The organism is Acinetobacter sp. V110_1 (genome assembly GCF_031798975.1).
GTDB classification, from domain to species: Bacteria; Pseudomonadota; Gammaproteobacteria; order Pseudomonadales; family Moraxellaceae; genus Acinetobacter; species Acinetobacter nosocomialis_A.
In genome coordinates, this window is record NZ_JAVQNN010000019.1 from 1 (window position 1) to 57,671 (window position 57,671).

A 57,671-nucleotide genomic window follows, 5' to 3' on the forward strand; every position below is an offset into this window, starting at 1 on the left:
CTGCCTTACAAGCAGAATGTCGGCGGTTCGATCCCGTCAGCGCCCACCATAATTTTTTAAGTTTTAAAAAATATGCACTAATTTATTTAGTGTTTTAGCGTTTCTGCTATTTATATTTCCTATCTATTTTATCTCTTCTATTGTTAGTCAAAACCTATCCTTTCTATGCTTAATTTTTTAAGTTCAGCTTTTATTACTTTAAATTATGATTACTATCCAGTTTAACTAAAGCTGCCATGCCGTAAAGCTATAGCAGCTTTCTGAACTAATATTAATACTCGTTTAGAATCCAGCCACTCGCATACGCAAAGTATTCACGTAGCCAAGCGTTATAGCGTGTGACCAAAGGAGTTTCAGCAGCAACTGTATAAAACTGGGTATAGCCTTGTTTCTTTGCAATAGCTGCAGCTCGTGGGGTATGGAAGTCACTTGTAACAATCGCAATAGGTTGATCAATACTAATATGAGCTTGCTCAAGTAGTGGTTTGCTGTTTCTAAGGTTAAGTTCAGTACTTGTGCTTTTGTCTTCAAGAATCATTCGGTCTTTTGCTATATGAAAACGTTGTTCCAAGTAACGAGACATGACTAATGCTTCGGGTTCTTTCTCTGAAAAGTCTAAACCACCTGTTAAAACAACTTTCGCTTGAGGTTGTGAAAGGGCAACAGGGGCTGCTGTATCAAGGCGTTTTGCAAGAATGGCAGAAGGTTGACCATTTTCGACACCACTACCTAAAACAATAATTGCCTTCACAGCGGGAATATTTTGACCTGTATCTTTATTTTCTTTAATAAAATTAAAAAAATAGCCTAAGCCTATAAACCAGATCCAAAAACATAGCCATCCAAAACGCCAAACTGAATGCAGGCGATAGTGGTAAAAGAAAAAACGTTCCAGATGATAATAAAATAATGCATAGAGGCAGAAAAATGCCCCTAAGATTAAAGGAACAATTGTGCCTACATGAATTTTATTTAGAAAAGCTAGAAATAAGCCGTCCAAAAATAAAATCGAACCAATGATAGCTAAAAAAATCCGAATCCACTTACTGACTTGCATTGTGTTTAAAGTTGCAATTTAAATTGCAGACAGTGTATGCAAAATCATTACTAATTCAATGCTGATTGCAATAAAAAGCCGAGTAAAGCATTTTAGCTATTACTCGGCTTTATTATTTATTAAAATTTAATAGACATCGCGGCGATAACGGCCTTGTTGTCTTAGCTCATCGACTTGATCTTCACCTAAAATATCAATAAGCGCTTGATCTACTCCGCTAGCCATTCCTTCAATACTTCCACAAACATAAAGAACTGCACCGTGCTCAATCCAGTTGACCAATTCCGCTGCATTTTCTCTTATTAGATCTTGAACATATATACGTTGCTCTTGATCACGTGAGAATGCCAAATCAAGTCGCTTTAACATTCCCATTGTTTGCCAAGCTTCAATAGTTGATGCGTAGAAGAAATCATGAGCTCGTTGGCGTTCACCAAAAATAAGCCAGTTTTCAGTATAGTTATGACGAGTTCGCGTATGAAGTAAACTCATTAAACCTGCGATTCCTGTTCCATTGCCGATACAGATAATTGGGCGATTATCATCGATCAAGTGAAAAGATTCATTGGTACGAATACGTAATGTAATACACTGATTAATTTCTGTGTATTGAGTCAGCCAGCCAGATCCTAATCCTAAATGGCCAGATTCATCGGATTGTTGGCGAACAACCAAACGAAGCACTTGCTGAGAAGGAATGCTAGCAATTGAATATTCCCGCGTTGGTAGAGTAGGGAGCTGTTCTAATAAATGCTCCAGATTAGCAAACGGTTCAATTTCAACAGTTAAATCTTTATTCCAAAGCGCCTTTTCAATGGAAATTTGTAGCGAATCTACCACTGCATTTCTAAGAATATGGTGGTGTTGTAAAAACTCATTAATACGTTCAGGGCTATTACCTGGTTGTATTTCAGCAATATCTCCAGCTTGCCATACAGCTTCATGCTTGGCAGTAAGTTCAATATTGTAAGCAGGCTGCCCTAGACTATTTGGGTTGAGTAAATCACGTTGTTGTAATGTCCAAGTGTCAAATACTTTTTCAAGATTAACAGCATGCAAATCTAGTTTAGTTGCTTTTGTAAGAGCTTGATTCCAGTTTTGAATATGTGTTGGATTTGCATTATCGACTTCAATCGTATCAAAGTAGGCTTTTGCTCCATTGTTTTTAAGCCATGCATCTACAGTGTGACCAAAACTACAATAAGTATCTGGGTATTCTTTCGAGCCTAAAGCTAACACAGCATAACTGAGATGTTTGAGCTCTAATTGCGTTTTTAATAGCTTTTTAGCAAAACTAGAAGCTAAATCTGGTGCCTCTCCAGTACCATAAGTACTGATCACAAAAAGAATTTGCTCATGCTGTTGTAAATCCGCTTCAGTTAACTGTTGTATAGATTTAACCTGAACAGGTTGATGGGCTTCTTGTAAGCTAGTTGCGGTACTCCATGCGAGTTGCTCTGCAACTCCTGTTTGGGTGGCATAAGTAATTAACCAAGGTTTAGCATTTTGATCAATGTAGTGACCAGCTAAAGATTGGCGAGCAGCTTGTGTTAGTTTTTTCTGTTTACGACGTTTTAGGTAAAGCATCCATCCGGTAACAAAGAATAAAGGCATTGCTAAAGACGCAAGCATTGCTACAAATTGATAAACTGGTCCAAAGAAGCTGCCACGGTGTACAGGTAACATGCTACTCATGATTTTCTGATTTAGCTTTTTATCTTCATAAAACTCCATCTTTTCAATATGGGCAGTTTTATAGTTATAGACAGCTTGGTTACGCGCACGTTCGTGTTGTGGTGTTGCATCAACAAAAGTTAATTCTATTTTTCCATCATCTTTTTTTGGTAAATTCACTGTTAAAGTTGAATAGTCACGTCCGATTTTATTGTTAAAGCCGTTCCAGGTCTGGTTGAGGGCAGTAATCAGCTGAGAGCTATCTAATTTAGCTTCAGAAGATTTGTCTTTATTACGTCCAGCTCCGCTATGTCCTTGCATTTTAGGTTGTTCTACACCTAGTACTTTGAACATACCGCTACGCCACCAGTCATATGACCAATATAAACCTGTACATGCAAAAAGAAGATAAAAAACAATAACCCATGTGCCTACAACAGCGTGTAAATCCCAAATAAAATTTCGACCTTTGAGTTTGGGTTTAACAGCAAGCCATTGACGTGCAGAGTGTTTCTTTGGCCAACGTAAATATAATCCGCTCAAGACAAAATAAATGAGCATGAGGGCACAAGCACCAGTAATTTGTTTACCGAACTCACCAGCAGTTAAGTTACGGTGAATTTGTTGTATTAATAGAAGTAACTCTCGGCCTTTAACATCAGGCAATACCTGTGCTGTATAAGGGTTAACCATCATATTGTAGCCACGTCGTTCGCCTTCTTTTTCAATGTTTACAACAGATGAGGCGGTAGGATCTTTGGCTATGGTAATGCTATTAATTTTAATTTCAGGCTGGGTTGTTGCGAAATGTTGATAAAGCTGAGCAGGGGTAAGCTTAGGTGAGCTTACTGCTTGTACAACATAACTATCTGTATTTACCCATTTTAAAATTTGTTGATCATAAGAATAAATTGCGCCTGTAACACCCATAATTGATAAGATGAGGCCAGCACTAATACCCATAAACCAATGAATTTGAAATAAAAACTTTTTAAACATGGTCGAAAAATGTGAATATGATGGAGATCTTGTAACGGAGTATAGCCGAAGATTGAGTAGATAGTATGGATTTTGGAGATAATATTAATTTTCATTATCATTTATTTTTAGCATAATAAAAAACCTCCTGTAAAGGAGGCTTTTTAATGAGGTGAACTTATAAAGTTTTTGGTTCACCTACAGTTTCTTTCAAATGCTTACGAATTGTATTGAAAGAAAAGTTTTTAGAGTCCATGCGTTTAGGCAAGATATATGCACCTTGCTGTTCTTGGCCCTTAGGATCTTTTACTTTAAAGTTAACTAAAATAAAGTCAGGCGTGTTGTACCATTCATAGATGTTTTTCCATCCAATAGTTCCAACGCCTTCTTGTAATCCCATTTGCTGGCGCATTACGATACCGTGAGGTTGTACACCTAAGCGAATCCCTTTAATTTCCTGTACAGGAAACTCATTCATCTTACGCTTCACGTACCATTCCAAACCATATGTGCGGCCAAGGTAATAAAGCACTACACCAACAATAGCAACCCAGCAAATCACTGTAGAGTAGTTCTTAATAAAAATAAGACCTAAAATCGCAAGGGCTAAAATTACGCCCATAATTGCCCAGATTTTTGTGCTGATTTTATTGGTGCTGCGCCAGATAAGAAGCTGTGCATTACGTTGTTCAGCTTCTGTTACCTCGTAAGGAACTGGCTGAAGCGTATAAGCATATAAAGTTTTCGCGGTCATAGTGCAAATAACAAATTGTAAACTGTTTTAAGTTTAGCATTAATTGGCATAAGTCAGGAAAGGATATTATGCCAATTTCATACTAAATTCCGACTCAAATTTATAATGATGCGAGTTCGCTTGCATCATTATCTTGATCATGACTTAGACGTTGTTTCAACATACTAAATCGATTTAAAACACTCAGCATCAGTGATAACTGCTGTAAAATAATGAGTGACTTTTGGTCTTCCTCATCATTTTGGCTTAAACGTTGACGTATTGTTTTAAGCATATTCTGTGCTGTTAGGTCAGGCATTTCGTCTCTTAATAACGCACCTTGTATATCGTCTAATGCTTGATCTAGAACTTTAAGAACTGCTTGATCTTGAATCTTTTCCCGATGTGCTCCAAGTGCTGCGATATAACTTAAAAATGTATGATTGAGACATAAAAATTCAAATATATCTGACTTGCGGGTAGGGTCAAAATCTGGCTCAGTGGCTAAAGTTGAAATGAGTGAAGCGACCTCAGCATCGGTGTTATGGGCGGCACGACGAACAATACGATAATTAAGCGCATGGTTATGTCCCTCATGGTATTGCTTTACCACTTCCGCTAAATAATTACATTGTGCTTGTAAGGAACGTCGAATGCTGCGAGGTAGGCGACGGAATTTCCAGTCAGGCCAAATGAAGGTGACACCAAACCACGCCAATGCACATCCAATTAAGGTATCAACAAATCTAGGAATAGCCGCAGCGACTGCTGAGCCATCTAAGTTAAAGTTAATTAATGCCAAAATTGTGATAAAAGCGGTTGCTTGGGCATATTGCTTACTGCGTAACTCGAAAAATAGTACGCCGCTTAAGACCAGCATAACTAATTGTCCTTCGACAGAAGGTACAAGGAATACCACGCTAAGGCCGACAATAATTCCGACTAATGTTCCAACTATACGTAAGCGTAAGCGGCGCTTGGTCGCGTTAAAGTTAGGTTGGCTAACAAATAGTGCGGTCAGCATAATCCAGTAGCCATATTCGATTCGAGTGGTTTGAATAAATACATATCCAATAAACAGAACAATCGATACTCGAATGGCATGACGAAACAGCACAGATTCAGGTGTTAGATTTTGTTTAATTCGAACAACAATATCATTCCAACCCTTTAAATCATCATCTTTGAGTTGGTTTTCAGCCTGTTTAACTTTATCAGACTGAATGTGCTGTTCCGTTTCTAAGTTGAGTAATTGTGAGTCGATAGACTTCAAATTTCGGTATAAGGCGAAAAGTGCATTTACCCAGAGTAAGTCATATTGTTGATCATCTCTTAACTTTACTAAAGATAAGCGTAAGTTCTCAAAACTTTGTTTAAAGCGTTTGTTATGGATATATGGTTTGCGCTGTAAAATACATTCATTTAGCTCTTGGCAAGCTTTACCCTGAATCGCCAAAATACGCTGAAATCTAAATAAAATATCACTGTGCTGAAAAATTTTGGCTAACTTTTGATAGTCAATATGGGCAGAGTCTGCACGTTCATGAATATCTTGTGCAACAAAGTAATAATGTAAGCTACGGCGAGTACCTTTTTGTCCACGGTCACCTTTTAAACGGGTTAAAAGGGCGGTTTTAAGATCATTAAAAATTGTTATTAATTTGCCATTTTCTAATGAAAGATCAATCATGCTCTGCTGATAACTCGCAGGAGTCATATCAACATCAAATAAATTAGATTTAGCAAATAGAAAGTCGCCTAGTGAAGCATAAGACGCGGCAAGTTTGTCTTGAAGCTGACGAACCGGAAATAATAAAAAGCTAATGGTTGCAATAAGCCCGTACCATGCTGCACCCGCGACCAAAAGCGCTGGCTGTATATACCACTGGTCAAATAAATGGACTCCGAGCATGGTATAAACCGAAACAACCAGACATCCATAAGAGATTGTTGCGTAACGGCGGCCTAATGACCCCAGTAAAATCCAGCCGATGCAAGAGGCGATTAGTCCTAGTGCAAAAAGCATTGGATAAGGGAAAAGTAATTGTACGGAAGCTGCGGTAATGAAGAAACCAATATAGGTATAAATCAAATTCATGATACGCACTGAAAAGCGATCATCGATGTCACTTAAACCAGCTGCGACCACACCTAAAGTAAGGGGAATTGTTGCTAATTGATGGCCTAGAAAATAAGGCACGAATGCAGTTCCTGAAAAGGCGATCAGCATCCGCACGTTATACATAAATGATGTGTTATAAGTCGCTCTTTTTAGGCGTTTAAACCAAGATTTCAAATGAAGTCCTTGCTGATCAACCTGAGTGATAAAGGATTTGCGTATTTCTACACCAATGTTGCACAAATCATACGATAGACAGTGTAAGCTTGTCTGTATGCAAATGATTGAAAAATGAAATATCGTTATGTCTGAACAAACAGCCCAGCGTCAATATTCAATTGGCTGGATTATGTTGCTCGCTTTACTCACGGCTTTAGGGCCATTATCCATTGATATGTATTTACCAGCGTTGCCTCAAATGGCTCACGATTTTGGGGTAAGTACACAAATGGTAGCAAACACATTACCTGCTTATTTTTTTGGTTTAGCCATTGGTCAATTGGTATATGGGCCTTTAAGCGACCGTATTGGAAGAAAGAAACCACTTTATTTTGGGCTTGCGCTTTATGCAGTGGCTAGTTTGTTTTGCGTGCTCGCTACAAATGAATGGAGCCTGATAGCAGCCCGTATTTTGCAGGCTTTGGGTGGGTGTGTGGGTGTAGTTATGGCTCGTGCTGCTATACGTGATCGGTTAGATGTTCAAGGTTCGGCACAAGCTTTTTCTAGCATGATGATCGTGATGGGTTTAGCACCTATTTTGGCACCAATGATTGGAGCTTGGATTTTAATCTGGTTTCCGTGGCAAGCGATTTTCATTGCACTTTCAATTGTTGGAGCAATCTGCTGGTTATGCGTACATTTCTTTTTTAAAGAAACTTTGGCAATCGATAAAAGGCTCAAGTTATCTTTATATCAAGTGGCTACCTTATATGGTGCTATTTTCAAAGATGCGAGCTTCCGGTTACCTATGTTCGCAGGGTGTTTAACTGGTGCTGCATTATTCTGCTATATCAGTTCAGCTCCAGCTGTTTTTATGGACCAGTATGGCCTAAATCAACAAGAGTTTGCTTACGTATTTGGACTGAATGCTTTTGGCATTATGTTGATGTCATCTTTAAACAAGCACTTAACAACACGTGTTGAAATCACTAAACGTTTAAGAGCTGGTTCAATGGTACAAGTTACAGGGGCAAGCATTGTATTAATTGCTGGTTTAATTCCTGCGGCACCTTTATGGCTTGTAATGATCGGGTTATTTTTAGCGATTTCTGGAATTGGTTTAACAGGGCCAAATGCCATGGCCCTTGCCATGTCAAAGCAAGGTGCTCGCGCTGGAACAGCAAGTGCAATTATGGGAAGCATGCAATTTGCTTGTGGTTTACTGGGGGGAGTGCTGCTTAACTTTCTAGTTTGGTCTGCATCTCTCAATATGGGTGTGATGATGGTGTTATTTACACTAAGTGGTTTTATTGTTGTTTTAAAAGCGACGCGACAAGCAAAAAAACAAGCACTCTCTTGATTTTAAGAGAGTGGTTTGCTTGCATCTTTAATCTAGAAAAACTGCGAAGTTCTCTACAGGTTCTCTAGGTGTAATAAATGTATTTACAATATGTGCAGGATCGGCATGACCTAATGCAACTGCACATACCAGCTCTTCATCATCTGCTGCGCCCAAAATATCTAAAACTATCGGGTGGAAATGATTCCATGCTGCCTGTGGACATGTATCTAAACCACGTGCTTTAGCAGCGACCATGACATTTTGAATCATCATGGCGATATCCATTTTTGAACCAATTCCCATTGCTTTATTGACTGTAAAGAAAATTCCGACTGGTGCATCAAACAGTTTGAAATTACGTAACTGCTGTGCAGCCATTTTTTCTTTTTCACCCTTTTTAATCTCTAGTAGACCATAGAGTCCCCAACCATTTTCGCGGCGACGATCAATAAAGGGTGAAACCCATTTTTCAGGGTAATAAGCAAAAGTTTCTTTATATTGTTCCGCAAGTTCTGGATTTTTAGAAATCTCAACTTGTGCTGCACAAACGCGCTCTACCATTTCATCACGTTTTTGCCCTGTCACTACATAGACTTTCCATGGTTGAGTATTGGTCCCAGAAGGTGCTCGACTTGCGACTTTTAAGATGTCTTTAATGACTTCGGACTCAATTGGAGTATTTAAAAAAGCACGGACAGAGTGTCGAGAGGTAATAGCTTCGTCAACAAGGCGGACTTGTTCCAGATTCATGAGTACTCCTGATCTTTTCTTTCAATATTAACTGCTTTATAGAAGTCTAATTTCATATGTTGGAATTGATGCATTTATAAGCAAAAAATATTAGAAAAGAGATATCCTTACATGTATGATGAGTCGATTCGTTTAGACATAATGTCTAATCAATGATAATTCGAATATGCCACTTTCTATTCTAATAGACAAAATAGTGTGACTTCGTCAGTTATAAAAATAAAAGTATAACAGTGGATGAGTGAAAAATATTCAACTAGAAAAAAGGTATAATATGTTTAAAAACAGTACAAAACGGATGATTTTGTATAAAATGTGATCAATTTTTATATAAAATTTTAATGAAAAACATACACAAAAGTTTAAATTTCTGCATAATACCGATTTTTTACGCAAGTATGATTTCTCCATACTCACGTTAGGAAAAAGTAGTAGCTGCATAATAAAATACTTTTACAAAAAGGATTTTATGCAGAAGTGGAGAAATACACGAGGTATAAGGAGCTTTACATGAGTTTACCGCTCATCAACAAGCAGTTCATGAAACAAGGATTGGCGATTACCATTGCAACCATGAAAATGAACTTAACTCACGCAACGACTAAGCCACAAAAAATACAACAGCTTGGTACACATCTCAACGCACTCTTCTTTAATTGTAAAGAAAGGGGCTCAGATAGTCGCGTCATAGCGATCGCTTGTTACAGTCTTTGAAATTTATATGCAGTTTAGACATTCGCTCAAAAGTATATGTAAATATGCTTATTGGCTTAAATCCAGATTTTTTGTAACTCGATTAATTGATGGGAATCATTAAGCGAGCTGATTTAGCGGTGGTCATTTGTTAGTTTCCAAGTTTGTAGCCGAGTCGATGCATACTGTTCACCCAAATGGGGTTATGTTCAGTGATGCGATGAATTCATTTTATTTGAAGGATGCTTTCTCTCATGCGACCTTCAAAGGATTAGTGCTGGGCACCATGTTGCTTAAACTTGTGACGATAATTGCTAATCAATTGACATTAAAAGTTTTTTCTTAAATGTACTGAAAAAGTCCCTATTGCTAGGGGCTTTTTTGTTTATTGCAGTATTTTGGCTTGTGCTAATAGCACATTAGCAAGAACGTAAGCGGACCGAGTATGAATGAACAACTCAATGCGACATTGATGTCGTGGGTAAAATTTTTTAATGACCCTTTATGGGATTTCCTAGTTATTTTCTTGCTGGCTGTCGGTATTTTTTATACGGTCTTAACAGGTGCAGTGCAAATTCGCATGTTCTTGCAAAGTATTCGTGTCATGAAAAGCAGTCGTACAGAAGGCGAAGATGAGCATGGCCTTACACCTTTCCAAGCATTTGTAACAGGTCTTGCGAGCCGTGTTGGGGTAGGTAACATTGCTGGTGTAGCAATCGCTATCGCAATTGGTGGTCCTGGTGCAGTGTTCTGGATGTGGGTAACAGCTGTTCTTGGTATGAGCTCGGCTTTTATTGAGTCTACACTTGCTCAGCTATTTAAAGTTCGAGACAGCAAGAGCAAACAATTCCGTGGTGGACCGGCTTACTATATTACTCAAGGTTTACGTAGTAAAACCTTTGGTGTGGTTTTCGCACTAGCATTAATCTTTACTTACGGTTTTGTATTTAACTCAGTACAAATCAATGCGATTGCTAATGCATCTTCGCATGCATGGGGTTGGGACAAAGCCAATCTTATTGCTCATTTAGGTGGCGTTGATTTAGAAATCTCTTGGGTTGGTCTTGCGCTTGTCGTTATGGTTGCGTTGGCAATTTTTGGTGGTATTAAACGTATTGCTAAATTTGCAGAAATGTTCGTACCTTTAAAAGCAGGTCTTTACCTATCTGTAGCGTTATATATTGCATTAAGCAACTATGCAATTTTACCTGATGTGTTAAAACTCATTGTAACTGAAGCTTTCCATTTCAATGCTGCGGCAGGTGGTTTCTTTGGTGCTGCCGTATCAATGGCAATGATGCAAGGTATTAAACGTGGTTTGTTCTCAAACGAAGCAGGTATGGGTTCTGCACCAAACGCAGCTGCTGCGTCTGATGTAAAACATCCTGTAAACCAAGGTTTAGTACAAATGCTTGGTGTATTCGTAGATACATTTATTGTATGTACAAGTACGGCAATCATTATTTTAGTTTCTGGTGTATATCAAGACGCAGGCTTTGTTGGTGTTGAATTAACTCAACGTGCATTAGAGACTCAAGTTGGACACTGGGGATCTGACTTCCTAGCAGTTCTATTATTCTTGTTCTGTTATTCTGCTGTATTAGGTAACTATGCTTATGCCGAAAGTAACGTACAGTTCATTAATAACAACCCGAAAGTTATGTTCATCTTCCGTATTTTTGTATTGGTGATGGTGTACTTCGGTGCAATTGGTAGTGTGCCACTCGTTTGGTCAATGGCTGACTTGTTTATGGGTATCATGGCGACTATTAACTTAATCGCAATTTTACTTTTAACGCCTGTGGCTCGTACTTTGTTGAAAGACTACCGTGAGCAATTAAAGCAAGGTATTAAAGAACCAGAATTTAAAATTAATAAATATCCAGAGTTGAAGAAAAAAGTCGATTCAGATATTTGGTAATTTTCAAAAAAGCCCCTTAGAAATAAGGGGCTTTTTTTATGATGCATAAAAACACTTGAGTATAAAATTTAAACATGACAAATTAAATAAATTCACTACAGCTTTTCACAAAACGAGCAACTAAAATTGCAATTCGAAAATTAACGTCATAGTGCAAAGATGGGCCATGAAACAGCTTAAATTGTGGGTTCTCGGACTTTCTATGGTGTTGGCTGGATGCCAGACCACCTCACACTTGTCTGCCTTAAAACCGCAAACGGCAGAGGCATACTCACGTTTTGTTGATCAGCCTTTTGCCCAGCTCAAGAAACAACATAAAAAACCAGTTGTTGCGTTAGTGTTAGGTAGTGGTGGAGCCCGAGGTTATGCACATATCGGCGTGATTGAAGTTTTAGAGCAGCATGGTATTCGTCCTGATTTTATTGTTGGAACTAGTGCAGGCAGTATTGTTGGGGCAATTTATGCGAGTGGAAAAACACCTGATGAACTGCGCGATACCGCATTGAAAATGAAAGCGGCCGATGTTCGTGATATTAGTATCGGTTTAAAAGGTTTTTTTGATGGCAAAAAAGTTGAAGACTATGTAAACCAACAAGTAAATAACTTGCCGCTCGAAAAAATGAAAATACCGATGTATGTGGTTGCAACAGAGCTCAAGCATGGTACAAAAACCGTATTTAACTATGGCAATACTGGGCAAGCTGTTAGAGCATCTGCTTCAATTCCAAGTATGTTTATACCCACTAAAATTGGTAAATCTGAATATGTAGATGGCGGTTTAGTCAGTCCAGTACCTGTTGAAGTCGCTCGTGACTTAGGTGCTGATGTCATTATTGCTGTCGATATTTTGGCTCAACCGATTTATACGGAAACCTCGAATGTATGGGGGCTCTTTAACCAGAATATTAATATTATGCAAGGGCGTTTAGCTGCTGAAGAACTTCAATATGCAGATGTTGTGATTCAACCGGATTTAAGAGAAAAAGCCCATATTTTTGATGTGAAAGGCCGTGAAGCAACCATGAGAGCAGGTATAGATGCAGCAAATGCAAAACTGTCTGATATTCAGTTTGCGATTGATGAAAAAATAGCTGAACAGAATCTTTCTACCGATGGTTTAAGTGCCCAGTCAAAATAAATTATAAGCAAGTATATGAAAATTAAATAAAAGCCCGAGAAGGGCTTTTTTGTTGAAAAATAAAAGATTTGTATGTACTGACAAAAATTTTTGTATAGTGGAGCTATGCTGAAAACTACTCATGACAGATATGAGAAATTCATGCTATTTTCAAAAAAATAATTGATTTGTAACGTATTGAGGCCGATTAATTAGATGATTCAGCAACAGGTAAAACATGAGTTTCCAACATTAGAAGATATACATGCCGCTGCAGAGCGTTTAGATGGTTTAGTGGTTAAAACACCTTTTGTTTTTTCAGAAACTATTTCTAAAACCCTAGGGGCAGAAATGTGGCTGAAATTTGAAAATCTACAATTTACGGCTTCTTTTAAAGAAAGAGGCGCATTGAATAAACTTTTGAGTTTATCTGAACAAGAAAAGCAACATGGTGTAATCGCTGCTTCAGCGGGGAACCATGCACAAGGGGTTGCTTATCATGCTCAGCGTACAGGCGTAACAGCAACTATTGTCATGCCTAAATCGACGCCTAATGTGAAGGTACAACGAGTACGTGAATACGGCGCACGTGTAATTTTGCATGGGCAAGACTTTTCTGAAGCTGCTGCTGAAATGCACCGTGTCGCTCAAGAAGAATCATTAACCATTATTCATCCTTTTGACGATGCTGAAATTATTGCTGGTCAAGGTACTATCGCGCTTGAAATGCTAGGTGCCGTGCCTGACTTAGACATATTAGTGGTTCCTATTGGTGGTGGTGGTCTCATTTCTGGTATTGCGATTGCAGCAAAATCGATAAATCCTAAAATTAAGGTCATCGGGGTTCAATCGGTGGTTTACCCAAGCATGGCGAAATTGCTTTGTAATTATCAAATTGCGGTTTCATTGGGCTCAACAGTAGCTGAAGGTATTGCGGTTAAAACTCCGGGTGAGCTGACGACTCAAGTCGCTAAAGAATACGTTGATGACATTGTTGTTGTCACTGAAGACATGATTGAAGAAGCGATTGCGCTGTTACTTAACATTGAAAAAACAGTGTGCGAAGGAGCAGGGGCGACAGGTATCGCTGCAATTATGTCTCGACCAGATCTATTTTTAGGTCATAAAGTCGGGGTTGTTTTATCTGGGGGTAATATTGATACACGAGTGATGGTTTCCGTATTACAGCGTCATTTAACGCGTACTGGCCGTATGGTTCGTATTCGTGTCGAATTACCAGATAATCCGGGTGCTTTAGCGCGTTTAACTGCCATTATTGCTGAGCAAGGCGGTAATATTTATGAACTTCGACATGAACGCTTTGCAGCAACAAGCCGTGCTAAAGAAAGTGCGGTCAGTGTTGATGTCGAGTTAAAAAGTGCTCCAGATCTGGAACCTTTAATTCAGGCTATGCAGCTTGAAGGCTATATTGTTCGTAAAGAAGAGATTTAAACACAGATAACGCTATGATATAAAAGCCGTATATGGCTCTTAAGAGAGTCATATACAAAGCAATTTAAATGGATTAAATTGCAAAAAGGATGAATTTACAAAAAAACGATCAAATCCTTCAATGAAATGGGAAAAACTCACAATTCTCTAAACTTTGCCCTTCACAATTTTAAGGTTTAGGTTTTAGTATTCTCTTCATTGCAAATTTGAAGAAATATAGGGATGACAACACTCAATGTTCAAATCATTTTTTCCGTCACCACGATATTTTTTTATATCGGCGGTTATTTGGATCGCACTAAATATGGTGCTCTGGTACACAGGTGGAAACACTTGGGGAACTTTTATCGGCTTTGCTCAAGGCTATCATCAAGCTCAATTACCTGTTGGTGTTAGCCGTTTTTGGTCTCCAACTTTCTTATGGTTTTATGTCTGGTTTTTAGTCTCTACAGCATTGTTTGCTGGTTTTTGGAAAATTGTTTCCAATAATCCTTGGCAAAGATGGTCCATTTGGGGTTCTGCTTTTATTCTATTTAACATCTGGTTTGGTGTTCAGGTCAGTGTTGCCATTAATGCATGGTATGTACCGTTTTGGGACTTAATTCAAAAAATGCTTTCTGATGGAGGTGGAGATCTCTCTGCACTATACAGTGAAACTCTAGTTTTTCTTTATATTGCAATGGTCGCTGTAACCTTAGCTGTCATTAATGCTTTTTTTACAAGTCACTATGTATTTCGTTGGCGTACGGCAATGAATGAGTACTACACGGAACATTGGGAAAAGCTTCGCCATATTGAAGGTGCTTCGCAGCGTGTACAAGAAGACACCATGCGTTTTGCGACTATTATGGAGGACTTAGGTGTTGAACTGGTAAAAGCTGTGATGATTTTAATTGCATTTTTACCTATTTTATTTCAGCTCTCTAAACACGTTCCTGTTTTACCAATTGTTGGTGAGTTAAACCACTCTTTGGTATGGGCTGCAATTGTATGGGCTGCTTTTGGTACCATTTTATTAATGGTTGTTGGTATTAAATTGCCTGGTCTACAATTTAACAATCAAAAAGTAGAAGCAGCTTATCGTAAAGAATTGGTTTATGGTGAAGATCATGTCGACCGTGCAAAACCAGCTACTTTAAAAGAGCTTTTCAGTCGAGTCCGTACAAACTATTTCCGTCTCTATTTTCATTATGCTTACTTTAACTTGGTAGCAACTTGGTATAAGCAATTAGACATTTTATATAGTCTAGTGGTCTTATTCCCTGCAATTGCGAGTGGGAAGATGACGTTAGGCTTAATTAACCAAATTGGTGGTGTATTTGATAAGGTTCGTGAATCATTCCAATATTTAATTAGTTCATGGAAAACCATTATTGAGTTACTTTCGATTTACAAGCGTTTAAAAGCTTTTGAATCAATATTGCATAAATAAATGAAAACCCGCGAAAGCGGGTTTTTTTATAGGTACAAATATTTAATGAGTTGCATTATAAAAATTAAGAATAGGACCAACTAATGATTGCTGAGATTTATCTAAGGTGACTTGAATCTCTTTGTAGTTGAACGTGTCCTCATCATAATATTTGGCAATACCATGCGTTTTATTGTTCATTTGTGGAATTTGATAACTAAAAAAAGCCACTTTTTTTGAGGGATGAACGATGTTAATGAGTTTTTTAGGGTCTTTAAAACCGCCAAAATCATCTTCAACACTTTCTTTTAAAAGTTCAGGAAAATACAGCGTTGCATTTGGTAATCCACACCCAACGCAAAAAGAAGAGTCATAAAGCTCTATCGCTTGTTTTTGATCTGGACTCATTGCTAAAGCAAAACCAGTTCCATTCGCACCTGCATTTGCTTCTACATCTTGCCAGTTACGTGGAACCAGTACTAATCCTATTTCAGGTAATGCAAGAAGCTTGAGTTGTTTGGCATGTTGAGCATCGAGTTTAAAATTAAAATTACAGCTTTTAGGTGTGCATTTTTCAAAATCTTTAAGTAAACCATCCTCCATTGGGTTTTGTGCAGTAACGCCATAAAAAGGGACTGTAACGCCGTTTAAAAAATTTGCTTCTCCAAGCTTGTAGAACTGATTATCTGCTTTGCGGGTTGCATCAGAGCTATCAAACTTTGGAAAAAGAGGAGTAAAGCTTTTTACTTCTGCATAAGCAGTTGAAGTGAGACTTACCAATGCCGTGCATAATAAAAAATTTAATTTTTTCATTTTTAGAAAGTAATCAATTTAAAATCTTATATAAATCTAACATATTCTTTTAAACTATAAGGTAGTTCAAAATTGAAAACTGTTTTTAATTTCATAATAAAAACAGATTTATAGAGATATGGAAAAATGAAAAATATACTTTCAATTTGCTGTTTAGCAGCAATAAGTTCTTATAGTTTTGCTCAAGATATTAAAGGCATTTCATTTTCTCATCAAGAGTGGGAAATCTATTGTAGTAATACGGGTACTTGTAAGGCTGCTGGCTATCAAAATGAAGACAATGGTGATAATCCAGCTTCAATTTTAATAACGCGTAAAGCAGGGCCAAAACAACCTGTGCAAGTTGAGTTTGCTTTGTCTGACTATGAACAAAGCATGCCTGCAAATCAGCTTAAAAATATCCATTTTTATATCAATGGCAAAGACTTAGGGCTTGTGGCTGTAGATGGTACTGAGCTGCCAATTATGGGTAAATTAACTAGTTCACAAGCCAATGCTGTACTGCAGCAGTCTAAACAGAAAACTGAAATTGTATTTAAAAATGCGCAACATGAATGGAAAATTTCTGATGCTGGTATGACTGCTGTGTTATTAAAAATGGATGATTTTCAGAAGCGTATTGGGACCGTTGGTGCTTTAGTCAAAAAGGGCAGTGCCAATGAAAATCAAGTGCTGATGCCTGAACCAAAACTAGTTGTAAAACGTATTAAAACGGCAACTAAACCTTACTTAACTTTACAGCCAAAAAATAAACAGTACCAAACAATATACCGTAGCCTGATGGCAGCTAAACCGAATCCGAAAGAAGACGGCTTTTGTGAAGGCGTTTATGGCGGTAATAGTGATGGAGCTGAACCACAAGAAATTGACCTATATAAATTAACCAATCAAAAAGCTCTGGCGACTACATTGTGTTGGAGAGGGGCTTATAACGAAGGGTATGGAGCTTGGGTACTCGATGAGTCTTTAAATGGTAAGGCAACGTTTGTGACCGAGTCCGCTTCAGATTTCGATAGCGGTATGATCAGCAGTTCTCAAAAGGGACGAGGTATTGGAGATTGTTGGGCAAGTGAAGAATGGGTCTGGGATGGCAAGAGTTTTGTGCATACTAAGGATATGTGGACAGGGATGTGCAAAGGCTTGGCAGCAGGTGGGGTGTGGGAGCTTGATCGAATAGAGTCTGTGGTGAAATAACTATTTTGCGGTTACAGAGTCATAACAGGTAACTTTGGTGACTCTGTGATAAAAAGAACAGATTGTTTATTGGAGCTAGACCTATGTCACGTCATCTTTACGCTATTGCTCGCCATAAGTTTTCACATCTGAGTCGTTCAATATGTGTGGCGGCGGCTGTACTAGGCACAACACAAATTGCAATGGCGGGTCCAACGGTCGATCAGCTCAGTGATTGTCTTGTTAAAGCGACAACAGCTTCAGATAAAACTACAGTGCTTCAGTGGACATTTACGGCTTTAGCAGCTCATCCCGATCTAAAAGCATTTAGTAATGTAACGCCTGAGCAAAAAGATCAGTTAGATCAAAAACTGGCTCAAGTTTTACAACGGGTGATTGTGGAGCAATGTTCTACCCAAACTAAAGCTGTGATTAAGGCAGAAGGTGTTAAGGCAGTTGGAGAAGCTTTCCAACAGTTAGGTCAAAGTGCTGGTGAAGATATTGTTAAAGACCCAGCTGTTAAACAGCAGTTACAAGGTACATTGCGTTATATCGATTTAAATAAATTAGTGACGACGTTTTTAACACCAGAAATTTGGAATAAATTAGGGATTACAAGATAAAAATCTAGTTTTCTATTTTAGTAATAAAGCCTGCTATCTAAGAGCAGGCTTTATTGTATTTGGGATAAAGAGATCTCTTTAGATCGTAATTGTAGCCCCTAAAACTTTCACAAATTGAGCTAACCAAGCTGGATGTGCAGGCCAAGCTGGAGCAGTCACCAAATGTCCATCTGTAACGGCATCAGTTACAGCAATATCTGCATATTGACCACCTGCGAGTTTTACTTCGACAGCACATGCTGGATAAGCAGAACAGAGGCGGCCTTTTAAAATGTCAGCCGCTGCGAGTAACTGAGCGCCATGGCATACGGCTGCAATTGGTTTTTTCACTCGATCGAACTCACGTACAATTTCGACAACACGTTCATTCATGCGTAAATACTCTGGTGCACGACCACCCGGAATAACTAGACCTACATAATCTTCGGTATTAACGGCATTAAAATCATAGTTAATCGCGAAGTTATGACCACGCTTTTCGCTATAAGTTTGCTCACCTTCAAAGTCATGAATTGCAGTCGCAATATGGTCACCATTCTTTTTATTCGGGCAAACCGCATGCACGGTATAACCTAAACTAGTTAAGAACTGGAAAGGAACCATAGTTTCATAGTCTTCAGCATAGTCACCGACTAACATTAAAATCTTTTTAGACATGATTTATCCCTCTTTTTAAAATATAAGTGATTTCTATTTTTAATTTAAATTAGCATAACGGTAGTGTGATTTTTAGGAAAAAGCTCATTCTTTAGTCGAAGAGTGTTTCGTAAGTGATATAAAAAAAGCCTCGATAAATAGAGGCTTTTAAATTTATGGGATCTACTTTTTATAACTCACAAGCTTTACCTTCATATTCATGACGGTTTACAACGTATTCTTGACCATTCCATCGATAAATAGCAGAACAGAAGCCTGGTCCCCCATTTTCAATATCAGGCCAGCCATCTTTGCCTTTAGTTTTCAAAAAGGTGGGAAGGCCAGAGTTGCTAAAGAGTTTTTTCCATCGACCATCTTTTTGCTGTGAAACAATATAGTAGCCAACCCCTGTATTGCCATAACACATACTGCTACTATCTTGAATAACTGCATCTTTATGACCATCACCATTTAAATCTTTATAAATAATAATTTCACCAGTATCACAGTTACCTTTCCAGCCATGTTTCGTTTTTTTGAAATTTGCAGCTTTAAAAATAGATGCTACTTCACTCTTTGGGACTTGAACCGTTTGAGCAAAAAGTGTCGAGTTTATTAACAATAAAGAAGCAGTAATAAGTAATTTATTTATCATGAGTAACCTGTTCAGCATAGTTTTAGCTTAAAAATTATTGTGGATTCATTGCATTTTAAAATAGATAAAAAACCCGCTCTAAAGCGGGGTTTTCTAAAAGCTAGATTGGTTTAACCAATCAATTTTTTCATTAATTCATTGACTTGAGCAGGGTTAGCTTTACCCTTAGAAGCTTTCATGACTTGACCAACAAGACCGTTAAAGGCTTTCTCTTTACCAGACTTGTACTCTTCAACCATTTTTTCATTGGCTGCAAGTACTTCTTTAATGATCGCTTCAATTGCACCTGTGTCGGTTTCTTGCTTTAAGCCTTTTTCCGCAATAATGTCGTCGGCAGATTTACCTTCCGATTCCCACATAAAGCCAAAGACTTGTTTTGCAATCTTACCGCTAATGGTGTTGTCAACAATGCGTGCAATCATGCCGCCAAGCTGTTCAGCAGAAACAGGTGAGTCAGCCAAATCTAGGCCTGCTTTGTTTAAAGCACCAGAGAATTCGCCCATTACCCAGTTTGCAGATACTTTACCTTGCTTCGCACCGCCAGCAGCAGCCACAACAGCTTCATAGAAGTCTGCCATTTCGCGTGAGAGCGTAAGTACATGTGCATCGTACTCAGTTACACCAAAGTCTGCGATAAAGCGTGCACGACGTGCGGCAGGAAGCTCTGGGAGAGCAGCGCGAGCAGCTTCGATTTGCTCATCTGCAATAATCACTGGTAACAAATCTGGATCTGGGAAGTAGCGGTAATCGTTCGCTTCTTCTTTAGAACGCATTGAACGCGTTTCCATTTTGTTTGGATCGAACAAACGAGTTTCTTGGTCGATACTTCCGCCGTATTCCAAAATTTCCATTTGGCGTTCAATTTCAACATTGATCGCTTGCTCAATGAAACGGAATGAGTTGAGGTTTTTAAGCTCACAGCGTGTACCAAACGGTTGGCCCGGACGGCGTAAAGACACGTTACAGTCCGCACGGAATGAACCTTCTGCCATGTTACCGTCAGAAATACCTAACCAACGTACTAATGTGTGAATCGCTTTGATATAAGCAACCGCTTCTTCAACTGAACGCATGTCTGGTTCAGAAACGATTTCAAGCAAAGGTGTACCGGCACGGTTTAAGTCAATGCCAGACATGCCTTCAAATTGGTCATGTACAGATTTACCCGCATCTTCTTCAAGGTGAGCACGAGTTACACCAATACGTTTAGTCGTACCATCTTCAAGTTGAATGTCGATGTGACCCAAGCCCACAATCGGGTTATCCATTTGGCTAATTTGATAGCCTTTTGGTGAGTCAGGGTAGAAGTAGTTTTTGCGTGCAAACACAGATGCTTGGTCGATGTAAGCATCGATACCCAAACCAAAGCGAATTGCAAGATCAACCACTTTTTCATTCAAAACAGGGAGTACACCCGGCATTGCCAAGTCGACAAGGCTCGCTTGTGTATTTGGGTCTTGACCAAACTCAGTCGATGAACCTGAGAAAATTTTAGAATTGGTTGCAAGCTGAGTGTGAATCTCAATACCAATAACGACTTCCCAACCGTCAATCAATTTCAACTTTTGAGCTTCAGCCATTATGCATTCTCCTCAGCAATTGCCGCACGTTTAGTATGGAAATCGGTATTTTGTTGGTATTGATGAACAATCGACAACAGTTGTGATTCTGACCAGTAGTTACCAATTAATTGTAAGCCTACAGGTAAACTGTCTTTATCAAAACCAACAGGAGCATTAATAGCTGGTAAGCCTGCTAAGTTCACTGCAAGTGTATAGATATCGCCTAAATACATTTCAGTTGGGCTTAAGTTCGCACCAATTTTATATGCAGTTGTTGGAGCAGCAGGAGCCGCAATCACATCTACATTTTCAAATGCTTTTAAGAAGTCTTGTTGAATTAAACGACGTACTTTTTGTGCTTTTACATAGTAAGCATCGTAATAACCTGCAGAAAGCGCATATGTACCAATAAGGATACGACGTTGAACTTCTGGACCAAAGCCTTCTGAACGAGAGCGTTTGTAAAGATCCATCAAGTCTGCCGGGTTTTCACAGCGGTAGCCGTAACGAACGCCATCGTAACGAGATAAGTTAGATGATGCTTCTGCTGGCGCAATGAGGTAATACGTCGGTACATAAGCTTCAGTCATGTTGAGATCGATCTCAACAAGCGTAGCACCCATTTCTTCAAGCTTTTTCAAAGACTCTTCAACACGTGCTTTTACGTCGGCATCTAAGCCAGCAACGTTAAAGTACTGTTTAGGAATACCAATGCGTAAACCTTTTACAGATGTGTTATTCAAGTTTGCAACGTAGTCATCAACCTCTTTTTTAACCGAAGTCGAGTCTTTTGCATCGTGACCTGCAATTACATTCATCAGGTAAGCACAGTCTTCAGCAGAGCGTGCCATTGGACCTGCTTGGTCTAAAGAGGATGCATAAGCAATAATGCCGAAGCGAGATACACGACCATAAGTTGGTTTTAAGCCTGTTAAGCCACAGAAAGAGGCAGGTTGACGAATTGAGCCACCTGTATCAGTACCCGTAGCGAAAGGCGCTAAATCAGCCGCTACAGCCGCAGCAGAACCACCTGATGAGCCGCCAGGAACATGGTCAAGTGCCCACGGGTTACTTGTTGCACCAACATATGAGCTTTCAGAAGTTGAGCCCATCGCAAACTCATCCATGTTCACTTTACCTAAAGTGACAAGACCAGCTGCTTTAGTTTTTTCAACAACAGTTGCATCGTAAGGAGAAATGAAGTTGTCTAGTATTTTTGAACCGGCAGTTGTTTTAATGCCTTTGGTACAAAAGATATCTTTGTGAGCAAGTGGAATACCCGTTAAAGCAGTTGCATTACCCGTTTTTAAGGCTGCATCGGCTGCATCTGCTTCAGCAAGCGCTTGCTCAGGCGTAACCGTCACGTAGCTTTTTACCAGTGGGTCAATTTTAGCAATACGTTTTAAATAGTGTTCAGTCAGTTCGCGAGATGAAAACTTCGCTTGGCTTAAGCCTTCAGCAAGTTCACGAATTGATAAGCGATGTAAATCAGTCATGAGTAAAATTTCTTTACATTCAAAATTGGGAAGATGGATTAATTGACTAAAAGTTATTCAATCACGCGAGGAACAAGATACAAACCATCTTGAGTTGCAGGTGCAACAGCTTGGTATTCATCTCGATGATTGCTTTCAGTTACCACATCAGCACGTAAAGGTTGAGGATTGTCAAAAGGACTCTTCAAAGGTTCTACGCCTTCCGTATCAATGCCTTTTAAGGTTTCCATCATGCCTAAAATTTTATTTAGACTTTGAGCATATTCAGCAGATTGCGTATCATTGAGCGACAATCGAGCAAGATTGGCGATTGCTGAAACTGTTTGTGCATTTAAATCTGCTGAATGCTGTGCATCCGATGTAGACATAACATCACCTAATCAGTATTAAAAATTTTCAAAATATCGTGCGTTATAATAAGCGATTGACTTGTTCAAATCATCACATTTAGTTTAAAGTTGCCACCTTGCATCCACATGAAAGTTTAACTGAGAACGAACCGTGATTCTAAAACGACTAATTGGCTTGTTTTCGCCGGATCTAGCCATTGATTTAGGTACAGCAAATACACTTATTTATGCACCAGGCCGCGGCATTATATTAAATGAACCAACAGTTGTGGCAATTCGTCACAGTGGTTCACAAAAAATTGTTGCTGCTGTAGGGCTGGATGCGAAACAAATGTTAGGCCGTACGCCTGCAAATATTTCTGCAATTCGTCCAATGAAAGACGGTGTAATTGCAGACTTTGAAGTGACTGAAACCATGCTGAATCAGTTCATTGGTAAAGTTCACGAAAAACGTTTGTTCCCACCTGCACCTCGTGTAGTTGTATGTGTACCATGTAAATCAACTTTGGTCGAGCGCCGTGCAATTCGTGAAGCCGTATTTAATGCGGGTGCCCGTGATGTGCGCTTAATTGAAGAGCCAATGGCTGCTGCAATTGGTGCGGGTATGCCAGTTGAACAAGCATGTGGTTCTATGGTTGTGGATGTTGGTGGTGGTACAACTGAAATTGCAATTATCTCATTGCAGGGTTGTGTCTATGCCGATTCTTTACGTATTGGTGGCGATGTATTTGATGAGCAAATCATTAACTATGTTCGTAAAGCTCACGGTTGCGTAATTGGTGAAACCACAGCGGAAATCATTAAGAAAGAAGTTGGTATGGCTGTTTCTGATGGTACAACATTAGAAATTGAAGTACGTGGTCGTAACCTTGCAGAAGGTGTGCCTCGTGCTATTACTGTAACTTCTGACGAAATTACTCAAGCGATTTCTGATCCGTTACAAAGCATTGTAAGCGCGGTGAAATCTGCTCTTGAACAAACGCCTCCTGAACTTTCTTCTGATATTGCTGAGCGTGGTATTGTGTTGACAGGTGGCGGTGCATTACTTCGTAACCTCGACAAATTATTAGCGCAAGAAACTGGTTTACCAGTTGTTGTTGCTGAAGATCCTCTTACTTGTGTGACCCGTGGTGGTGGTAAAGTATTAGAATTCTTCGACAACCCGAACCATGACATGCTTTTCGTCGGTTAAGTTTAAGGATTAGGCGGTGCAACCGAATATTTTTTCAAGACAGCCGCCATCTTTCCGCTCGTTTATTATTGCGGTCATTACATGCTTGGTTGTGCTGTTCTTTGATTGGCGCATGCCTTATGTAATTCAGCCAGCAAGGGATGTCTTGTACGCTGCATATAATCCAATTTATGCGCTTGCAAGCTATCCGGTACTGTCGAGAGAATGGCTGAATCAACAAACTAAATCAGAAACACAACTGCGCCGTGAAAACACTGCAATGCAGGCTGAGTTGTTACAGGCTCAGGTTCGTTTGCAGAAACTGTCTGAATTGTCTGCTGAAAATACCCGATTACGTGGTTTACTCGATACACCATTAATTATTGATGGCCGTATGGAAATTGCCGAAGTAATTGGAACAGATGCCGATCCGCTACGTCACATTATCATTATTAACCGTGGTTCAATGGATCACCTTAAGGTTGGTCAAACGGTTCTGGATGATAAAGGGATTATGGGGCAAATCATTAATGTATACCCTCATAGTTCACGTGTGATGCTACTTTCTGATAAAGAGCATTCACTTTCTGTTCGTTTAGAGCGTACAGGCATGCGTGCGATTGTTTCGGGAACTGGTGATTTAGGTCGTTTGAAAATGGAATACGTTCCAACCAGTGCAAATATTCAGGTCGGTGATAAAGTATTAAGTTCGGGCTTAGGTGAGCATTTCCCAGCAGGCTATGCGGTCGGTACGGTGGCTAAAATCCGTCGCCATAATTCAGGTGAATTTGCTGAAATTGATATTACGCCAGCTGCTCAACTTGCAACAGGACATCACGTGGTTGTGCTTTTCTCTGACTCATTAGCGAAGGAGCAACCATATGCCGATCGCTAAATTGAAACGTGAGAAGCGTAAAGATCCACTATGGGGAATTATACTCTCTGTTATCGTGGGTTCTGTGCTCATGGTTTACCCGCTTTCCTACGATATTTCTGGCTGGCGTCCATTGTTCATGCTTATGATCATGTTATTTTGGGTCGTTTGCCAACCAACATGGTGTGGGGTGTGGTTTGCATTTGGCATGGGAATTTTTACAGATCTATTGCTTGATGCACCTTTGGGCCTAAATGCTTTAAGTTTTGTTATTGTTACCTTTGTAACCCGTTTTTTAATACGTGAACGTCGGATTTTGACTTTCGTTAATTTATGGACGATTGCCATTTTAGTGATTATTGCGCACTTGGCATTTATGTGGGTAACCCAAACCATGGGCGGCATTCATTTTTCGATTGCTCGACATTGGCAACCGTTAATAACAAGCATTTTAACTTGGCCTGTTGTTTACTATTGTTTAGCAAAATGGCGCATTTAATTTTAGCTTCAAGTTCTCCGCGTCGCAGAGAGCTCTTACAACAGTTGGGCTTAAATTTTGAAGTTTATAGCCCTGATATTGATGAATCTGTTCATGACGGTGAGCTGGTTCATCAATATGTTGAGCGTTTGGCAAGAGAAAAAGCTCAAGCCGTATTAAATATTTTTCCAGATTCAATTGTTATTGCTGCCGATACAAGTCTTGGGCTTGATGGTCAGATTATTGGTAAACCTGACTCAAAACAGCATGCTTTTGAAATTTGGAAACTATTATCTGGCCGTTGGCATGATGTGTTTTCCGGAATTTGTATTGCGACACAGCAGCAAATCTTGAGTCAAGTGGTGCAAACACAAGTTGAGTTTGCATCAATGACTACGCCAGATATGGAAGACTATTGGGCCACAGGAGAACCTGTAGGGAAGGCCGGTGCATATGCAATTCAAGGAATTGCTTCGCAATATATTCCCAAAATTCAAGGAAGTTATAGTAATGTGGTAGGGCTTCCTTTGTACGAATTTTCACAGTTATTCAAAAGAGTGAAGACATAAGGGGTTGTTGATAATTCTTGATTGAATTGCATTGTCGATGAATAGTGGACAAAGCTACATTAACAGTCCCTCTGACTCTTTAATAAAAATTTTATAATGCTTTGAGTTTATGTATGTCAGAAGAACTACTTATTAATGTCACACCTATGGAGTGTCGGGTGGCATTAATCGAAAATGGAACTGTTAATGAGCTGTATGTTGAACGTACAGTGAAACGAGGACTTGTCGGCAATATCTACAAAGGTAAAGTTGTCCGTGTGCTTCCAGGCATGCAAGCGGCTTTTGTTGATATCGGCTTATCTAGAACAGCCTTTTTGCATATTAATGATATGGTTTGGCCTCGTTCACAGCCAACACCTAATGTTTTTGAATTACTTCATCCGGGGCAAATTCTAACCGTTCAGGTGATGAAAGATATGCTTGGTACGAAAGGCGCTCGCCTGAGTACAGATCTTTCAATTCCTTCTCGCTATTTAGTTCTTATGCCATATGGTAACCATATTGGTGTTTCACAGCGTATTGAGTCTGAAGAAGAGCGCGAACGCTTACGCAATATCATCGAAGGTATTCAGGCAGAGCATAATCTACCTGGTAGTGTGATTGTTCGTACTGCTGCAGAAGGCGTAGATGATGCTGAGATTGCTCAGGACATGTGTTATCTCAGTAAGCTATGGGAATATATTCAGCGTAAACAAGTTGATGTTGCAGTTCCTTCTTTAATTTTTGAAGAGCTACCACTACCACAACGAATTATTCGTGATTTGGCCAGTGAGGAAACTGCAAAGATTTATGTCGATTCGAGAGAGATTCACGGCAAACTGCGTGAGTTTGTAGATGAATTTGTTCCGAATATGCAAAGTCGCCTGATTCACTACCCAGGTGAGCGCCCGTTATTTGATCTCTATAACGTTGAAGAAGATATTCAAAAAGCGCTACAAACACGTGTTGCCCTAAAGTCTGGTGGTTATTTAATGATTGACCAGACTGAGGCTATGACTACGATTGATGTCAATACAGGCTCTTATGTCGGTGGTCGTAGTCTTGAAGATACTGTCTTTAAAACCAATATGGAAGCGACTCAAGTCATTGCACGTCAGCTTAGATTACGAAATCTAGGGGGTATTATCATTATTGATTTTATTGACATGCAAGAAGCGATTCACCGTGAAGAGGTGATGCGTCAGTTTGAGAAAATGCTTGAACGTGATCATGCCAAAACCAAAATCACACAGGTGTCTGAACTTGGCTTAGTTGAAATGACACGTAAACGAACACGTGAATCGTTAGAACACTTGTTATGTGAGTCGTGTCCAACGTGTCAGGGGCGTGGTTTTGTCAAAACAGCGGAGACAGTGTGTTACGAAATATTTCGAGAGATATTACGATATACGCGTGCATTTGAGTCAACGAGTGGCTTTACTGTTGTTGCCCATCCTTCTGTGATTGACCGATTATTAACTGCAGAAGCCCCTGCAGTGGCTGATTTAGAGCACTTTATCAACAGAGTTATTAAATTTCAGGTCGAAAATTTATATACGCAAGAGCAATACGATATCATTTTAAGTTAAAGTTGTAACAAGATATCGCTTAATCCTTGTTACAACTGAAATTTTACTTTCATTCATGAATTTTAAATACTACTTACGTACAGTAGCCCTAGACGTTCTCCCCATTTAAAACGTCTTAGCAAACAATAAGAGGTATAACCCATGAATGTAAGTGAAAACTTAATTAGCAACGGTCTTAAACATGTTTTAGAAAGCACGCCAGTAAATAGCTGCTATATGTTGAATGACCAAGGTAAAGAAGTACCGATCACAACTGCAATGATTCGCTCAGTATGTCATCAGTTGCTTAACCAGTGCCGCACAATCAAAAAATAAGGGGCCAATTCAAAGCCCCTTAATTTTTTAACTCGCTGAATGATGTTTCAGATGTTTCTCTTCAATAATTTCTTCAAAACGTTGAATCTCATCTTCAAGATGAGTTAAAAGGTTTTGCATTTTAGGTAAAGCATTTCGACATGCTGTTAAACCTACTTCCAGCTTATCTAAATAGCTCGTCATCGTAATATTGAGTGCTTGTCCATCCATGACAATAGAAGCAGGGTAGAGCGCATCTAATTTCGCACCATTCCAATAAAGTGGCTCACGTGGGCCTGGTACATTGGAAATGACTAAATTGAATGCCTGACGCTTAGGAAGCATCCCAGACATGATATTTAGACCTGCCGGACCATAAACCACAGCGCTATAGTTTAAAATCTCGTTTGCAGTCATGCGGCTAAAGCGTTGCTTTGAATTTTGCATACTACGACGAATAATTTCGAGTCGTTCTAGAGGTTGGTCTTTATGGGTCCCCAAATTCGCTAGAATCATCGTAATGCGGTTACTCACGTCAGAATCATCTGTGCGTAGTGAAGCGGGCACCATCGCAATAAGAGGCTTTTTAGGCAAGCTATTATGGCTAATCAGGTATTCACGTAGGGCACCTGAACAAACAGCAAGTACGACGTCATTGATGGTCACACCAAGCGCTTTAGAAATCTTTCTAAGGCGACTTAACTCGAAAGATTGGGCTGCAAAGCGACGTGAAGCACTTACGCGCTGATTTAAAATAGAAACTGGGGCCTGAAAAGTCGAAACATAGTCAGGATTTTTCCCCATTTCTTTAAAAATAGTTTGTGATAACTCATGCATAACTTTAGGTGTAACCTTAAGCTGTGACTTGATGCCTCCCAAAATACTTTTGATTTTACTGGTACTTGGTTTTGGCACTTTTAAGCGCTTTGTTCTTTTACTTTCTACACACCAAAGGGGAACTACATGTTTTTCTTGTGGGGTCTTAGATAGAGACTTTTCAATTAAACGCATACCCGCAACGCCATCTACCATGGCATGATGAATCTTAAAGTACATCGCGAAACGATTACCTTCGATTCCTTCAATAATGTCGCACGTCCAAAGCGGTTTTGCTCGGTCAATTAAAGAACTATGCTGCTGCGAAATATAAACCAGTAACTCACGGATTCGGCCAGGGTGAGGCAGGGCAATATGACGGAAATGGTGATCAATATCGAATTCTTCGTCTTCATCCCAAAATAAGCCATTCAAGCGGTTATTGAAGGGTGGGACAGGAATACTTTTTGATTGGCGAATTTCTTCTACTAAATCACGTACAAAAGTTTCAGGGACATTTTCAGGAATTTCAAATAAAAACAATCCGCCAACATGCATCGGTTGTTGCCGTTTTTCTAGTGATAGAAAAATAAAATCAATAGGGTGTAATGGACGCATAACTCGTTGTGCCTCATGCTTTTTTCTAAGAAGCCCTTAACTGAGCTCTTATTAGAATTATAGAACCGTAAAATTTAGTATATAGCGTTTATTACAGATTAAATATGACTTTGTGTACGAGATATAACTGTAAAAAAAACCACTGATTCATCAGTGGTTTTTTTATACCAGACTATTTTTTTAAGTTGCCTGCATGTAAGCCACATTCTTTTTGCGTTGCTTCTTCCCACCACCAGCGTCCTTCGCGTTCATGTTGGTTTGGAAGTACTGGACGCGTACATGGTTCACAGCCAATAGAAACAAAACCACGCTCGTGTAGAGGGTTGTATGGAATTTCCATCATACGGATGTAACTCCACACATCGGCACTAGACCAGTTCGCAAGCGGATTATATTTAATAAGTTGCTTGCCTGGGCCTGAGAAACCAGCATCAGCTTGTACCACTGGAATTTCAGTACGTGTACCCGGACTTTGATCTTTACGTTGACCTGTAATCCAGCCATCTAAAGTCGCAAGTTTTTTACGTAAAGGTTGAACTTTTCTAATACCACAACATTCTTGGTGCCCATCTGTAAAAAAGCTGAATAAACCTTTTTCGTTTACCATGTTTTGAACAGCTTCAGATTCAGGGAAACAAATTTCGATATTGATATTGTAGTGTTTACGGACAGTTTCAATAAACTGATAAGTTTCGGCATGGAGGCGACCAGTGTCGAGACTAAAGACACGGAACGGCTTACCCAAACGTGAAGCAATATCGATTAAGACAACATCTTCTGCTCCCGAAAAAGAAATTGCAATTTCACCTTGTTGGCTTAATGCAAGTTCTAAAATCTCACGTGGGCTTTTAGCTGCATATTCAGCCGCGAGAGCATCTACGATATCAATAGTCGGAATAACGGTCATGGGTGTTCCTGGCAAAAGGCTTGGGCGCATTGAGTTATGAAAAATATTCTAAAGGATAGTAAATAAATTGCTTAGCACTTTAATTTCGATCCTTATGAATAAAATTGATTTGATCAATAACAGCGCAAATCTGAAAATCTTAATGGTATGATACAGCAATTTTTAACCAACGTTGGAAGCATTCATGGAAATCGTATGCCTAGATCTTGAAGGGGTTTTAGTTCCTGAAATCTGGATCAATTTCGCAAAAAAAACAGGGATTAAAGAACTAGAAGCAACAACTCGTGATATTCCGGATTATGATGTTTTAATGACTCAGCGTCTGAATATTTTAAAACAACATGGTTTAGGCCTAAACGACATTCAAGAAGTCATTGCCGAGATGGGACCGTTACCAGGCGCCAAAGAGTTTGTTGAATGGGTGAGCAATCATTTCCAACTGGTGATTTTGTCCGATACTTTCTATGAGTTTGCTCATCCTTTGATGAAGCAATTAGGCTGGCCAACAATTTTCTGTCACAAATTAGAGACTGACGAAAATGGCATGATTACGGCTTATAAACTACGCCAACCAGATCAAAAGCGTGAGTCAGTTAAAGCGCTTCATGGTTTAAATTTCCGTGTAATCGCTGCTGGTGACTCTTATAACGATACAACGATGCTCGGTGAAGCTGATCATGGCTTCTTGTTTGATGCACCTGCAAATGTTATTGCTGAGTTTCCACAGTTTCCAGCAATTAATGGCTATGATGCACTAAAAGAAGCAATTCGTTCAGTTTCGCAGCGTAATATTCCCGCTTAAGAATGGTCAATAAAAAAGGCGCTTCAAGCGCCTTTTTTATATGAATGAGTTTGAAACTTAGAATTTATAACCAAGTTTTAAACCATAAGCGATCGCGTTATTGTCAGAGAACTCTGCAACATATTGATCGCTACCAGCTTGGGCACCAGTTTGTGCTTTAGCATCACCCAACCAGAAGTATTTCACACCACCAGCAATAAATGTTTGTGGAGTAGGGCTATATTGAACGCCTACACCTACGTTCCAGTAACCTTCTGTTGGACCTAATGTAGTTACAGGGTTACCTGCGCCAGAGTCCCAACCTACAGAGATATTACCTGCCCATTTTTCATTGAGTTTACGACCTACACCAGCATTCACTGTCCATTGATCGTCTGAATATTCAACTAAGTTAAAACCATTTGGACGACCAACGAGAGGACCAACAACTTGTGAAAGTTGGCCAAATTTGTATGGTTGAATCGCGAAATCTTTCCAGTTCACCCAACGTACGTTAGCAAATGCAACAGTATTTGCCATGATACCTGTTTGGAAATCAAAGTTTACTGATTGAGGTGTCGTGATTGTTGTATCAGCTGAACTATTCGCAATTGCAGCAGCAGCTGCATCTTGTCCTAAAAGTGATAAAGCTGGAAGAGTAGGGATTTTTTCGCGAATATTTACGTCATGATCAATTTCAGAACGATAAGTTAAAGAAGCTTTAAGTGCAATTTCAGGAATTTGATATGCAACACCAGCTAACCAACCCGCTCCACCTGTTTCTTTAATGTCGGCATCATAACCGTTATAAATACTATAAGCTTGCCCGCGTAAACTTACATTTCCTTTGATCGTTTGATAAACACCACCCGCGTAGATATTCCAGTTTTGAGTTGGTTGGAAACCAAACACAAAAGATAAGTTTTGAGTATCAACTTTAACTTTTGTATTACCAGTTCCAAGCAAACCGTTGACTCGCTTTAAACCTGCATCTACTTGTGCTGCAACGCCTTGTTTTACACCAGCATCAATAACTGCTTTAGTTGTTGGGTCGTTATTGTAGGCATTTAGTGTTGCTGCAAATTGTGCTTGACCTGCTGGAGTAGATAAATTAACCCCTTGTGCTTGAAGAGCTGCGCCAACACGTTGATTTGCTGTTAAATTATTAAAAGTTGTATTAATAGTATTTGTACGGATAGTATCTAATGCTGCTGGAGCTAAAATAGTATTAGACGGGTCAGAAACAAAGACATTCTGACCACTGTACTCAGCATCCGCTCCAAATGGTTGGTCGTAAAGTAAACCAAAAGAAAACTTATCGTTGAGTTGTAATTTTAGTGCGGCATTTGGGAAATAATAATCATTACCCATATCATCAATATTACGACGTGTTGCACTTACCCCAGCTTCTTTACCCTCTACAGTTGGATCTAAAATAGTGATACCTGCTTCGAAGTAGTTATTCGGTTGTAAAAATGCGGACATCGATTGTCCAGAGCGATCCAAAGCTGCCGCAAAAACCCCAGTTGCAGGCAGCGTTGCTAAAATCATTGCAGTGCTCAGATGTTTTAATTTCATTTTAATCTTTCCTTGAACTTCAAGACATTTTTTTAAAAGTAACAGAGTTAAACCGTTTAAACTGTGTTGCTTTCAAAGCTTTTAATTACAAGTTTCAAAGCTTTGATAACTCCATGTAACAAAAATAGCATAATTACACTAAGAGTAAATCTGTTATATGAACTGAAGAGTACTCACTTTTTATACAAAAAAAGTCAATAAAGGATGAAATATGAAGGAATATTTACATTAATAAACCAATTTAAATAACTGATATTTATATTTTTTATCTATTAGTAATAAGCTTTGTTTTTATGACATTTTTGTCATAAATTCAAAAAAAATGGTCAAAGATTTTTTTGTAAAAATATGAATTGATTGGTTATGAATTGAGTATTAGTTATCATTTTTACTGGATAAGTCTAGTTTCTTTACATGTGTATATTATTGATTAAGTTTTATATTCCTAAATACCCAGTGAAAATTGAGCAAATTTTTTGACCATTTGATCAATTTTTATAAGGGTTTAATTACTACTTCTAATTCTCTATAACTTAAAAGAATAACCAAAAATGAAAAATAGGTCTGGTTATTCTACTTTTAGAGCTAAAACATAGTATTAAAGGGGATATAACTTTTCATCAAATTCTTCAAGTTTGGGAAACTTTAAAGGTTCGAGCTGGTCGAGGTGAGTAAGGTACGTTATATAGTCCTCAAGAATGGTTTCTCGTGCTTCTTGGCTAATATAAGGTACATGATAGGCAATGAATGGTGGAAGAACTTCAAAGCCAGTATAAGCTAAGGTACCGCGTTGAATAGGTGATAGATAATGCTCTATTGGTCCGTGAATAGAGTTCTCGCCAAACATATGCGTTCTACCGCCCAGTGTTAAACAGAGCATCGCTTTTTTACCCGCCATCCCACCATGGTTATAAAAGCGTTTTCCGCCATAAAAAAGTCCTGAAACGAATACGCGATCAATCCATCCTTTTAAAATGGCTGGGACAGAGGTCCAGTAAAGAGGAAAGTTTAAAATGATCAAATCTGCTCGTTTTACCTTTTCAATTTCCGCTTGAATATCAGATGCTAAAAGGTTTTGCTTGATGGCATTACGTTGTTCTAATGCGTAGTTGAAATAGTCGGGCTGATTGAGTTCTAAAAAATCCTCTTTAGAAGCTACAGGGTTGAACTGCATTGCATACAAGTCAGAAACTTCTACATGATGACCCAACTTTTTAAAGATTTGTTGAGCTGTCGTTTTCAGCGATGTTGTAAAAGACTGTGGCTCTGGATGAGCATGAACAATTAGGATATTCATAAGGTGACCTGTCTTCTTTTCAGAAATTGTGCTGTGTAGCGTGATTCAGTGGATTCCGCTTTGAACAACTATGCATCAATTTAAAAACGTGGCATAGTTCATGAACTGACAGTTTTTACCATTTGACGCCACAATTATGATTGCTAATGGATCACGCATGAATCCAGAATTACCCGGAACTTATATTAATTTATTAGTTGATATGGTTAAGCGCTGGAATATCTCGGGTGATCAGCTTTTAGATGGAAGTGGCATAACATTAGAACAATTAACTAAACCCTATTGGTATGTTGAATTTAATGCTTTAAACAAACTTCTTGAACATGCTATTGAGCTCACTCATGAGCCAGCATTAGCGGGTTATTTGGCTTTGGAAATGAAAGCATCTTGTTATGGTTCGGTGGGTATGGCGGCCATGGTCTGTGCAAATTTAGAAGAAGCCCTAAAAACACTTGAACAATTTATTGGATCACGTTGTGATGCATTTAAGCCAGAGTTAAAACAAGAACAAGATAATATTTACTGGTCTATACGCCAGCCTTTGAAAGCTTTTCAGTTGAGACCAAATGCTACTATTTTTTTGTTATTAGGTTTTGTTCAAATCGCGAAGCATCTAACAGGATTATCTTCTTTAGGTACCGTTAAGTTAAATATGTCTGAACCCGTCGGTTTTTCAAAACTAAAAGAAGAATTGGGTGTAGATTGTTTATTTAATGAAAAACATAATGCCTGGATTTTTCCAAAAAAATATTTATCGCAGCCTATCCTAACAGCCGACCCGATGCTTGCACCTTTACTAAAAGCACAGTGTAAAAAAGATATAGATAAACTGAAGTTACGCAGCGGATGGAAAGCAGAAATTAGTCACGTAATTAAAAAATTATTGATGAATAATCAGGGAGAAATGTTAAAAGTTAAGCAAGTCGCTCAAATAATGAATATGTCAGAGCGTAGCCTGCAACGATATTTGGCAACCGAGAATACAAGTTTTTCAGCATTAGTTGATTTAACTCGAAAAGAACATGCGCATAATCTTTTAGAAAATAGTGCAACATCAATTGAAACTGTGGCCTTAAGTTTAGGTTATGCAGATACATCCCATTTCACCCGCGCTTTTAAACGCTGGATGGGAGTGACACCGAAGTATTATCAAATTCAGTTAAAACTAAAAAATTTAGAGATACGTGAATAATCTAGAAGACCACAAATTTGAAAGTGGTCTTCTAAATATGCATTAAGTTGATGATTCTTGTTTTGATGAAAGTGAATGAATCACTTCAAAATAGCTAGGCGGAACTGGAACATGACCACGTTCTCTTAGTACTTTGTGCATACGCGGTAATTTAAAATATGGCACAGAAGCCATTAAATGATGTTCCATATGGTAGTTTACGCGGATTGGTGCAACAAAACTTCTCGCAATCCATCCAGCTCGTGTTGTTCGAGTATTGGTTAAAGCAGTATTGCTGGTTTGCATACCAGCATGTTCTGCCATAGAGCGAATACGTAAAAAAAGTGGGAATGGGGTTAAATAAGCCAGAGGCCATAACCAATAAAAACGTTGCTGACCAAATGCTTTTAGAACACCATAAAGTGCCAGATTGGTTGCAATAGCGCCTGTACTGTTTTTTGCAATACTCTTTGCATAGTCAGTGAAATTTTTATGACTGCGGTCTAGCCAGACTTGATCATTGGCAACAGTCCATTTCATGACATCCAGATCCATTAAAACTCGACCTAAGCTAAACTTTAAGCCACTCATACCTGTTAAGTCGCGTAAGAATTTACGAGTCAGAGACTTTTTACTGACAGGAAAGCCAGCAACTAAAGAAAGATCTGGGTCATCTGGAGTAGATGTTTTTGCATGGTGACGAACATGGTGTACACGATATTTTTGAAGATCATTCCAGATGGGGCGGGCGCATAGCCATTCACCTACGAAATCATTTATTTTCTTATTTTTGAATAGACTTTTGTGAGACGCGTCGTGCATTAAAATTGCGAGACATAACTGACGGCCCGCCAAGATTGCTAAGGCAAGCATACATGCTAATAATTTACCCCAACTCGGTAAGTAATCCCACATCATGATTAAGCTAGCGAATGTTCCGCCAATAACAGCCCATGTGCTGGCAACAGCCCAAGCACCATAGGCATCTGAAGGTTCGGTAAGCTCTTGTATTTCTTCTCTGCTAAATAGATCTGTAACACTCACCTGTGTATTCATTTTTATTCTCCCAAATTAGAGTTTGGTATCTGTATTTTATATTACAAATATAGTTATAAAAATTTAAAAAGTGAAATATTTGTTTGTAAAAAAATAAATCAGATGACTATAGATTTAATTCTTGTTCATATATTTTTTTCCAAAGTTTTTGACCGATCGCGTCTAGCTGCTGTACATCTTGAGCAAATTGATTACGCGCAGATTCATTTACAAATGGCGTTGGTAATAGGGGATCATTCATAAGTAAAGCAATCGTTTCCCTACCTAAAAGAAGGGCTTTAACTGCTGCATCGTTTAAGGAGAGGTGAGTATAGTTCTCAAGCCAGTGTGTGATATCTCGACTATACATTTCATAATTTTTTTCGAGTTGTTTGGTATCCCATAAAGAAAAAATTTGCTTAAGCGTTGATGGCTCGAAGTGCTGAATAATACAAATTTTTGCTTCTTTCTCTAGTCCCGCTAAAACAAGCTCCTCACAGGTTTTTTCAAAACTATAAGCTAAATTGTCTGGGCGGATGTAAATACCCGTTTCTAATTCTTTAAAACCAAATTGACGCAGCACACGTTCACGCTTTTTAAGAGCAGTTCGGTCTATACGACCTAATGTGCCTGTAAACACAGCAAGATAATGCTGCTGCCATTCTTTAGTTTGTTTAATACCATTTTTACGATTGAGAATTACTTTTGCCCAATCTTTCGTAGAAGGGGAAAGTTGATAGATTCCGCGTTCTACGCTTTCGATCATTCCTTCATTTAACAAACGAGTTGTCGCAACTCGAATACCATTTTCACTTAAGTTAAACAGTTTGGCTGCCACCAAAATTTGTTTAATACTCAGCTGAGGGTACGCAGAGGAAAGAAAGAGATCGATAATCAGATGACGTGCGTTGATTTTAGTATTTTTCATTCTGTTTAAATTTTAAATATAAATGACATATGCTTGAAATAATATCATGTTTATTTGATGTTTTTAGATGGTTTGTTGGATTGCTTGAGCGTGAGTGCTTTTATTTATAACTAGAAGACGATTTGTTATTGATTAGATTTTATCTTTTTACGATAGTTAACCTAAGTTTGTCATAATGATGTGATACATTATTGCACTTTAAATAATCGGCCTTTAATTAAAGGCAATAACCAAAATGCTAGAAATGATCTGATATTGAACATGAATTAGGCCAAAGTGTTGGTTTATCCATGATATAAAACAAATTTTTAGACCTTTCTAGTGATTAACTTTTTGAGCAAGTGATGGAAAATTTTGAAGTTATAAAAGCACTATTTCTAGGGTTTGTTGAAGGTTTAACTGAATTTTTACCAATTTCCAGTACTGGCCATTTGATTTTATTTGGTCATATTATCGATTTCCATTCAGATGGTGGTCGTGTATTCGAAGTAGTGATCCAGTTAGGTGCTATTTTGGCAGTGTGCTGGTTATATCGACAAAAAATTATTAACTTGATTAAAGGCTTCTTTAGTGGCGATGTAGAGTCGCGTCATTTCGCTTTTAGTGTATTAATTGCTTTTTTCCCAGCAGTGATTATTGGTGTTTTAGCCGTCGATTTTATTAAAAGCGTTTTGTTTAGCCCAATTGTGGTTGCGATTGCCCTCATTGTCGGTGCACTCATTATTTTCTGGGTTGAATCTAAACAGTTTGAGCATAAAACATTAGATGCGACAAAAATCACTTTTAAACAGGCACTTTTAGTCGGCCTTGCTCAATGTGTTGCGATGATTCCAGGAACTTCTCGTTCAGGTGCGACAATTGTAGGTGGGATGTTTGCAGGTTTATCACGTAAAGCTGCAACAGAGTTTTCGTTCTTCCTTGCAATGCCGACCATGTTAGGTGCTGCTACATTTGACTTAATTAAAAATGCTGATGTGTTGACCTCAGACAACATGATTAATATTGGTGTTGGTTTCGTTGCAGCATTTATTGCAGCTTTATTTGTAGTCAAGGCACTCGTACTTTTTGTTGAACGTCACACTCTACGTGTATTTGCTTGGTATCGTATTGTGCTCGGTGTCATTATTTTGATTGCAGCAATGTTCTTTAACTTATCTGCTTAATAGTCAGACTAAGTGAAAAAACCTAGATCTTCTAGGTTTTTTTATGCCTAAAAATAGCTTTAACTTGCTTGTTTATACAAAGTACTACCAAGAAACGCTTTTTCCTTTTAGTTTGATTGATATAGTAAATCTTAAATAGCCCGTAAAAATAAAACGATGCAACAGAATGATTTGATGAAAAGTTTGGTAGAGGCTTTTTTATATTTAGCTCCTCAAGAAGGGCTATATCCTACCTATATTTCAAATATCACTCTTATGAGGGTTGATCATTCCACACAGCCTGTCGCTGTATTACAAGAGCCTTCAATTGTTTTAGTCATACAGGGCGTAAAGCGTGGATATATCGGAAAAGAAACTTTTCAGTTTCAACAAGGCCAGTGTTTACTTATCTCGATTGCTATTCCTTTTGATTGCGATACGTTGGTTGAAAATGAACCGATGCTGGCAATTGCGATTAAGTTTGAAGCACAAATGATGGCTGATTTAGCCACTAAAATGGATAAAGAGCAGCAGTCATCCATAGATGAGCTTGAAAACAGAGATACAAAGCTCAGTTGTGGTTTAAATATTATAGATATGAACGCGGCAATATCTGAGGTTGCTTTACGCTTATTGAATTTACTTCGTTCTAAACAAGATACCGCGATATTGGGAGAGCAGATAAAACGAGAGCTTATTTATAGGGTTTTACAGGCCGGTAGTCGTGATTTAATCGAAAATCTTTCGGCTATGATAAGTCGAAATAGTGTGATTTATACAATTTGTGAAATTATTCAAAGAGATTACTATCATAATTTAACGGTTCAGGAACTTGCTAAACAAGCAGGAATGAGTGTCTCTCTTTTTCATCAAGCGTTTAAGAAAGTCACCAACTATTCTCCATTACAGTACATTAAGATTACTCGATTACATAAGGCACGTGATTTAATCTTAAATAATCAAATGGGTGTTGCGGAAGCTGCCTATCAGGTAGGGTATGTAAGTGCCTCACAGTTTAGTCGAGAGTTCAAACGGCTGTTTGGAGTTCCACCTAAATCTTCAATGAATTAAAGTAAATCAATACATTTAAAATATAAACCAAACATGGAGCATATCAATGAGTCTTCCAACAACTATGAAAATTGTTGAAATTACGGTTCCCGGCGGACCTGAGGTCTTAAAACTTCAAGATTCAGATGTTCCAGTTCCTCAAGCAGATGAAGTGTTAATTGAGGTAAAAGCTGCTGGAATTAACCGCCCAGACGTATTGCAACGTATGGGCTTATACCCAATGCCAAAAGGTGTTACGCAAATTCCGGGACTGGAAGTCGCTGGGGTGGTAGTTGCTGTAGGTGAACAGGTGCAACAGTTCAAAGTTGGAGACAAGGTTTGCGCTTTAACCAATGGTGGCGGGTATGCAGAGTATTGTGCTGTCACTGCAACTCAAGTATTGCCAATACCTGAAAATCTAACATTTACTCAAGCTGCTGCGATTCCGGAAACATTCTTTACAGTTTGGGCAAACCTGTTTGATATCGGCCGTTTAAAAGAAAACGAAACAGCACTGATTCATGGTGGTGCAAGTGGTATTGGGACCACAGCTTTAGCGATTTGCCATGCTTTAGGGATTAAAACTTTTGCTACAGTTGGAAGTGAAGATAAAGTTGCAGCACTCTCTAACTTAACGACTGCAATTAACTATAAAACCCAAGATTTTGAGCAAGAAATTTTGAAACACACCCAAGACCAAGGTGTTGATGTGATTTTGGATATTGTGGGTGGTTCATATTTCTCGAAAAACTTAAATCTATTAAAACGTGATGGTCGACTGGTCATTATTGGTTTTATGGGCGGTCGAATTGCAAAAGAATTTGATTTACAAAAACTGATTTTAAAACGTGCAACTATTACTGGCTCAACCATGCGAGCACGTAATAGCCAAGAAAAAGCCCAGATTGCTCAGTCCTTACATGAACATGTGTGGCCGCTCTTAGCGCAAGGTAAGTGCTTACCGCAAATCTATAAAACCTATGATTTTTCAGATGTACAAAGTGCCCATGCATGTATGGAACAAGGTGACCATATTGGAAAGATCGTTTTAGAGATTAATACCTAATTTAATCTGTGACAGTTTAGGTGAACGTCATGTTTGCCTAAACTGAAATTTATAATTATTAATTGTGCCTATTTCTATATAAAAATTGCCAAATTCTATTGGCGTGTTGCACCAGTTTCTTGATCTAAATATACATGTACTAAGAAATAATAACTGGCTTAAAGCTGTTATTTCGTTCTTCAATTCTAAAGGATGGTAACAATGAATACCCCAGCATCAAATGATAAAAATCCGACTCCAGATTTGGCAGAAGATAATGCATTCTTCCCATCACCATACTCACTAAGCCAATATACCTCGCCTAAAACAGATTACGACGGTACGACTTACCCAACGCCGTATACAGGTAATAAAAAGGTCTTAATGATTGCAACCGATGAGCGTTATATCCAGATGCAAAACGGTAAGTTCTTTTCTACCGGAAACCATCCAGTAGAAATGCTTTTGCCGATGTTTCATTTAGATAATGCTGGTTTTGAAATTGACGTTGCGACACTTTCCGGTAATCCAGCCAAACTTGAAATGTGGGCAATGCCAAAGCAAGAGCAGGTCGTATTAGATACTTTTCATAAATATGCAGATAAATTAAAAAATCCGCTAAAACTTGCCGATATTTTAGAAAATGCAGTGGGGAAAAACTCACCATATGCAGCTGTATTTATTCCAGGTGGGCATGGTGTTTTAGCTAAGATTCCACATAGCTTAGATGTCAAAAAAGTTCTGAAATGGGCAGTTGAACAAGATAAATTTATTATTACTTTATGTCATGGACCAGCTTCGTTACTTGCTGCGGCAGTAGATGAACAGCCTGAGAATTATATTTTTAAAGATTATCAAATTTGTGTATTCCCTGATTCATTAGATAAGGGGGCAAATATTGATATTGGTTATATGCCGGGGGCTTTACCGTGGTTAGTCGGTGAGAACCTTGAAAAACTTGGTGTGAAGATTTTGAACACTGGTATTACAGGTCAATGTCATAGAGATCGTAAATTATTAACAGGCGATAGTCCGCTTGCTTCTAACAATTTGGGCAAGCTTGCAGCTGAAACATTGCTGGCTGAAGTGAAGGATTAATTAAATGCGTGCGCCCTGCGGGACTCGAACCCACGTCGGTCGCTTAGGAGGCAACTGCTCTATCCAGTTAAGCTAAGGGCGCATAATTTTCTGATTATAAACAAAAAAGCTATTGCCAAGGCAATGGCTTTTTTCATGTTTTAGGTATTAAAACTTTTGCCATAGTAACTAATAAAAAGTTAAAGCACTCAAAGGTTTTACAATGGTTTATGTCTTATATAAAAAATAGAGTTTATAAAGCTAAAAAATCACAAAAAATTCATGTTTGTCTTTCTATGATCTGAAGCAAAACACGAAAACATTCAAGGCAAGCAATCGGGTAAGTGAAGCTATTTCCGAAAGGTTGTTTGTTAAAGAATCAGATTTGGTTACAGGATAATTTAAAAGGTCATAACATGAAAAAAATTGATGAACAGGACTTATCTAGAATTATTGAAATGGCATGGGAAGATCGAACCCCATTTGAAGCAATTGAGCGAGAGTATGGTTTATGTGAAAGTGAACTTATTCGTTTAATGAGATACAACTTAAAATCGAGCAGTTTTAAACTCTGGCGCAAACGTATGGCAGGGCGTAAAACCAAGCATCAGCAATTACGTTCACCAGAAGTTGAAAGAGCTTACTGTTCTCGTCAGTATAAATATGCGTAAGACCATAAAATATAATCAATTGAAAGACAACTGATTCAACAATGAAGAGTAGTGTTGAATCAGTGAAAACAATCGCGTGAAATATTTACTTATTTGAGCGGGCTTGTCGTTTACATCTTTCAGAGCAATATTTTACTTCTTCCCAGCAACGCTCCCATTTCTTTCGCCAGTCAAAAGGGCGTTGACAATAGACACATATTTTCTGGGGTAGATGCTGTTTTTTCATGATCTTAAAGCTCATCAAGTTGATGAATAAGTAACTTTGCATGCTCCATGACAGAAGCTTTATCTTTCATACGATCAAGGTTTTTGTAGACCATAGCCATTCTGGGATTTTGACGAAATATGGCCTCATGCTGGCTCATAAAATACCAATACAAGCTGTTAAATGGACAACTGTCTGGTTCAGTTTTTGTTTTGACGTTATATGTACAGTGCTGACAATAATTTGACATTTTATGTATGTAATTACCTGATGCAGCATAGGGTTTACTTGCCATGATGCCACCATCTGCATACATGGCCATGCCTAATGTATTCGGTAATTCGACCCATTCATAAGCATCTACATAGACAGCTAAATACCATTCACAAATTTCTGATGGATTTACACCACCTAAAAGCGCAAAGTTACCTGTAATCATTAAACGCTGAATATGGTGAGCATAGCCATGTTCAAAGGTATTTCTGAAACACTCGGCCATACATGCCATTTTTGTATCACCTGTCCAGTAATATTGTGGCAGCGGCGTGGTGGCATGAAGGGTATTTTGATCGCTATAGTTAGGCATAGATAACCAATAGATTCCACGCACATATTCTCGCCATCCTAATATCTGACGAATAAATCCTTCTACTGCATTTAAGGGGGCCTGTCCGTTGTAATAGGCTGTTTGAGCAGCGTCACACACCTCTTGTGGCAATAACAATCCACAATTTAAATAAGGCGAGATCAGACTATGAAACATAAAATCTGAACCATAAACCATGGCATCTTGATAATCGCCAAAGTGGGGTAGGTTGTTAGAAATAAAATGGTCTAAAGCAAGTAAGGCATTTTGACGGGTTGTTGCCCATAGAAAGGAATTGAGATTGCCGATATGTTGAGAAAATTCTTTCTTGACCAGTTGAATAACATCTATATCAATTTGATCATGTTCAAAGGTTAATTTTGGTGGCAAAGGTGGATTGCCTGACCACGCTTTTCGATTGGCTTGATCAAAGTTCCATTGCCCGCCTACGGGTTGTTGGTCATGCATTAAATAGTGAGTTTGCTTGCGCATTTCTCGGTAAAAGTATTCCATCCTTAGCGTTTTATATTTGTTTGCCCATTGCTTGAATTGTTCTACGCTACAAAAGAAACGATCATCTTCTAAACAAATAACAGGTAGTTTTAGTGAGTTAGACCATGAAGTATCGATTTCATGCTGTAAGCGATACTCACCACATTGGGTAACGACGAGAGTATTTGCCGAGAAGTGTTGCTGCTGCAAAGCAATAAAGTCGACTAACTTTTTTATATGACTTTCGCGCTTAAATGTGTGATAACGGATTTTCCAGCCCTGTGCTTTTAATTCTTTTGCAAAGTGTCGCATTGCACTAAAAATCAGCGCTATTTTTTGTGGATGATGAGCAACATAAGATGTTTCCTCAAGTACTTCAGCCATCAAAATAATGTCTTCATTTTGGTTTAAATACTTGAGCGTTGCGAGTTGGTGATTTAATTGATCACCCAGAATTAAACCAAATCGCATATTTTTGCTTCATGAGATGGAACTAAAACTAGTCTAAATTTTCAGAGATCAATTTTATGTGAAGCAGTGCTTCTAAGTTCATCACTGGTCAGTTAGCTATAAAGTCATAGATATAACTTAAAAGCATAGCATGCGTGAATAAAATGTGATTTTAATCAAAAAGATACAAATTAAATAAATTGAAGATGTTTGTCAGTATGCGTAAGATTTTTGAAAAATATGTTTTAAGTCTGATCCTTTTGAAGGAGCTATAGAGGCCGTCGAAAGGTTATTCACTCGAGTATATAAATGGATACCAACAACCTTCCTTTTGCTTATATTTTTCAGCAGCAACAACTTTTGGTTGATGCGAATTTTAATTTGCCTTGCCTTCAACAGCAGGAACATGATTTATATATACAAGCAGACCCTCAAGTAATAGCAAGAGATTTCCAAGAAGGTGAACCTATACCAAATGGATATCAGTTCATACCTATTCGCCAACTCTTGCAGTATTGGACTAAATCGCAGTTTGAACAGGCGAGTCGTGCTTTTCAGTTACTAGAGTGGCGTCGTAATCATCAGTTTTGTAGTCGTTGCGGACATAAAACCCAGCAGCATAAGACTGAATATTCTATGACTTGTCCTGCATGTAATTTTAGTCAATATCCTAGAGTTAACCCTTGTGTGATTACTATTATTACACGTGGAGAGAACGAGATTTTGCTGGCTAAAAATGCCAGAAATACAACCCAGATGTATAGTTTAATCGCTGGCTTTGTCGAGGTAGGGGAAACACTAGAAGATGCTGTGCGACGTGAAACATTAGAAGAAGTTGGATTGCACATTAAGAATATCCAGTATTTGGCGAGTCAACCATGGCCATTTCCGAGTAACTTAATGTTGGCTTTTAAAGCTGAATATGAAGCGGGCGAAATTGAAATTCAGGAGAAAGAGCTCAGTGATGCTCAGTTTTTCAAACTTGATCAATTACCCGAAATACCATTTAAAGGCAGTATTGCGCATGCAATGATTATGCATATTATTCATGGCACACCTGTCGCTGATGATACGAAACAGTGGCTCTAAACAGACATTCAAATATGGTTTTAATTTTATAGTCTTAAATAAAAAAGCCATTGTCTCGACAATGGCTTTTTTCATGTTTTAAGTACAAATGTTCAGATTATTGTTCTTTAGCATTGAGTACTTTAAACAAAATAAACATAAGAACAATCCAGATCGGAATCATCATTACAGACTCTTTAAAGCCTTGACTCCACATAATGTAGAGTACAACAGCAATGAAACCTAAAACCAAATAGTTACTAAATGGTGCCCAAAGTGCAGGGAAGTGAGTTTTTTGACCAAGTTTTTTCATTGCTGATTTAAACTTAAGGTGAGTCATACTGATCATCGCCCAGTTCAACACCAATGCGCCAACTACAATGTACATTAAGTGGCTTAAAGCATCTTCAGGTACAAAATAATTTAAAAGAACACAGCCAAAAATAAGTAATGCAGACAACAAAACTGCTGGTACAGGTACACCTTGTTTGTTTACTTTCTTGAAAATTTTTGGCGCATTACCTTGTTGAGCTAAACCGTAAAGCATACGGCTATTGGCAAACATCCCGCTGTTATAAACAGAGAGGGCAGCGGTTAAAATAATAAAGTTAAGTAAGTGTGCAGCCCAACCAATACCCATTTGACTAAAGATCATAACAAATGGACTTTTATCGAGACCGCCAAGATCTAATTGGTTCCAAGGCACTAATGAAAGTAAAATTGCCAATGAACCGATATAGAAAATCAAGATACGGAAAACAACTTGGTTAATTGCTTTTGGAATGGTTTTTTTCGGATCTTTTGCTTCTGCCGCAGCCATACCAATCAGTTCAATACCACCAAAGGCGAACATCAAGAAAGCCAACATGTAGAACAGGCCACTAAAGCCATTTGGAAAGAATCCACCATGTGTCCAAAGGTTGCTAAATGAAATGCTTGAACCTACATCTGCTGTAAATAGCAAATATAGTCCAAAAATAATCATTGAGATAACCGCAACAACTTTAATAATAGCGAGCCAGAATTCGGACTCACCATAAAATTTGACGTTTGTTAGGTTAATTGCCGTAATCACGACAAAGAAAAATAAGACAGACGTCCACGCTGGAATATGAGGCCACCAATAATTAATATATTTGGCTACCGCAGTAAGTTCGCTCATCGCGACCAGAACGTAGAGTATCCAATAATTCCATCCAGCTAAAAATCCGGGAAATTTCCCCCAATATTTATAAGCAAAATGGCTGAACGATCCTGCAACAGGTTCTTCAACAATCATTTCTCCCAAATGACGCATAATCAAAAATGCGATTAAGCCGCCAATGGCATATCCTAAAATAATGGATGGTCCCGCAGATTGAATCACTTGCGCCGAGCCTAAAAATAATCCGGTACCAATTGCTCCACCCATAGCAATTAATTGGATATGTCGATTTTTTAGTCCTCGTTGCAGTGTAGAAGATTCGTTGGTCAAAGGTCTTCACTCACTATGAATAAGTAAATTATTCTAATAGATGGATTTATTTTAGCCTAGACTACAAATTAACAAGCGGTGACTGAAAAGTAACACTAAAAAATATTTAAAATCATTAACTTGCTTTTAATAATGCAAAAATGATTGAAAAATATTCTAAAAATATATTTTTTGATAGACTCTTTTTTTCATGATTTTGCTTAATTCGGTCATTGCGAGCATGAATCTAAATTCTCAAAATAAGTCTGCGTCAATACGATTGATGTATAAAAGCATAACGCTATCTCTAGATCACAAAACGATTTAAGATGAAGCGAATGACTAAACAAGTCTGTTTGTTTCGAGATATAAAAACACAATAGTAAGGATAACAGTTGATATGAGCTCAGTACCGCAAATTAAAATTCCAGCAACTTACATGCGTGGTGGAACCAGTAAAGGTGTATTTTTTAAACTTGATGATTTGCCGGAAAGAGCTCAGGTGGCAGGTCAAGCAAGAGATCAACTCTTACTACGTGTCATTGGTAGCCCAGATCCTTATGGAAAGCAAATTGATGGAATGGGTGGAGCGACTTCAAGTACCAGTAAAACTGTTATTTTGGCTAAAAGCACCCAGCCAGATCACGATGTAGACTATTTATTTGGACAGGTTTCAATAGATCAGCCTTTCGTGGACTGGAGTGGTAATTGCGGTAATTTAACTGCTGCAGTTGGCTCATTTGCGATTTCAAATGGTTTGGTTGATGCAGATCGTATTCCAGAAAATGGCCTCTGTACTGTTCGAATTTGGCAAAAAAATATTCAAAAAACCATTATTGCCCATGTACCTATCACCAATGGTCAAGTTCAAGAAACTGGTGACTTCGAACTGGATGGAGTGACTTTCCCTGCTGCTGAAGTTCAAATTGAGTTTTTAGACCCAGCCGATGATGGTGAAGAGGGCGGTGACATGTTCCCGACAGGAAATGTGGTCGACCAACTAGATGTACCTGAGATTGGCAGTTTTCAAGCAACATTTATTAACGCTGGTATTCCAACCATTTTCTTAAATGCAGAAGATTTAGGATACCAAGGTACGGAGCTGCAAGATCATATTAATGGTGATGCAGCAGCACTGGCACGTTTTGAAAAAATCCGTGCATATGGTGCAGTTCAGATGGGATTAATTAAAGATATTTCAGAAGCAGCTGCGCGTCAGCACACACCAAAAATTGCTTTTGTTTCTAAACCGAAAAACTACACGGCATCTAGTGGTAAGTCCGTTTCAGAAAACGATGTCGACTTACTGGTTCGTGCTTTGTCGATGGGTAAACTTCATCATGCCATGATGGGTACAGCAGCTGTAGCAATTAGTACTGCTGCTGCTATTCCGGGCACATTGGTAAATTTAGCAGCTGGTGGTGGAGAGCGTGAAGCAGTACGTTTTGGACATCCATCTGGAACATTACGTGTTGGTGCTCAAGCTGAACTTACAAATGGCCAATGGGTGGTGAAAAAAGCCATTATGAGCCGTAGTGCACGTGTCTTAATGGAAGGCTGGGTTCGAGTTCCGGGCGACAGTTTCTAAAAGTTATTTAAATGAAAGAGCCTCTCTACTATAGAGAGGCTCTTTTGCATGTGGCATCCATAACACATCACGCACTTTTTACAGCGAATCGTGTATGATGTAGTACACGAATGTTTCATAACATTTAATAAAATTTCTCTACTGATTTTACGAGGCGACTGTGTCATCACTCTCTCAAGTTAATGCGGATGTTTTAAAACAAGCTCAACAACGTATTCAACAAGATTTATTGACAACACTCGCTGCATTTTCAATTCCTGAACCTTTAAAAAGCGCAGTACACCATGCCGTTATGCTAGGTGGAAAACGTGTTCGTCCGGCTTTGTGTTACGCCACAGCTTCTTTACAAGATAATCCAAATTTTGCTGCTGCTCGTCGTGCTGCAGTTGCAGTTGAACTTATTCATTGTTACTCGCTAGCGCATGATGACTTGCCTTGTATGGACAATGACTTGCTTCGTCGTGGTCAGCCAACGTGTCATGTAGCATTTGGTGAAGATACCGCTTTACTTGCAGGCGATATTTTACAATCAATGGCTTTTGAGGTTTTAGGTAGCCGTTTGTTTGATGAACAAGGGCAGGGTACCGATGCTGCAATTGTATTAAAGCAAATTCAAATTTTAGCAACAGCCAGCTCTAAAATGGTTTGTGGACAGGTGTTAGACCTACAAGCTGAAGCTAAACAAATTTCTCAAGATGAACTAGAAAATATCCATCGTAATAAAACGGGAGCGCTTATTCAGGCGGCTATTATGATGGGGGCAGTGACACTTTTCTCTGGAACAGATCAAGCGATTCCAAAATTGCGCCAGTATGGACAAGCGATTGGACTGGCTTTTCAGGTACAAGACGATATTTTAGATATTACCTCAAGTACTGAAACTTTAGGTAAAACTGCGGGTAAGGATGAACAAGTACAAAAGTCGACTTATCCTGCTTTAATGGGACTTGAGCAAGCACAGGTTTATGCAAAAGAGTTGCATGACCAAGCTTTTGAGGCTTTAGCGCATTTTGGTGAAAATGCAAAAGAGTTAGTTGAGATTTCACAATTCCTTTTAGCTCGTACCAACTAATAAAAAATTAAATTAATAATCCTGCTTATATTCATATTTAGTGAATAAAGGAGATAAGAATGAATGGTGATCAGCTCCACCAAGTCGCGATAGAGATTGCGCGTAATCTTCCTTTTAGTGAGCAAAGCCAACCCTTTGGTCCAGAATGCGACGTCTTTAAAATTTTAGAAAAGGTGTTTTTGTTAGTAGGGGAAGGAACGGGCACAAAAATGATTACTGTTAAATGTGACCCATATAAAAGTCAGGAATATCAGGAGCTTTATTCATTTATTATTCCAGGGTATCACATGAATAAAAAACACTGGATCTCTATTACTCCGCATAAAAACTTAACACGTGATTTACTTCAAGATTTGATTCGCGATTCTTATGACTTGGTTGTAAAAAAGCTACCGTTGAAAGATCAAAAAAGATTAAACAACCAATAATACTTAATATAAAAATGGCGACCTGATGATCGCCGTTTTTATTTCAATGACTTATTTGAAGCAATTAAATTAATTATGCTTTCCCATAATGCCACGAATTGTATTTAAAACATCGGCAGGTAACACAACAGTTTTGGCATTGCTTGATTTTGCCATCTCTTGCATTGCTTTTACATATTGTTCACCCAAAAGGTAAGCAACCGGAATCTCTTTATCGCCAACTGCACTGGTCACCATTTCAATTGCACGTTGAGAGGCTTCAGCTAAAACAACTTGAGCTTCTGCATCACGGCGAGACGCTTCTAAACGACCTTCTGCACTTAAAATAGCAGCCTGTTTTTCACCATCGGCTTTAGTAACAGCAGCACGACGTTGACGTTCTGCGGCAGCTTGCTCTTCCATGGCAGCTTGCATGGTATGAGACGGTTGAATATCCTGAATTTCGACTGTTTTTAAGGTAATGCCCCAATCTGAAATATCATCAGAGATCGCAGCTTTGAGCTTTGCTTTAATGTGATCTCGTGAAGATAAAGCATCATCTAGATCCATTTCACCAACAATAGAACGTAATGAAGTCTGTACAAGGTTTTGAATGGCCCATGTATAGTTTTCAATACCGTATACAGCTTTTTCTGGAGTAGTCAAATTGATATACGCTACTGCATTCATAAGCAATACAGCATTATCACGGGTAATCACTTCTTGAGACGGAATATCAAGCACAATATCTTTAGTAGTGACTTTATAAGCTACGTCATCAATATAAGGAATAACAAAGTTAAGCCCCGGATTAAGCGTAGAATGATATTTCCCTAAACGCTGAACAATCCATTTATAACCTTGAGGAACAATACGTACCCCTTTAAAAATGGTGATTGCAACAAAAGCCAAAAAGGCTAAAACAATAATGGTACCAACTGGCATGAAAATAACCTCTCTTTATCTTTAATGTTTATGAAGTACTGTGGGGCTGAACAATTAAGTCATTACCCGAAATATCAATGACTCGAACCCGATCACCGACTTTCACAGGGGTGATGCTTCGACAGTTCCATTCATCGGCCCCTAAAATAGGCATAGGGAAACGAACAATAATTTGGTCATGAGCGAGTTCGGTTTGAATCACCATACCAATTTGCCCAATGGTGGCTTCACGAGGTAAGCCCGCTTTAGTTTTATCAATCGACAATGGTTTAATAAATTTGAACCAAAGAATAGTGCATAGCACCGATAAAATAATCCACAATACAATTTGTGTTGTCAGGCTAATATCTGGAAATAGCCAATAGAGAAAGCAAACCATAATGGCTGCAATACCAAACCAGAGAGCGGCAAAGGCAGGGATAATCAGCTCAGAAAGAATAAGTAAGATACCCAATACAAACCAGTGCCAAGGTTCTACAACAAACTCCATAGATCTGCTCTTTTATATATCTTTATGATGGGTAAAAGTGATCTCATATCACTTTTACCACTGTAGCAGATGATGGTAAGTGTGGATAGAAAAAAACCACCTCAATTAAAATTTAGGACGTGGTGCTGGCTTAAATGCGGCTGGTGATTTTTTGAAATTCGCAATTGCAGTTTCAACTTGACGTATTTGTGCTTGAGCAGCTTTTTCACCTTCTAAAATAGCTTCATTGCTTGATTTTAAATCGAGTGTACCTAAGTGCCCAACTTTAGGCTGGATCACTACATTGGCTTGCTTTAACTCTTCATTAATACTTTGTTGCCCCATAATATTAATGGTTTGATCAAGTAAACCCCACATATTGGCTGGGCGATTACCTGCTGGACGCGCTGAAATATCAACCGCAATCACAATATCTGCACCCATATCACGTGCTGTTTTTACAGGAATTGGGCTCACTAAACCACCATCTACGTATTTTTGATTACCAATAGTGGCAGGTACAAATACGTTTGGAATACTACAAGACGCCCGTACAGCTTGACCTGCATTACCTTTAATAAAGTCAGCTTTTTGACCATTATCAAGACGGGTTGCTACTGCTGCAAAACGAATTGGGAATTTCTCAATAGGCTTGTTACCCACATTACGGTTCACGTAGTCCTGTAGCTTTTGCCCAAGAATAATACCTTGGCGATTAAGCGTTAAATCACGAATATCAGATTCTTGCAATTTAAGTGCAAGATTTTGGAGCTGATAAGGTGTTTGTCCGCTGGCGTAGATACTTCCTACAAAACTGCCGGCACTTGTACCTGTAACAATTTTAGGTTTAATACCATGTGATTCTAAAACCTTGATAACACCAATATGTGAAAATCCTTTTGCTCCACCGCCACCTAAGGCAAGTGCGATTACTGGTTCGCGTGCTTTAACTGAAGTGGTCGGTGTTGGTGTTTTGCTGAATTTATCACAGCCGAATAAGGCTAAAGAGATAAATCCGATACTGGCAAATTGAGCAATTTTCATCTTTAAAAAACAATCTATGGCAAGATAAATTAAGATGGCCCATCAGACCAGATTCGTTTAATTTTTGCTAGGTTTTTTTCACAAGATTTTGTAAAGGTTCCGCAAGCCAATTACGATTTTTGGGTGATATTTTTCCTTTATAGCGGTCAAAAATCTTGGCGAGATCTTCCTCATAGTTTCCACTAGGTATTAAATAGCCTAAGCAATGAATAGTCTTGCGATCATAATCAAAAGAAAACATCACAATCGGAATATTGGCTTTTGCAGCAATATGGTAAAAGCCACTCTTCATTTTTTTTGCTTTCTTACGTGTGCCTTCAGGCGCCATGCCAATCCAGATTTTGTCATAGTGCTGAATCGTGGCAACAACTTGTTCCGTCAGTCCATTGGCTGAGTCACGTTTTACAGGAATAACACCTGCCCAGTCTAGAGCGCGTTTAAACGGTGGCTTAAATAAACTATCTTTACCCAACACCGTAATTTGAATACCGAGTCCAAAAATAGCCAAGAAACCATACCAACCATCAATATTAGATGTATGGGGAGAAATAATGGCTACTGCTTTAGGAAAGTTGGGAACTTCACCTTCTATGGTCCATCCTTGAGCCAAAAAAAGTTTCTTAAATAATGCTCGACTTAAAGCATTACCACGTTGAGGAACCTGAGACGGTAGATTGGGAAAATGTTGTTCCATATTTTTGAGTTTTAAATCATCCTTTGCTTTATCTTAATCTTTTGAAATCTGTGCTTCATTGGCAAAATGTAAGGCCACGCATGGTATTTCATGTTATTACCGCATAAAGAAATAAAAGTAGGTATATATGTTCCGACAGCAAAATCTTTATCTTTTGCTATTTTCCTTATATTGGGCACAAGGCTTACCTGTGGGGTTTATGACCCATGCTTTGCCTGTAATATTAAGAGCTCAAGGTGTATCACTTGCCCATATTGGTGGTTTTGGGTTGCTCATGTTGCCTTGGTCAATCAAAATATTTTGGGCACCGTGGGTCGATCGACATGCGATTTCACGCTTAGGACACTATCGTAGCTGGATTTTACCTACCCAGCTTTTGACGGTGGGTGTACTTTGTATTTTATCTTTTTTCCCGATTCAGGCTTTAGATCAGCCTGTTTATTTATTTACGTTTTTTATTGCTCTGTTATTTATGAACTTAACGGGTGCAACGCAAGATATTGCGACCGATGCTTTAGCTGTCAATTTATTGCAACATGATCAGCAGCACTGGGGAAATACTTTTCAAGTGGTAGGTTCTCGGCTTGGTTTTATCGTGGGTGGGGGAGCTGTGCTGTGGTGTCTAGACTGGTTATCATGGCAGCCGACATTTTTATTACTAGCTGTTTTAGTCTTTATCAATACTCTACCAGTTTTACTATTTAAAGAACCTCTTCATAATTCTCATTCTATTAATGAACCTAGCCAGCCAAATTTAGTCACAAAAATTAAGGCTTATTTGAGTTATTTTTCTCAAAATAAAGAACTTCGTTCTTGGTTAATGGTACTCATTACTTTTAAAGTGGCAGATGGCTTAGCTGGGCCTTTACTCAAACCTTTAATGGTGGATATGGGACTAAGTTTTACCCAAATAGGTGTTTACATCACTATGCTAGGCGCTGTAGCTGCTTTAGTGGGAGCATTTATTGCAGGATGGGTATTAAAGTATTTTTCTAGACCAAATACATTAATTAGTTTTTCAATATTAAAAATCATGAGTTTAGGTGCGTATGTTTACTTGGCCTATGCTTATGAGCAAAAGATAAAAATAAATGCATGGCTTATTTATACTATAAATGCTTTAGAAGATGCCTTTGCCGCCATGCTACTCGTTGTAATGTTAACCTTAGTCATGCATTACAGCCGAAAGAACTACGCAGGCACTGATTTTACTTTCCAAGTTTCGGTCATGGCGACAGTAAGTGGTGGTCTTTATACCTTGAGTGGTGTTATTGGAGATGCGCTTGGTTATTACTATTATTTGATATGTATTGTCAGTGTCGGAGTACTCTTTTTAATTCCCATGTACATATGGAAAGGTACAAAGACTGTATAAAAAATGACATTAAGTTGATGAAATAAAGAGACTTAAATCAGGTTAAGTCATGCTGAAAAATTGTACTTGTACCTTTAGTCATTCTTTTGAAAATGTATATTTTTAGCTATTCAAATGGCTTATTAATTGTGCCATCTTGTTTGGGTAGCAAATGGAAGCTAGAAGGAGAAAAAGGGATGCGAATAACAAGAAAAATCATGTGAAACCATCAGGACAGCAAAAGAATCTTTAATTAGATTGTATATTAGCCTAAAGTCTAAAAAAGAATAATGAAATAATGATTTAATCATTCTATAAGATAAGAGAGTTGTGTAGGATTCGTTACAACATGAAGTCAAGGTAAAAGTTCTGTAAACAAAAGTCTATTTTAATTCTTTTGATTTGGGAATTTTAATCTTACCCAGCGTTAAAATTGGTTTTGATTGCGGTAATAAAATTAATGCAATCAAATTTGGAGGATAGTTGGTTTTTTTGTGCTCAATGGTCACACGAATCAACTTGGCATGGACAAGCAACATAAAATATATTTTTAGGAGTTTTTGATGGATCTATTCCTTAATCGTAAATCGTTTGTTGTTAAAAGTTTAGCTATTACAGTAACAGCTTTAATGATGAGTGGGGCAAATGCGGCAACCTCTGAAAAAGAGGAAATTCAAAAACTTCGTCAAGAAGTTGAAGCTTTAAAAGCATTAGTTAAAGAACAGCGCCAAGTTCAACAGCAACAGCAACAAGTACAGCAACAACAGCAAGTACAGTTAGCTGAAGTTAAAGCACAGCCTCAGCCTGTTGCTGCGCCAGCTTCTCCATTAGCAGGTTTTAAATCTAAAGCTGGTGCTGATGTGAACCTTTATGGTTTTGTTCGTGGTGATGCTAACTACATTATCGAAGGTGCGGATAACGACTTTGCTGACGTTAGTAAGACTGATGGTAAAACAAAAGATAAATTACGTTCGACTGCTAAAACTACACGTCTTGGTTTAGACTTTAATACACCTGTTGGCGATGCTAAAGTAGGCGGTAAGCTCGAAGTTGATTTTGCTGGTTCAACAACAGATTCAAATGGCTCATTGCGTATTCGACATGCTTACTTAACGTATAACGACTGGTTATTTGGTCAAACGACATCTAACTTCTTGTCAACTCATGCACCAGAAATGATCGATTTCTCGACAAACGTTGGTGGTGGTACGAAACGTGTGCCTCAAGTGCGTTATGGCTACAAGTTAGGTCCAACTACACAAGTGTTTGTTTCTGCTGAAAAAGGTGATAGTACCTCTGCGGCAACAGGCGATAGCATTAAATATAGCTTACCTGCATTAACTGCTAAAATCACTCAAGGTTATGCAGGGGGTAAAGGTTCTGCATCAGCTCGTGCTTTAGTTGAAAATTATAAATCATCACTTGGTGATGATAATAAAACTGGTTGGGGTATTGCTGCAGGTACAGACTTCAAAGTTTCTGATCCTTTAAAGCTTTTTGCTGATGTTTCATATGTAGTTGGTGATAGCAGCTATTTATACGGTAGTAACGCTGCCTATACTTTAGTAAATAACAATATCGAGCAAAATAAATTTGTCGCTGTACAAGTAGGTGGTACTTATAAAATCTTACCTAACTTACGTACTACTTTAGCGTACGGTGCAGAATTTGCTGATGATGGCACTGATTATGCAAAAGCATATACAGCTGGTAATGAAAAAGTTCAACAAGCGTGGATCAACTTCATCTATACGCCTGTTAAACCAATTGATTTAGGTCTTGAATATGTTAATGGTAAACGTGAAACGTTTGCTGGTAATGATTACAAAGATAACCGTATTGGTTTAATGGCTAAATATAGCTTCTAATCTCTCATAGTTTTTCATCTGAAAAAGTCGAGGTTCAAGTTAACCTCGACTTTTTATTTGTACTTAAGTTAAATAACACTAAGCCCATTAAAAATGGTTTATACCGATCATTCTATTATTTAAGTCATTTTTAAGTTTCAATTTTTACATTAGAAGATCATAAAAAAAGGTCGTAGTAACCAGAGATGCTGAGTTTTTTTTCTAAATTAAGAAATAAGCAGATTTCCCTGTTTATGTTCAACGTCATTATAGCCATTTGGTTAGGAGCAATTCTAAATATTGGTTTTTATAAGAAAGTTCACCTGTTAACACCATATTTAGGTATAAAAGCAACCTTATTCTTAGCCGCTACTGTAGTGATTGTTGTTGCTACCTATTATGCAGCTTTACAAATTTTAAACTGGAAATGGACAGCCAAAATTTTTGCCATTTTGTTGGTATTCATTGGTGGATTTAGCTCGTATTTTGTAAATACTTTAGGTGTCATTATTTCACCTGACCAGATTCAAAATATTGCTCAAACAGATGTCGCAGAAGCCACAGATTTACTATCTTTACGTTTTGGACTCTGGACGATTTTCTTTGTTGTTTTACCTATATTTTTGATTACTCAGGTAAAACTTAAATCAGAAAAAATACTTCCGCTTTTGCTTAAAAAAGTCCTTTCAATCGCCCTTGCATTTGCCGTTGTGGGCGGATTGTTGTTTGCTTACTATGTTGATTTTGCAGCAATATTTAGGGAGCATCGTGACTTGAAAGGGATGATTTCTCCTCAGAACACCATTTCTTCGGTCATGTCTTATTATCGTAAAAAAGCACCTAAGAAAAATCTTCCTCTTGTGAAGTATGGTGAAGATGCTCATCAAGTCCAGCAAACTCAAAAAGATTTACCTAAACTCATGGTACTTGTGGTGGGCGAAACTGCACGTGCAGAAAGTTTCTCACTGAATGGTTATGCAAAAAATACAAACCCAGAGCTTTCTAAACAAAATATTTTAAACTTCTCTCAAGTGAGTTCATGTGGTACTGCAACAGCGGTTTCTGTGCCATGTATGTTCTCTGGTATGCCACGTGCTGATTATGATGAGCAATTAGCGAGTCATCGTGAAGGATTACTTGATATTGCAAAACGTGCAGGCTATCAAGTCACTTGGATTGATAATAACTCGGGGTGTAAAGGCGCATGTGATCGCGTTGAACAATATCAGATTCCAGAAGATTTAAAGCAAAAATGGTGTAAAGATGATGAATGTCTTGATGACATTCTGATTGATAGCTTAAAGCAATATTTGGCTTCTATTCCGAAAGATGATAAGCGTCCACGTTTAGTTGTATTACATCAGATGGGTAGTCATGGGCCAGCATATTACAAGCGTGCACCTGAGAAATATCAACCATTTAAACCAACTTGTGATACTAATGCGATACAGGGTTGTTCACCAGCCGAGCTGATAAATAGTTATGATAATACAATCGTCTATACTGACCATGTATTAAGCCAAATGATTAATATTTTAAAAGAAGTATCAAATTATCAAACTGGTTTCTGGTATTTATCTGACCATGGTGAGTCAACAGGCGAACATGGTATGTATTTGCATGGTTCACCTTACTCAATTGCACCAAGCCAACAAACACATATCCCAATGATTATGTGGTTCTCAGATGGCTGGAAACAACATAATCTTGCTCAAGTAAATTGTTTAAATCAACAAATTAAACAAAAGTTAAGTCAGGATAATTTATTCCCAAGCTTGTTAAGTATGTTGGATGTAAAAACCCAAGTCATCAACCCTCAACTGGACATGTTGCACTCTTGTGCCAATGTAAACTAAAGCGAGCCTAGAACATGACAAAAATCTTGATGATTGAAGATGATTTTATGATTGCAGAATCAACGACTACGTTGCTGCAATATCATCAATTTGAGGTGGAATGGGTCAATAATGGTTTAGATGGTTTGGCCCAACTGGCAAAGAATAAGTTTGATCTCATTCTTTTGGATTTGGGATTGCCAATGATGGATGGTATGCAAGTTTTAAAGCAAATCCGTCAAAGAGCAGCAACGCCTGTCTTAATTATCTCTGCGCGTGACCAGTTGCAAAACCGTGTTGACGGTTTGAATCTGGGTGCAGATGATTACTTAATTAAGCCATATGAGTTTGATGAGTTACTTGCTCGCATTCACGCAT

At 38.4% G+C, this 57,671-nt stretch carries 54 protein-coding genes and 1 tRNA gene (1 of these 55 running past the window's edge); 30 read left to right on the forward strand and 25 right to left on the reverse strand.

Annotated elements, in window-relative coordinates:
• Positions 1–271 precede the first annotated feature (271 nt).
• The 4 genes from RMA95_RS07350 to yccS form a co-directional block, all read right to left on the reverse strand.
• The gene (locus RMA95_RS07350) at positions 272–1,057 is read right to left on the reverse strand and encodes a YdcF family protein (RefSeq protein WP_311070025.1); all 786 of its coding nucleotides are present in this window, start codon (positions 1,055–1,057) and stop codon (positions 272–274) included.
• A 126-nt stretch (positions 1,058–1,183) separates the two neighbouring features.
• The gene (locus RMA95_RS07355) at positions 1,184–3,730 is read right to left on the reverse strand and encodes a PepSY domain-containing protein (protein ID WP_311070026.1); all 2,547 of its coding nucleotides are present in this window, start codon (positions 3,728–3,730) and stop codon (positions 1,184–1,186) included.
• A gap of 157 nt (positions 3,731–3,887) precedes the next feature.
• A complete protein-coding gene (locus RMA95_RS07360) occupies positions 3,888–4,463 on the reverse strand; it encodes an SdpI family protein (RefSeq protein WP_002051565.1) in 576 nt (191 codons plus the stop codon).
• Between the two features lie 100 nt (positions 4,464–4,563).
• The gene (gene yccS, locus RMA95_RS07365; protein ID WP_311070027.1) at positions 4,564–6,738 is read right to left on the reverse strand and encodes a YccS family putative transporter; all 2,175 of its coding nucleotides are present in this window, start codon (positions 6,736–6,738) and stop codon (positions 4,564–4,566) included.
• Between the two features lie 127 nt (positions 6,739–6,865).
• On the opposite strand from yccS, the gene RMA95_RS07370 reads away from it, so the two are divergent.
• Complete coding sequence (locus RMA95_RS07370) at positions 6,866–8,080, forward strand: multidrug effflux MFS transporter (RefSeq protein ID WP_311070028.1); 1,215 nt, start codon at positions 6,866–6,868, stop codon at positions 8,078–8,080.
• A gap of 27 nt (positions 8,081–8,107) precedes the next feature.
• Here RMA95_RS07370 and RMA95_RS07375 read toward each other — a convergent pair whose 3' ends face one another.
• On the reverse strand, positions 8,108–8,812 hold the full coding sequence (locus tag RMA95_RS07375; RefSeq protein ID WP_311070029.1) for a nitroreductase: 705 nt from the start codon (positions 8,810–8,812) through the stop codon (positions 8,108–8,110).
• 510 nt (positions 8,813–9,322) lie between these two features.
• Between RMA95_RS07375 and RMA95_RS07380 the strand changes: the two genes are divergently transcribed.
• The 6 genes from RMA95_RS07380 to sbmA all read left to right on the forward strand — a co-directional run bounded on the left by RMA95_RS07380 (position 9,323) and on the right by sbmA (position 15,427).
• Positions 9,323–9,526, forward strand: a complete 204-nt coding sequence (locus RMA95_RS07380) for a hypothetical protein (RefSeq protein WP_311070030.1) — start codon at positions 9,323–9,325, stop codon at positions 9,524–9,526.
• 184 nt (positions 9,527–9,710) lie between these two features.
• Positions 9,711–9,851, forward strand: coding sequence for a hypothetical protein (locus tag RMA95_RS07385; protein WP_263614921.1), 141 nt, complete (start codon positions 9,711–9,713; stop codon positions 9,849–9,851).
• A 99-nt stretch (positions 9,852–9,950) separates the two neighbouring features.
• A complete protein-coding gene (locus RMA95_RS07390; protein ID WP_263614501.1) occupies positions 9,951–11,426 on the forward strand; it encodes a sodium:alanine symporter family protein in 1,476 nt (491 codons plus the stop codon).
• Positions 11,427–11,592: 166 nt separating this feature from the next.
• The gene (locus RMA95_RS07395) at positions 11,593–12,564 is read left to right on the forward strand and encodes a patatin-like phospholipase family protein (protein ID WP_311070031.1); all 972 of its coding nucleotides are present in this window, start codon (positions 11,593–11,595) and stop codon (positions 12,562–12,564) included.
• Between the two features lie 195 nt (positions 12,565–12,759).
• Entirely contained in the window at positions 12,760–13,995 is a 1,236-nt protein-coding gene (locus tag RMA95_RS07400) for a threonine ammonia-lyase (protein ID WP_087606030.1), read from the forward strand.
• Between the two features lie 235 nt (positions 13,996–14,230).
• Positions 14,231–15,427: a peptide antibiotic transporter SbmA gene (gene sbmA, locus RMA95_RS07405; RefSeq protein ID WP_263614498.1), complete on the forward strand. Its 1,197-nt coding sequence runs from the start codon at positions 14,231–14,233 to the stop codon at positions 15,425–15,427.
• Between the two features lie 42 nt (positions 15,428–15,469).
• Here the strand turns inward: sbmA and RMA95_RS07410 are convergent, their stop codons facing one another.
• On the reverse strand, positions 15,470–16,219 hold the full coding sequence (locus RMA95_RS07410; RefSeq protein ID WP_311070032.1) for a DUF4850 domain-containing protein: 750 nt from the start codon (positions 16,217–16,219) through the stop codon (positions 15,470–15,472).
• Between the two features lie 126 nt (positions 16,220–16,345).
• Here RMA95_RS07410 and RMA95_RS07415 point away from each other — a divergent pair, with 126 nt between their 5' ends.
• Both RMA95_RS07415 and RMA95_RS07420 read left to right on the forward strand, forming a co-directional pair.
• Positions 16,346–17,413, forward strand: coding sequence for a DUF1176 domain-containing protein (locus tag RMA95_RS07415; RefSeq protein WP_311070033.1), 1,068 nt, complete (start codon positions 16,346–16,348; stop codon positions 17,411–17,413).
• Between the two features lie 83 nt (positions 17,414–17,496).
• Complete coding sequence (locus RMA95_RS07420) at positions 17,497–18,015, forward strand: hypothetical protein (RefSeq protein ID WP_004705802.1); 519 nt, start codon at positions 17,497–17,499, stop codon at positions 18,013–18,015.
• A gap of 78 nt (positions 18,016–18,093) precedes the next feature.
• On the opposite strand, the gene RMA95_RS07425 is transcribed toward RMA95_RS07420, so the two are convergent.
• The 5 genes from RMA95_RS07425 to gatC form a co-directional block, all read right to left on the reverse strand.
• Positions 18,094–18,672, reverse strand: a complete 579-nt coding sequence (locus tag RMA95_RS07425; RefSeq protein ID WP_311070034.1) for a DJ-1/PfpI family protein — start codon at positions 18,670–18,672, stop codon at positions 18,094–18,096.
• Positions 18,673–18,841: 169 nt separating this feature from the next.
• On the reverse strand, positions 18,842–19,306 hold the full coding sequence (locus tag RMA95_RS07430) for a hypothetical protein (protein ID WP_263614494.1): 465 nt from the start codon (positions 19,304–19,306) through the stop codon (positions 18,842–18,844).
• A 110-nt stretch (positions 19,307–19,416) separates the two neighbouring features.
• A complete protein-coding gene (gene gatB / locus RMA95_RS07435; protein ID WP_000796643.1) occupies positions 19,417–20,886 on the reverse strand; it encodes an Asp-tRNA(Asn)/Glu-tRNA(Gln) amidotransferase subunit GatB in 1,470 nt (489 codons plus the stop codon).
• Complete coding sequence (gene gatA / locus RMA95_RS07440) at positions 20,886–22,364, reverse strand: Asp-tRNA(Asn)/Glu-tRNA(Gln) amidotransferase subunit GatA (RefSeq protein WP_311070035.1); 1,479 nt, start codon at positions 22,362–22,364, stop codon at positions 20,886–20,888. The genes gatB and gatA overlap by 1 nt, the downstream gene beginning before the upstream one ends.
• A 53-nt stretch (positions 22,365–22,417) precedes the next feature.
• Positions 22,418–22,732 carry an Asp-tRNA(Asn)/Glu-tRNA(Gln) amidotransferase subunit GatC gene (gene gatC / locus RMA95_RS07445; RefSeq protein ID WP_000107699.1) on the reverse strand — a complete coding sequence of 105 codons (315 nt, stop codon included), beginning with the start codon at positions 22,730–22,732 and terminating at the stop codon, positions 22,418–22,420.
• A 133-nt stretch (positions 22,733–22,865) separates the two neighbouring features.
• On the opposite strand from gatC, the gene RMA95_RS07450 reads away from it, so the two are divergent.
• The 6 genes from RMA95_RS07450 (at position 22,866) to RMA95_RS07475 (ending at position 27,689) form a co-directional block, all read left to right on the forward strand.
• Positions 22,866–23,906 carry a rod shape-determining protein gene (locus RMA95_RS07450; protein WP_000601379.1) on the forward strand — a complete coding sequence of 347 codons (1,041 nt, stop codon included), beginning with the start codon at positions 22,866–22,868 and terminating at the stop codon, positions 23,904–23,906.
• A gap of 16 nt (positions 23,907–23,922) precedes the next feature.
• On the forward strand, positions 23,923–24,780 hold the full coding sequence (gene mreC, locus RMA95_RS07455; protein WP_002051136.1) for a rod shape-determining protein MreC: 858 nt from the start codon (positions 23,923–23,925) through the stop codon (positions 24,778–24,780).
• A complete protein-coding gene (gene mreD / locus RMA95_RS07460; RefSeq protein WP_002051447.1) occupies positions 24,767–25,258 on the forward strand; it encodes a rod shape-determining protein MreD in 492 nt (163 codons plus the stop codon). Before mreC ends, mreD begins: the two co-directional genes overlap by 14 nt.
• Complete coding sequence (locus tag RMA95_RS07465; protein WP_311070036.1) at positions 25,246–25,806, forward strand: Maf-like protein; 561 nt, start codon at positions 25,246–25,248, stop codon at positions 25,804–25,806. Before mreD ends, RMA95_RS07465 begins: the two co-directional genes overlap by 13 nt.
• A 113-nt stretch (positions 25,807–25,919) precedes the next feature.
• Positions 25,920–27,374 carry a ribonuclease G gene (rng, locus tag RMA95_RS07470; protein WP_004712131.1) on the forward strand — a complete coding sequence of 485 codons (1,455 nt, stop codon included), beginning with the start codon at positions 25,920–25,922 and terminating at the stop codon, positions 27,372–27,374.
• A gap of 141 nt (positions 27,375–27,515) precedes the next feature.
• Positions 27,516–27,689, forward strand: a complete 174-nt coding sequence (locus RMA95_RS07475; RefSeq protein WP_002116397.1) for a PA1571 family protein — start codon at positions 27,516–27,518, stop codon at positions 27,687–27,689.
• A 27-nt stretch (positions 27,690–27,716) separates the two neighbouring features.
• On the opposite strand, the gene RMA95_RS07480 is transcribed toward RMA95_RS07475, so the two are convergent.
• Both RMA95_RS07480 and RMA95_RS07485 read right to left on the reverse strand, forming a co-directional pair.
• Entirely contained in the window at positions 27,717–29,102 is a 1,386-nt protein-coding gene (locus RMA95_RS07480) for a wax ester/triacylglycerol synthase family O-acyltransferase (RefSeq protein ID WP_311070037.1), read from the reverse strand.
• Between the two features lie 172 nt (positions 29,103–29,274).
• The gene (locus RMA95_RS07485) at positions 29,275–30,009 is read right to left on the reverse strand and encodes a phosphoadenylyl-sulfate reductase (RefSeq protein ID WP_263614490.1); all 735 of its coding nucleotides are present in this window, start codon (positions 30,007–30,009) and stop codon (positions 29,275–29,277) included.
• 184 nt (positions 30,010–30,193) lie between these two features.
• Here RMA95_RS07485 and thrH point away from each other — a divergent pair, with 184 nt between their 5' ends.
• Positions 30,194–30,811: a bifunctional phosphoserine phosphatase/homoserine phosphotransferase ThrH gene (gene thrH, locus RMA95_RS07490; protein WP_002051289.1), complete on the forward strand. Its 618-nt coding sequence runs from the start codon at positions 30,194–30,196 to the stop codon at positions 30,809–30,811.
• A gap of 57 nt (positions 30,812–30,868) precedes the next feature.
• On the opposite strand, the gene RMA95_RS07495 is transcribed toward thrH, so the two are convergent.
• Together RMA95_RS07495 and RMA95_RS07500 are read right to left on the reverse strand one after the other, a co-directional pair.
• Positions 30,869–32,368, reverse strand: coding sequence for an outer membrane protein transport protein (locus RMA95_RS07495; protein ID WP_311070038.1), 1,500 nt, complete (start codon positions 32,366–32,368; stop codon positions 30,869–30,871).
• Between the two features lie 598 nt (positions 32,369–32,966).
• On the reverse strand, positions 32,967–33,665 hold the full coding sequence (locus RMA95_RS07500; RefSeq protein WP_311070039.1) for an NAD(P)H-dependent oxidoreductase: 699 nt from the start codon (positions 33,663–33,665) through the stop codon (positions 32,967–32,969).
• Positions 33,666–33,822: 157 nt separating this feature from the next.
• On the opposite strand from RMA95_RS07500, the gene RMA95_RS07505 reads away from it, so the two are divergent.
• Positions 33,823–34,857, forward strand: coding sequence for an AraC family transcriptional regulator ligand-binding domain-containing protein (locus RMA95_RS07505; protein ID WP_311070040.1), 1,035 nt, complete (start codon positions 33,823–33,825; stop codon positions 34,855–34,857).
• Positions 34,858–34,899: 42 nt separating this feature from the next.
• Here the strand turns inward: RMA95_RS07505 and RMA95_RS07510 are convergent, their stop codons facing one another.
• Together RMA95_RS07510 and RMA95_RS07515 are read right to left on the reverse strand one after the other, a co-directional pair.
• Complete coding sequence (locus RMA95_RS07510; protein ID WP_311070041.1) at positions 34,900–35,892, reverse strand: fatty acid desaturase family protein; 993 nt, start codon at positions 35,890–35,892, stop codon at positions 34,900–34,902.
• Positions 35,893–35,998: 106 nt separating this feature from the next.
• Positions 35,999–36,799, reverse strand: a complete 801-nt coding sequence (locus RMA95_RS07515) for a PaaX family transcriptional regulator C-terminal domain-containing protein (protein ID WP_199999255.1) — start codon at positions 36,797–36,799, stop codon at positions 35,999–36,001.
• A 344-nt stretch (positions 36,800–37,143) separates the two neighbouring features.
• Between RMA95_RS07515 and RMA95_RS07520 the strand changes: the two genes are divergently transcribed.
• The 4 genes from RMA95_RS07520 to hchA all read left to right on the forward strand — a co-directional run bounded on the left by RMA95_RS07520 (position 37,144) and on the right by hchA (position 41,134).
• The gene (locus RMA95_RS07520; protein ID WP_017393864.1) at positions 37,144–37,962 is read left to right on the forward strand and encodes an undecaprenyl-diphosphate phosphatase; all 819 of its coding nucleotides are present in this window, start codon (positions 37,144–37,146) and stop codon (positions 37,960–37,962) included.
• A 156-nt stretch (positions 37,963–38,118) separates the two neighbouring features.
• Positions 38,119–39,012 carry an AraC family transcriptional regulator gene (locus tag RMA95_RS07525; RefSeq protein WP_311070042.1) on the forward strand — a complete coding sequence of 298 codons (894 nt, stop codon included), beginning with the start codon at positions 38,119–38,121 and terminating at the stop codon, positions 39,010–39,012.
• A gap of 46 nt (positions 39,013–39,058) precedes the next feature.
• Complete coding sequence (locus RMA95_RS07530) at positions 39,059–40,057, forward strand: NAD(P)H-quinone oxidoreductase (RefSeq protein WP_077162459.1); 999 nt, start codon at positions 39,059–39,061, stop codon at positions 40,055–40,057.
• A 201-nt stretch (positions 40,058–40,258) separates the two neighbouring features.
• On the forward strand, positions 40,259–41,134 hold the full coding sequence (gene hchA, locus RMA95_RS07535) for a glyoxalase III HchA (protein WP_077168683.1): 876 nt from the start codon (positions 40,259–40,261) through the stop codon (positions 41,132–41,134).
• 9 nt (positions 41,135–41,143) lie between these two features.
• Here the strand turns inward: hchA and RMA95_RS07540 are convergent.
• A tRNA-Arg gene (locus tag RMA95_RS07540) sits at positions 41,144–41,216 on the reverse strand.
• A gap of 313 nt (positions 41,217–41,529) precedes the next feature.
• Between RMA95_RS07540 and RMA95_RS07545 the strand changes: the two genes are divergently transcribed.
• Positions 41,530–41,784: a TIGR03643 family protein gene (locus RMA95_RS07545; RefSeq protein WP_311070043.1), complete on the forward strand. Its 255-nt coding sequence runs from the start codon at positions 41,530–41,532 to the stop codon at positions 41,782–41,784.
• Between the two features lie 85 nt (positions 41,785–41,869).
• Here RMA95_RS07545 and RMA95_RS07550 read toward each other — a convergent pair whose 3' ends face one another.
• Positions 41,870–42,010: a DUF2256 domain-containing protein gene (locus tag RMA95_RS07550; protein ID WP_077162469.1), complete on the reverse strand. Its 141-nt coding sequence runs from the start codon at positions 42,008–42,010 to the stop codon at positions 41,870–41,872.
• Between the two features lie 4 nt (positions 42,011–42,014).
• Positions 42,015–43,538 carry a cryptochrome/photolyase family protein gene (locus RMA95_RS07555; RefSeq protein ID WP_311070044.1) on the reverse strand — a complete coding sequence of 508 codons (1,524 nt, stop codon included), beginning with the start codon at positions 43,536–43,538 and terminating at the stop codon, positions 42,015–42,017.
• A 288-nt stretch (positions 43,539–43,826) separates the two neighbouring features.
• On the opposite strand from RMA95_RS07555, the gene nudC reads away from it, so the two are divergent.
• A complete protein-coding gene (gene nudC / locus RMA95_RS07560; protein ID WP_311070045.1) occupies positions 43,827–44,606 on the forward strand; it encodes an NAD(+) diphosphatase in 780 nt (259 codons plus the stop codon).
• 97 nt (positions 44,607–44,703) lie between these two features.
• Here the strand turns inward: nudC and RMA95_RS07565 are convergent, their stop codons facing one another.
• Positions 44,704–46,059 carry an amino acid permease gene (locus RMA95_RS07565; protein WP_004705835.1) on the reverse strand — a complete coding sequence of 452 codons (1,356 nt, stop codon included), beginning with the start codon at positions 46,057–46,059 and terminating at the stop codon, positions 44,704–44,706.
• Positions 46,060–46,438: 379 nt separating this feature from the next.
• Between RMA95_RS07565 and prpF the strand changes: the two genes are divergently transcribed.
• The 3 genes from prpF (at position 46,439) to RMA95_RS07580 (ending at position 49,126) form a co-directional block, all read left to right on the forward strand.
• Positions 46,439–47,626 carry a 2-methylaconitate cis-trans isomerase PrpF gene (prpF, locus tag RMA95_RS07570; RefSeq protein WP_311070046.1) on the forward strand — a complete coding sequence of 396 codons (1,188 nt, stop codon included), beginning with the start codon at positions 46,439–46,441 and terminating at the stop codon, positions 47,624–47,626.
• Positions 47,627–47,786: 160 nt separating this feature from the next.
• Positions 47,787–48,698 carry a polyprenyl synthetase family protein gene (locus RMA95_RS07575; RefSeq protein ID WP_019457213.1) on the forward strand — a complete coding sequence of 304 codons (912 nt, stop codon included), beginning with the start codon at positions 47,787–47,789 and terminating at the stop codon, positions 48,696–48,698.
• A 59-nt stretch (positions 48,699–48,757) separates the two neighbouring features.
• Entirely contained in the window at positions 48,758–49,126 is a 369-nt protein-coding gene (locus RMA95_RS07580) for an MmcQ/YjbR family DNA-binding protein (protein ID WP_134263134.1), read from the forward strand.
• Between the two features lie 69 nt (positions 49,127–49,195).
• Here RMA95_RS07580 and RMA95_RS07585 read toward each other — a convergent pair whose 3' ends face one another.
• The 4 genes from RMA95_RS07585 to RMA95_RS07600 form a co-directional block, all read right to left on the reverse strand.
• Positions 49,196–50,050, reverse strand: coding sequence for a stomatin-like protein (locus tag RMA95_RS07585; protein WP_311070047.1), 855 nt, complete (start codon positions 50,048–50,050; stop codon positions 49,196–49,198).
• A 28-nt stretch (positions 50,051–50,078) separates the two neighbouring features.
• Complete coding sequence (locus RMA95_RS07590) at positions 50,079–50,540, reverse strand: NfeD family protein (protein ID WP_311070048.1); 462 nt, start codon at positions 50,538–50,540, stop codon at positions 50,079–50,081.
• Between the two features lie 105 nt (positions 50,541–50,645).
• Entirely contained in the window at positions 50,646–51,563 is a 918-nt protein-coding gene (locus RMA95_RS07595; protein ID WP_016805260.1) for a patatin-like phospholipase family protein, read from the reverse strand.
• Between the two features lie 67 nt (positions 51,564–51,630).
• Positions 51,631–52,257: a lysophospholipid acyltransferase family protein gene (locus RMA95_RS07600; protein WP_311070049.1), complete on the reverse strand. Its 627-nt coding sequence runs from the start codon at positions 52,255–52,257 to the stop codon at positions 51,631–51,633.
• A gap of 127 nt (positions 52,258–52,384) precedes the next feature.
• Between RMA95_RS07600 and RMA95_RS07605 the strand changes: the two genes are divergently transcribed.
• From RMA95_RS07605 to RMA95_RS07620, 4 genes are all read left to right on the forward strand, one after another.
• Positions 52,385–53,632 (forward strand): MFS transporter, encoded by a 1,248-nt coding sequence (locus RMA95_RS07605; RefSeq protein ID WP_311070050.1) that lies wholly within the window; start codon positions 52,385–52,387, stop codon positions 53,630–53,632.
• A 542-nt stretch (positions 53,633–54,174) separates the two neighbouring features.
• Positions 54,175–55,479, forward strand: a complete 1,305-nt coding sequence (locus RMA95_RS07610; protein WP_311070051.1) for a DcaP family trimeric outer membrane transporter — start codon at positions 54,175–54,177, stop codon at positions 55,477–55,479.
• Positions 55,480–55,664: 185 nt separating this feature from the next.
• Entirely contained in the window at positions 55,665–57,314 is a 1,650-nt protein-coding gene (locus tag RMA95_RS07615; protein WP_311070052.1) for a phosphoethanolamine--lipid A transferase, read from the forward strand.
• 14 nt (positions 57,315–57,328) lie between these two features.
• Positions 57,329–57,671, forward strand: partial view of a DNA-binding response regulator PmrA gene (locus RMA95_RS07620; protein ID WP_004746055.1) — the 5' portion only. 332 nt of this gene lie beyond the right edge of the window; the window shows 343 of its 675 coding nt (coding positions 1–343); its start codon is at positions 57,329–57,331; the stop codon falls past the right edge of the window.

What these genes read in the sequence shown, in the direction of transcription:
- RMA95_RS07350 (WP_311070025.1), bottom strand. Translation starts at nt 1,057, where the DNA reads ATGCAAGTCAGTAAGTGGATTCGGATTTTTTTAGCTATCATTGGTTCG.
- RMA95_RS07355 (WP_311070026.1), bottom strand. Translation starts at nt 3,730, where the DNA reads ATGTTTAAAAAGTTTTTATTTCAAATTCATTGGTTTATGGGTATTAGT.
- RMA95_RS07360 (WP_002051565.1), bottom strand. Translation starts at nt 4,463, where the DNA reads ATGACCGCGAAAACTTTATATGCTTATACGCTTCAGCCAGTTCCTTAC.
- RMA95_RS07370 (WP_311070028.1), top strand. Translation starts at nt 6,866, where the DNA reads ATGTCTGAACAAACAGCCCAGCGTCAATATTCAATTGGCTGGATTATG.
- RMA95_RS07375 (WP_311070029.1), bottom strand. Translation starts at nt 8,812, where the DNA reads ATGAATCTGGAACAAGTCCGCCTTGTTGACGAAGCTATTACCTCTCGA.
- RMA95_RS07380 (WP_311070030.1), top strand. Translation starts at nt 9,323, where the DNA reads ATGAGTTTACCGCTCATCAACAAGCAGTTCATGAAACAAGGATTGGCG.
- RMA95_RS07385 (WP_263614921.1), top strand. Translation starts at nt 9,711, where the DNA reads ATGTTCAGTGATGCGATGAATTCATTTTATTTGAAGGATGCTTTCTCT.
- RMA95_RS07390 (WP_263614501.1), top strand. Translation starts at nt 9,951, where the DNA reads ATGAATGAACAACTCAATGCGACATTGATGTCGTGGGTAAAATTTTTT.
- RMA95_RS07395 (WP_311070031.1), top strand. Translation starts at nt 11,593, where the DNA reads ATGAAACAGCTTAAATTGTGGGTTCTCGGACTTTCTATGGTGTTGGCT.
- RMA95_RS07400 (WP_087606030.1), top strand. Translation starts at nt 12,760, where the DNA reads ATGATTCAGCAACAGGTAAAACATGAGTTTCCAACATTAGAAGATATA.
- sbmA (WP_263614498.1), top strand. Translation starts at nt 14,231, where the DNA reads ATGTTCAAATCATTTTTTCCGTCACCACGATATTTTTTTATATCGGCG.
- RMA95_RS07410 (WP_311070032.1), bottom strand. Translation starts at nt 16,219, where the DNA reads ATGAAAAAATTAAATTTTTTATTATGCACGGCATTGGTAAGTCTCACT.
- RMA95_RS07415 (WP_311070033.1), top strand. Translation starts at nt 16,346, where the DNA reads ATGAAAAATATACTTTCAATTTGCTGTTTAGCAGCAATAAGTTCTTAT.
- RMA95_RS07420 (WP_004705802.1), top strand. Translation starts at nt 17,497, where the DNA reads ATGTCACGTCATCTTTACGCTATTGCTCGCCATAAGTTTTCACATCTG.
- RMA95_RS07425 (WP_311070034.1), bottom strand. Translation starts at nt 18,672, where the DNA reads ATGTCTAAAAAGATTTTAATGTTAGTCGGTGACTATGCTGAAGACTAT.
- RMA95_RS07430 (WP_263614494.1), bottom strand. Translation starts at nt 19,306, where the DNA reads ATGATAAATAAATTACTTATTACTGCTTCTTTATTGTTAATAAACTCG.
- gatB (WP_000796643.1), bottom strand. Translation starts at nt 20,886, where the DNA reads ATGGCTGAAGCTCAAAAGTTGAAATTGATTGACGGTTGGGAAGTCGTT.
- gatA (WP_311070035.1), bottom strand. Translation starts at nt 22,364, where the DNA reads ATGACTGATTTACATCGCTTATCAATTCGTGAACTTGCTGAAGGCTTA.
- gatC (WP_000107699.1), bottom strand. Translation starts at nt 22,732, where the DNA reads ATGTCTACATCGGATGCACAGCATTCAGCAGATTTAAATGCACAAACA.
- mreD (WP_002051447.1), top strand. Translation starts at nt 24,767, where the DNA reads ATGCCGATCGCTAAATTGAAACGTGAGAAGCGTAAAGATCCACTATGG.
- RMA95_RS07465 (WP_311070036.1), top strand. Translation starts at nt 25,246, where the DNA reads ATGGCGCATTTAATTTTAGCTTCAAGTTCTCCGCGTCGCAGAGAGCTC.
- rng (WP_004712131.1), top strand. Translation starts at nt 25,920, where the DNA reads ATGTCAGAAGAACTACTTATTAATGTCACACCTATGGAGTGTCGGGTG.
- RMA95_RS07475 (WP_002116397.1), top strand. Translation starts at nt 27,516, where the DNA reads ATGAATGTAAGTGAAAACTTAATTAGCAACGGTCTTAAACATGTTTTA.
- RMA95_RS07480 (WP_311070037.1), bottom strand. Translation starts at nt 29,102, where the DNA reads ATGCGTCCATTACACCCTATTGATTTTATTTTTCTATCACTAGAAAAA.
- RMA95_RS07485 (WP_263614490.1), bottom strand. Translation starts at nt 30,009, where the DNA reads ATGACCGTTATTCCGACTATTGATATCGTAGATGCTCTCGCGGCTGAA.
- thrH (WP_002051289.1), top strand. Translation starts at nt 30,194, where the DNA reads ATGGAAATCGTATGCCTAGATCTTGAAGGGGTTTTAGTTCCTGAAATC.
- RMA95_RS07495 (WP_311070038.1), bottom strand. Translation starts at nt 32,368, where the DNA reads ATGAAATTAAAACATCTGAGCACTGCAATGATTTTAGCAACGCTGCCT.
- RMA95_RS07500 (WP_311070039.1), bottom strand. Translation starts at nt 33,665, where the DNA reads ATGAATATCCTAATTGTTCATGCTCATCCAGAGCCACAGTCTTTTACA.
- RMA95_RS07505 (WP_311070040.1), top strand. Translation starts at nt 33,823, where the DNA reads ATGAATCCAGAATTACCCGGAACTTATATTAATTTATTAGTTGATATG.
- RMA95_RS07510 (WP_311070041.1), bottom strand. Translation starts at nt 35,892, where the DNA reads ATGAATACACAGGTGAGTGTTACAGATCTATTTAGCAGAGAAGAAATA.
- RMA95_RS07515 (WP_199999255.1), bottom strand. Translation starts at nt 36,799, where the DNA reads ATGAAAAATACTAAAATCAACGCACGTCATCTGATTATCGATCTCTTT.
- RMA95_RS07520 (WP_017393864.1), top strand. Translation starts at nt 37,144, where the DNA reads ATGGAAAATTTTGAAGTTATAAAAGCACTATTTCTAGGGTTTGTTGAA.
- RMA95_RS07525 (WP_311070042.1), top strand. Translation starts at nt 38,119, where the DNA reads ATGCAACAGAATGATTTGATGAAAAGTTTGGTAGAGGCTTTTTTATAT.
- RMA95_RS07530 (WP_077162459.1), top strand. Translation starts at nt 39,059, where the DNA reads ATGAGTCTTCCAACAACTATGAAAATTGTTGAAATTACGGTTCCCGGC.
- hchA (WP_077168683.1), top strand. Translation starts at nt 40,259, where the DNA reads ATGAATACCCCAGCATCAAATGATAAAAATCCGACTCCAGATTTGGCA.
- RMA95_RS07545 (WP_311070043.1), top strand. Translation starts at nt 41,530, where the DNA reads ATGAAAAAAATTGATGAACAGGACTTATCTAGAATTATTGAAATGGCA.
- RMA95_RS07550 (WP_077162469.1), bottom strand. Translation starts at nt 42,010, where the DNA reads ATGAAAAAACAGCATCTACCCCAGAAAATATGTGTCTATTGTCAACGC.
- RMA95_RS07555 (WP_311070044.1), bottom strand. Translation starts at nt 43,538, where the DNA reads ATGCGATTTGGTTTAATTCTGGGTGATCAATTAAATCACCAACTCGCA.
- nudC (WP_311070045.1), top strand. Translation starts at nt 43,827, where the DNA reads ATGGATACCAACAACCTTCCTTTTGCTTATATTTTTCAGCAGCAACAA.
- prpF (WP_311070046.1), top strand. Translation starts at nt 46,439, where the DNA reads ATGAGCTCAGTACCGCAAATTAAAATTCCAGCAACTTACATGCGTGGT.
- RMA95_RS07580 (WP_134263134.1), top strand. Translation starts at nt 48,758, where the DNA reads ATGAATGGTGATCAGCTCCACCAAGTCGCGATAGAGATTGCGCGTAAT.
- RMA95_RS07585 (WP_311070047.1), bottom strand. Translation starts at nt 50,050, where the DNA reads ATGCCAGTTGGTACCATTATTGTTTTAGCCTTTTTGGCTTTTGTTGCA.
- RMA95_RS07590 (WP_311070048.1), bottom strand. Translation starts at nt 50,540, where the DNA reads ATGGAGTTTGTTGTAGAACCTTGGCACTGGTTTGTATTGGGTATCTTA.
- RMA95_RS07595 (WP_016805260.1), bottom strand. Translation starts at nt 51,563, where the DNA reads ATGAAAATTGCTCAATTTGCCAGTATCGGATTTATCTCTTTAGCCTTA.
- RMA95_RS07600 (WP_311070049.1), bottom strand. Translation starts at nt 52,257, where the DNA reads ATGGAACAACATTTTCCCAATCTACCGTCTCAGGTTCCTCAACGTGGT.
- RMA95_RS07605 (WP_311070050.1), top strand. Translation starts at nt 52,385, where the DNA reads ATGTTCCGACAGCAAAATCTTTATCTTTTGCTATTTTCCTTATATTGG.
- RMA95_RS07610 (WP_311070051.1), top strand. Translation starts at nt 54,175, where the DNA reads ATGGATCTATTCCTTAATCGTAAATCGTTTGTTGTTAAAAGTTTAGCT.
- RMA95_RS07615 (WP_311070052.1), top strand. Translation starts at nt 55,665, where the DNA reads ATGCTGAGTTTTTTTTCTAAATTAAGAAATAAGCAGATTTCCCTGTTT.